Genomic DNA, 55,708 nt, shown 5'->3' on the forward strand with positions numbered 1-55,708 from the left:
GCGGCGCACCCGCGGCGGGGTCTCGCCCGGGTCCACCTCCACCTCGACCTGCAGGTGGCCGGTCGGGTGCTCGACGTCGATGCGCGAGGTGCCGGTGGTGGCCGTGATCTGTGTACTCAGGCCTCGGCGAGCTCTCGCGCGATGTCCTCGGCGGTGGCGGTGAGGTGGGCGACCCACTCGCGAAGGCGGTCGCGCCGGTACCGGGCGGTGGGCATGGCGATCGAGATCGCTGCCGGCATCGAGCCCGGGGGACCGGCGATCGGGCAGCCGACGGCCGTCAGCCCGACCTCGGTGAGCTGGTCGTTGAGCGCGAAGCCCTGGCGCCGCACCTTCTTCAGGTCCCGCACCAGCGTTTCGACGTCGACGTCCGTCCCGGCGTACCGGGCGCGCACGTCGTCGGAGTCGAGGGCCGCCAGCACCACCCGCCCACCCGACGCGAGGTGAGCGGGGAGCATGCGCCCCGCCCGGTCCCCGACGCGCAGCACCTGGTCGCATTCGGCCGTCGCCACGAACCGCGCCTGATCGCCGACCACGACGATCAGGTTGCTGCTCTCCCGGGTCCGCTCGGTCAGGTTCTGCAGGTGCGGCAACGCGATCTGGCGGAGGTGGTCGACGGGTTCGATCACCGTCGGGCGCCGCAGCACCGAGCCCGCGACGTAACGCCGATCCTCGTCCTGCTCGGCGAAATCGCGGTAGACGAGCATGGCCAGCAGCCGGTGCGCGGTCGAGCGGGCGACGCCGAGCCGTTCGGCCGCCTCGGTCAGCCGCAGGGGGCCCTCCTGCTGAAGGATCGTCGCGAGGTGCAGCGCGTGGTCGACGGAGTCGATCCCGTAGGTCGGCTTGTTCTTCACATCAGAACTATAAGCACCGCACAGCAGAACTTGTCTAGCGTTGCCCGCATGACAGCGAAGGCGGAACACCGACCGGTGTCGCCGGTGACCCTGCGCGCCGCCGCGATCGAGTCCGGCGCCGCCCGCCCCGACCTCCGCCGCTGGGTCGCCGCCACCGCCGCCGGACTCGCGGAGGCGGCCGACGCGATGCCCGCCACCGCGTGGGCCGCCGAGGTCGTCACGGCCCAGGGCCGGACCGTCGCCGCCGGCGAGACGTCGTGGATGCGGGCGCGCGAGACCTGCGTCCACGCAGTCGACCTCAGGGCCGGCACGACGTTCGACGACCTGCCCGAGGGGTTTCTCGCGGTGCTGGTCGACGACATCGCCGCCTGGCGCTCGGCCCGGCCGGGACCCGCGATCCGGCTCACCACCCCCTACACCGACCACGAGATCACCGGCGACGGCACGCCCGTGCCCGTCGGCCTCCCGCTCGCGACGGCCGCCGCCTGGCCGGCCGGGCGCCACCGCGAGGCCGGTTTGCCCACCCTGCCGAACTGGCTGTGAGGAGACGACGATGACCGATTCGATCGTGACCACCGTTCCCGACGTCGACGCCGTCGTCGTCGGGGGCGGCATCGGCGGGCTCGGCACCGCGCTGGCGCTGGCCCGCTCGGGGCGCGCGGTGCGCGTCCTGGAGCAGGCGGCGGAGTTCGGCGAGGTCGGGGCCGGCCTGCAGATGGCCCCGAACGCGACGCGCGTCCTGCGGGACTGGGATCTGCTCGACGAACTCGTCGAACACGGCGTCCGCCCGCGGCGGCTCGTCATGCGCGACGCGCTCGACGGCAGCGAGCTCACCCACCTCGACCTCGCCGACGCCGAACGCCGCTACGGCGCGCCCTACGTCGTGATCCACCGCAGCGACCTGCACGCCATCCTCGTGCGGGCCTGCCGCGACGCCGGCGTCGACCTGGTCACCGGCGCGACCGTCACCGGCGTGGAGAACGGCCCGGATTCCGCGACAGCGGTCGGCGACCACCGCCGCGACACGGGCCGCATCGTGATCGCGGCCGACGGCCTCCGATCCGGCCTGCGCCGCCGGCTAAGCTCCGACGAACCCGTCAGCTCCGCCTACGTCGCCTACCGCGGCGCCGTCCCGCTCGCCGACCTCCCGGACACCGGCGGCCTCGCCCTCGAGGACGTCACCGTCCACGTCGGACCGGGCTGTCACCTCGTCCAATACCCCTTGCGCCGCGGCGAAATGCTCAACACCGTCGCCGTGTTCCGCTCCCCCAAGGCCTTCGCCGGCGAGGAGGACTGGGGCACGCCCGACGAGCTCGACACGGCGTTCGCGGCCACCTGTGAGCCGGTCCGCGCCGGTCTGCCGCACCTGTGGCGGGACCGCTGGTGGCGCATGTACGACCGCCGGCCGATCGGCACCTGGGTCGACGGCCGCCTCGCCCTCACCGGCGACGCCGCCCACCCGATGCTCCAGTACCTCGCCCAGGGCGCCTGCCAGGCGCTCGAGGACGCCGCCGGTCTCGTCGAGCAAGCCGACAAGCACGACACCGGTTCCGGCACGGACTGGGACCCGGCCTTGCGGGACTACGCCGCGGCCCGGGCCGTGCGCACCGCGCGCGTCCAGCGCACTGCGCGCGACTGGGGCGAGCTTTGGCACTGCGACGGCCTGTTCCGCGCCACCCGCAATGCCCTGCTGCGCGACCGTGCCGCGGACGACTACCGCTACGTGGACTGGCTCTACGGACACGGTGCGTAGGTAATCCGGTCACTCGCGCGGCGGTTCTGTCCCGCCGGGAACCGGCTGTTCGAGCAGTACACCTACGCCCAGGGCACGGTCGACGCTCCCTTGCTGGAACTGATCAAGCTCCGGGCTTCGATGGTCAACGGCTGTGCGTTCTGCGTCGACATGCACAGCAAGGACGCGCTCAAGGCCGGCGAGTCCGCGCAGCGGCTGTTCGCGGTCTCAGTCTGGCCCGAGTCGCCGTTCTTCCCACGGGAAGAACGCGCCGCCCTGGCGCTGACCGACGCGGTCACGAAGATCGGCGAAGACGGTGTGCCCGACGAGGTCTGAGACGAGGCGCGGGAGATCTGGTCGGAGAAGGAGGTGGCCGACCTGGTGATGGCGATCATCATGATCAACGCCTTCAACCGCATCGCGATCAGCACCCGCCAGGCCCCGGTGCTGGACGCGTGAGCCCGGCGACCACGACACTCCGGGCAGCCCGCCGAACGCGGGCCGCCCGGAGCGCTGCTTGCCTACGCCGGCCCCGCCGAGACGGACACCGGCAGTGCCGACGCGGCTTTCGAAGAGCACCGGCCGGTGCTGCTCGGCGCCGCCTACCGGATCCTCGGCAGCGTCGACGACGCCGAGGACGTCGTCCAGGAGGCCTGGCTGCGGTGGTCCGAGGTCGACCACACGAGGGTCGAGGCACCGCGCCGTTTCCTGGTCAAGGTGGTGTCCCGGCCGGCGATCGACCGCCTGCGCCTGGCCCGGCGGTGGCGCGAGACCTACGTCGGCCCGTGGCTGCCGGAGCCGGTGAACACCCACGAGGGCGAGCCGCTGGGACCGGCCGACACGGCCGCGCAACGCGACACCCCCTCGCTGGCCACCCTCCGGCTCATGCACCGCCTCTCCGCGCCGGAACGCGCGGTTTTCGTGCTCCGGGAAGCCTTCGAGCTGCCGTACGAGGAGATCTGGCAGGTCCTCGGCCTGGGCGAGGCCCACGCCCGGCAGCTGCACCGGCGCGGCGCGGCGCACGTGGCGACCGGCCGCGACCGCTTCACCCTCGACCCGGACGTGCACCGCGAACTCGTGGACCGGTTCCTCACCCCCGCCCGCACCGGCGACCGGGCCGCCCTGCAAGGCCTCCTCGCCCAGGACGTCACCCTCTGGGGCGACGGCGGCGGCAAGGTCCGCGCGGCCCTGCGGCCGGTCTCCGGGGCCGCGAAGGTCTGCCGGTTCGGTATCGGCACGATCGGCAAGCACTCCGAGGTCGAGCTCCGCACCGCCGACGTCAACGGCGAGGCCGCGCTGGTCGTCCGGCTCGGCTCGACGTGGCATGTCTGCTCCTTCGAGACCGCCGACGGCCTCGCCACGGGAATCCAGTGGATGTCCAACCCGGACAAACTCGGCCGGTTCACGCCGGCCGGGTGACCGGCGCCCGGGTCTCGAGGGAACCATCGCTGCGGCCATCCACTGTGGACATACCGCGGCCAAAGCCCGCCAGTGAACTCATCACGGACTTCACCGGGCAGCGGTAAGAAAATATTGGGGCGCCGCAACGACAATCGCCTGCCGACCCGCGGCGATCGGCCAGACGATTCCCCTGGTCACGAGACGTGCGCAGCCTGGCAACGATACCTAGACTGAGCGGTACCGGTCGGTGACACAACCTGGAACGAGTGACGACGCCGCGCAAGCGTGAGGCAGTGGCCAGTCCGCTGCAAGCCAGACCAGGCCCGGACGAACGGAAACCGGTACGGGCCGTGGGCTTGCCGTCGAGCGTCGGTGATGGACCAGAGGGGGTCCCCACCATGGGCGATGCGCATCGGTTCGACGGGAAGGCGGCGAGCCCCGCCGGTGGCGCCGTTTTCGCGGCGTGGGAACGGTTCGTCCAGGGCGAGGACCAAGTCCCCGGCGTCCGGCCGGTGGTGGCGATCTCCTGGCACCGGTGCCGGGAGCAGTACCGAGTGGATCCGCACCTGACCGAGGCTCCGGTCGCCGTCGCCGAGCGCGGCCACAACCCCGAACACGATGTCGTCTTCGCCGAGCTGGGTTTCCGCGCCGCCTCCGTGGCCCATGAAATGGGGAGTCTGCCCGGCGTCGTCACCGTCACCGACGCGGCCGGCCGGATCCTGGGCGACTGGGGCGACCCGGTCACGCTCGCCCGGGCTGCCGACCTCAATCTGGCGCCCTGGTTCTGCTGGTCGGAATGCGCGGCGGGCACGAACGGCATGGGCACGGCGCTCGAGGCGCACGGCCCGGTGCTGATCAGCGGCGCGGAGCATTGGTGCCAGGCGTTCCACAACTGGGTCGGCGCGGGCATCGCGGTGCGCGACGTGGTGACCGGGGAGCCCATCGGGGGTCTGAACCTCTCGTGCTGGCGCAGCCAGCTTCCCCCGTCGGCGGGCGGGTGGCTGGCGAACGCGGTCGCCAAGACCCAGAGCGCGTTGAAGCGGCGTGCCCGCGACAGCGGAGCCGAGCTGGTCGCGGCCTTCACCCAGGCAAGTGCCCGCTCCCGTAGCCCGCTTGCCGCGGTCGACACCGCGGGCAAGGCGGTGATCGCGGACGACACTGCGAGTGTGCTCATGGGTGTCCCGGCATCGACTCCGGCGATCGACTCGACGCTGCGCTGGAACCCCGGGCTCCCGGAGCTGATCGCAGCCGCTCGGCACGCCAGCAAGCAGGCCGCCCACAACCCCGACTGGATCGGCTCCACGCAGATCTTCACCCACCTGGCCGACGAGCCGACGGCGATCAGCATCCGGCCCGTCTTCTCCTCCGCTCAGCTGATCGGGCACCTGGTTTCGTTCGGAATTTCCGTCGGTGTGCAGTTGCCCCAGGCGGAGGCGTCCGCGAGCCCTCGCGTGCGGCCGCGCCGGGTGGTCGGGATGCGGGACAGCCGGATGGTGCTGCTGCACCTGCCGGAAGTCTCCTTCGCGGAATCGGAGGGCAACGACGTGTGGCTGTCCACCGCGCAGGGACGCTTGCGGGCCGCTTCGCAGAGCCTGGACAAGCTCGACACCGAACTGGCGGAGGCCGGCTTCCTGCGGGTGCACCGCAGGTACGTGGTCAACCTCAGCCGCATCCGGGAGATCGAGCGCGGGCACAAGGGCGAGCTGCGGCTCGTCATGGACGACGGGGCGAACGAGATGGTGCCGGTCTCCCGCCGCAACGCTCCGGCGGTGCGCCGCGCGCTGGACCTCTGACCCCCGGCACCACCGCACCACCGCATATTTCACCACCGCACCACCCGGAAGGATTCACCGGTGTCTGACAACCCCGACGTCGTAGTCGGCGAGACGAACGACCGGAGCGCGGGCGGCCTCGGCCTCCCCGGCTCGGCCAACCGCGGCAGCCGCCCGGCCGCGGCCGTGAGCAACCGCGACTGGTGGCCGAACCGGCTCGGCCTCGGCATCCTCAGGAAACACCCCGCCGCGGCCGCCCCCTTCGGGCGGGACTTCGACTACGCTGCCGAGTTCCGGACCCTCGACCTCGGCGCTTTGGCGAACGACGTCGACGAGGTGCTGACGACCTCGCAGGAGTGGTGGCCCGCCGACTTCGGCCACTACGGCCCGCTCGTGATCCGGATGGTCTGGCACTGTGCCGGGACGTACCGCGTCGACGACGGCCGGGGCGGCGCGGCGACGGGCATGCAGCGCTTCGCCCCGCAGAACAGCTGGCCGGACAACCGCAACCTCGACAAGGCGCGCCGGCTGCTCTGGCCGGTGAAGAAGAAGTACGGGCGCAAGATCTCCTGGGCCGACCTGATGGTCTTCGCCGGCAACCGCGCCCTGGAGACGATGGGCTTCACCACCTTCGGCTTCGCCGGCGGCCGGGAGGACGTCTGGGAGTCCGACGACGACGTGTACTGGGGTCCTGAGCACGTCTGGCTGGGCGACGAGCGGCACGGCGGCGTCCGGGAGCTGGAGAACCCGCTCGCGGCCGCCCAGATGGGCTTGATCTACGTCAACCCGGAGGGGCCCCACACCGTCCCGGACCCGCTCACCGCGGCGCGCGACATCCGCGAGACGTTCCGCCGCATGGCGATGAACGACGAGGAGACCGTCGCGCTGATCGCGGGCGGGCACACATTCGGCAAGACCCACGGTGCCGCCGAGCCGGACACCTACCTCGGCCCCGAACCCGAAGCCGCCGGCGTGGAGGAGCAGGGCCTGGGCTGGCGGAGCGGTTACGGCACCGGCAACGGCGCCGACACCATCTCCAGCGGGCTCGAGGGCACGTGGACCCCTACCCCGACGAGGTGGGACAACAGCTTCTTCGAGACCTTGTTCGGCTACGAGTGGGACCTGGAGCTGAGCCCCGCCGGTCTGTGGCAGTGGATCCCGCGAGGCGGCGGCGGAACCGGCACCGTGCCCGACGCCCACGACCCGGCGAAAACGCACGCCCCGACGATCCTGACGACGGACCTGGCGCTGCGGACGGATCCGGCCTACGAGCCGATCGCCCGGCGTTTCCTGGAAAACCCGGACCTGCTCGCGGACGCGTTCGCCCGGGCGTGGTTCAAGCTGACGCACCTCGATCTGGGCCCGATCCAGCGCTACCTCGGGGCGCTGGTCCCGCGCGAGACCCTGCTCTGGCAAGACCCGATCCCCGCGGTGGACCACGAACTTGTCTCCGCGGCGGACGTCGCCGCGCTCAAGCGCGAGATCCTCACCTCCGGGCTGTCGGTCTCCGAGCTCGTCTCCACGGCTTGGGCGTCGGCCTCGACGTTCCGCATCAGCGACAAGCGAGGCGGAGCGAACGGGGCGCGCATCCGCCTCGAACCGCAGCGGAGCTGGCCGGTCAACGAGCCCGACCGGCTGGCGCGGGTGCTGCGCTCCCTGGAGGCGATCCGGCAGTCCTTCGCCGAATCCCGAAACGGAGCCAAGAAGATCTCGCTCGCCGACCTCATCGTGCTCGGCGGAGCCGCCGCCGTCGAGCGGGCCGCCGAGAACGCGGGCCACGACGTCGAAGTCCCGTTCACCCCGGGCCGCATGGACGCGACGCAGGAGTGGACCGACGTGGAGTCCTTCGCCGCGCTCGAACCGGCCGCGGACGGGTTCCGCAACCACCGGGGGAAGAGGGGCCGGCTCACGCCGGAGCACCAGCTCGTCGACCGGGCGAACCTGCTGAACCTGAGCGCGCCGGAGATGACGGTTCTCGTGGGCGGTCTGCGGGTCCTCGGGGCGAACCACCGGCAGTCGCCGCTGGGCGTTTTCACGTCCCGGCCCGGGTCGCTGACCAACGACTTCTTCGTGAACCTCCTCGACACGCAAGTGGAATGGCAGCCGAGGCCGGGATCCGGTTCGCTCGCGGAGACCTTCGAGGGCCGCGACCGCACCACCGGCGAGATCAAGTGGACCGGCAGCCGCGTCGACCTCGTCTTCGGTTCGAACTCCGAACTGCGGGCGCTCGCGGAGGTCTACGCGAGCGACGACGCGGAAGCTCACTTCGTGCGTGACTTCGTTGCGGCGTGGGACAAAGTCATGAACCTCGACCGGTACGACCTCCGGGCGTGAGCCGGCCGGCCGAGTTTTTCACCGCGCGCAGCCGGCCGTACCCGGGACGGGCGGGTTTGGGGTGACCTGGCCCCTGCCCAACGGAGCCGAACCGCGTGCGAACGGTAGTCGATTCGAGGTGAACGGCGCGCGCCGAGTGAGCCGCCCCGCGCGCTTGTCGGCGTGTTTTCTCCGGCGTAGCGTGCCTATTGAGTACCGATTTTGAGTCGGACGTCGGACAACTCGGGAAAATTGATCGGATCTCGAAGAATTTCCGTGCGGGAATGCGAATCGCCGCGCCCGAGCACCTCCGATGCGACCGATGCGGAGTCGGCACGACGACCGGGATGAGGAAGGTGAAGGCCGATGACGACAGCGCCGGAGCGGACCGACTTGCTCAAAGAGCTCGGGCTGGATGTGCAGAACCACGCAACGCTGGGTCGCGTTCTGGGCACCGGAAAGATCGGGCGGGCCAGCGAAGGCTCGGATGGCCGCATGCAGGCCACCATTCGCATCAACGAAGACGAGCTGATGTGGGATCCCTCCATTCTCGTGATGCCCCACGGAGGGGATATCGACCTCGAGCTCGTCAACGACGACAAGAACACCCACTGCGCGCTCCTGCCGAGCAACGGCGACCGGAAATTCATTTGGCTGGTGAATCATTCGCGTGGCCGGGCGACGCTCAACCTCGACGGCCCGGGCTACTACTGGTTCTGCTCGCCCACCGGAAACGACGAGGGCCGGGGCCTGACCGGAGCCATCGTCGTCTTGGGCGACGCGCCGCCGGAGGCTCGCCTGGACCGACCCGACCAGCCGCAACCGTAGGAAGGAGGAGGGCATGACGACTTCGGAAGACTACGTCGACGCCGGTGAGGCCGTCGACCAGGGAAACCTGAGCTACAAGATGCCGGGCGGGGAACTCGCTCCGCCGGTCACCGCCAGCGTGAACTACGAGCGCATCCTCAACGCCCGCAACGAACCGCACAACTGGCTGACCTACTACGGTGCCTACGACGGGCAGCGCTACAGCCCGCTGGACCAGATCAACACGGAGAACGTCAAGCGCCTCGCCCCCGCCTGGGTGTTCCAGGCCGGCACGACCGGCCTGATCGCGGGTGCGTCGACCTACTCGTTCGAGGCCGCTCCGATCGTCGTCGACGGGATCATGTTCCTGACCGGCTGGGACGGCTGGATCTGGGCCCTGGACGCGAAAACGGGCGTGGAGATCTGGCGGTACAAGCACGCCGTGCCGTTCGACGTGTCGCTGTGCTGCGGGAACGTCAACCGCGGGTGCGCAGTGGCGCAGGGCAAGGTCTTCTTCGTCGCGGCGAACGCCCGCCTCATCGCGCTCGACGCGACCAACGGGAAAATGGTCTGGGCCAAGACCTACGGCGACGTGCGGGCCGGTGAGAGCGCCACCGTCGCCCCGCTGATCGTGAAGAACATGGTCATCGTGGGCAGTTCCGGCGGCGAGTTCGGCGTGCGCGGTCACCTGGACGCGTTCGACCTCGAGTCCGGCGAGCACCAGTGGCGCTGCTACATGGTGCCCAAGCCCGGCGAACCCGGCTCCGAGACCTGGCCTTCCGACGGCGAGGCCTGGGCGCGCGGCGGCGCGAACTGCTGGGTCACCAGCACGTTCGACCCGGAGACGAACCTGCTCTACGTGGGCACCGGCAACCCGGCGCCCGACTTCGACGGCGAGGTCCGGGAAGGCGACAACCTCTACACCGACAGCATCGTCGCCGTCGACGCGGACAGCGGGCAGATCCGCTGGCACCACCAGTGCACACCGCACGACCTGTGGGACTACGACAGCATCGCCGAGTGCATCCTGTTCGAGAAGGACGGTCGCAAGCTCCTCGGGCACTTCGACAAGAACGGCTACTTCTACGTCGTCGATCGCACGGATGGTCAGCTGGTGTCGGCCACGCCGTTCGTGGACCGCATCACGTGGGGCGCGGTCACGCGGGACGGCCGGGTCACAGCCAAGCTGTACCCGGAGAAGGAGGGCGAACCGGTCCACTTCTACCCGGGTCCGGCCGGCGCCAAGGAGTGGACGCACGCGTCCTACAGCCCGAAGACCGAGCTGTTCTACGTCCCGGTCCAGGACACGGGGGCCACGGCCACCCGGCGCCGCCGGGAGTTCAAGGAGAGCATCCCCTATTGGGGCGCCGGGGTTCAGGTGGACGCCGAGGACATGACCGGATCGATCAGCGCGTTCGACGGCAACGGCGAGGAGAAGTGGCGCTGGCGCAACGAACTCCCGATGTGCGCCTCGACGCTGGCCACCGGCGGCGACCTGGTGTTCGCCGGCGAAGCCACCGGCGAGTTCAACGCGCTCGACGCGCGCTCCGGCGAGCTGCTCTGGCAGTTCCAGTGCGGAAGCGGCCACCACAGCAGCCCGACCACGTACACGGTCGACGGGCGGCAGTACATCGCCGTGCCGGTCGGCTGGGGCGGGTGGGCCGAGGGGTTCCTCCCCGGCATGCTGGGTGCGGGGCACGGAAGCGCCCTGTTCGTCTTCGCCCTCCCGGAATCCGCGTGACGCTCGAGGAGAACCAGCCGTGATCGGGGCAGAGGAGGTGAGTCCATGGAGTCTCTACTCGATGTGTGGGAGACGCCCGAGTTCGACGAGATCGGAGTCGCGCCCGAGGTGACCATGTACATCGCTCAGCTGGACGACTAGAGGACGCGGGTGGCGCCGGGCTTCGGCCCGGCGCCCTCCGCCCGCTCGGACGACCACGGACGGAGTGCCGGGATGTGGCTGCGGGTGCTGGGCTCGGCTGCGGGAGGCGGCTCCCCGCAGTGGAACTGCGGCTGCCCGGTCTGCACCGCCGTCCGGTCCGGGACCGGGTTCGCGCGCACCCAGTCCTCGGTCGCGGTGAGCGCCGAGGGCCGGTCCTGGTTCCTGATCAACGCCTCCCCCGACGTCCGCACCCAGATCGAGGCGTTCCCGGGGCTGCGGCCGCACGACGGTGACCGCACGTCGCCGCTGCAAGCGGTGCTGCTCACCGATGCCGAACTGGACCACACACTCGGCTTGCTGCTGCTGCGCGAGGCCCGCGGTCTGCGGCTGCACGCCACGCCGGCGGTGCACAAGACGTTGCGCCACGGCTCGGGGCTGCTCCGCACCCTCGAGCTCTACTGCCCGGTCGAATGGCGGGCGGTGGTCCCCGGCGCCGACGTGCCACTGGCCGACGGGCTGTCCTGCCGCGCGTTCGACGTGCCCACCACCAAGCGGGACCGGTTCGGACCGGGGGCGGACCACGGTCGTGTGGTGGGCTACCGGCTGACCGACGACCGCAGCGAAGGACGTCTGGTCTACCTGCCGGGGATGCAGGCGCTGACGCCGGAGCTGTGTGCGGAGATCGCGGGCTGCGAATGCCTGCTGATCGACGGGACCTGCTGGCGTGACGACGAACTGGTACGGCTCGGCCTGGCCGGCAAGACGTCGCGCGAGATGGGCCACCTGCCCGTCGACGGCCCGGACGGCACGCTCGCCCGGCTCCCGTCGCTGAACGTCGGGCGGGTGATCTTCGTGCACATGAACAACACCAACCCCATCCTGCTGGAAGACACGGCCGAGCGGCACCTCGTGGAGGCCGCCGGCATGGAGGTGGCCGTGGACGGACTCGAGGTCGAGGTGTAAGGCATGACAACGACAACCGGGACCACCGCCGCGACGACCGACGAGTTCGTCGAGACGTTGCGGGCCCACTCGCGCCGGTACCACGACCAGCACCCGTTCCACGTCCGCATGAACGCCGGCCGGCTGAGCCGCGGACAGATCCGGGGCTGGGTGGCCAACCGGTTCTACTATCAGGAGAACATCCCCCGCAAAGACGCGGCGATCCTCTCCGGCTGTCCCGACCTGGAAGTCCGCCGCCGCTGGATCCGCCGGATCATCGACCACGACGGCCGCCACGCCGGGGAGGGCGGCATCGAGGCGTGGCTGCGCCTCGGCGAGGCCGCCGGGCTCACCCGCGAGGAAGTCCTCGACCACCGGCACCTGGTCCCGGGGGTGCGGTTCGCGGTCGACGCCTACGTGAACTTCACCCGGACCCGCCCGTGGGTGGAGGCGGTCGCGTCGTCGCTCACCGAGCTGTTCGCGCCCGACCTGATGGCGGAGCGGCTGGCCGCGTTCGAGCGGTGGTACCCGTGGATCGAACCCGAGGGCCTCGCCTACTTCCGCGCCCGCCTCGAGCAGGCTCCGCGCGACTGCGAGCACGCCCTCGAGGTGGTCACCGCACACTGCCGGTCCGCCGAGTCCCAGGCCCGCGCCGTCGACGCGCTGTCGTTCAAGTGCGATGTCCTGTGGAGCCTGATGGACGCGATCGATCGAACCTACCCGGAGTGAGCGCCATGGACTCGACGACCCGCAGCGAAGTGTCCACATCGGACCGACCGCGACTGGCGCGCCACGTCCGGCTGGCGTTCAACACAGCCCGGCAGCAGCACGTCCTGCAGCTCCCCGAGACAGTGGTGGTGCTGAACCGCAGCGGCGCGGCCATCCTCGAGCTGTGCGACGGGCGGCGCACCGTGGCCGAGATCGTGGCCGAGCTGGGTGAGCGGTACGAGAGCGTCCCCGACGACGAGGTGCGGCGGTTCCTGACCCGGCTCGTCGCCCGGCGCTGTGTGGAGCCGGCCGATGGATAACCCCTTCGGACTGCTGGCCGAACTCACCTACCGCTGCCCGCTGGCCTGCTCGTACTGCTCCAACCCGCTGAATCTGGCCGACTACACCGACGAGCTGACCACCGACGAGTGGCGGCGGGTGCTGCTCGAAGCACGGGACCTCGGGGTTCTGCAGTGCCACCTGTCCGGCGGGGAACCGCTGCTGCGGCGCGACCTGGTGGAGATCGTGGCGGAAGCCCACGAGCTCGGCCTCTACACCAACCTCGTGACCAGCGCCCTCGGGCTCTCGCGGCCGAAAGCGGAGCAGCTGCGGGCAGCCGGCCTGGACCACGTGCAGATCAGCGTCCAGGCCGATGAACCCGCGGTGTCCGACCGCATCGCCGGGACCCCGTCCTTCGGGCGCAAGATCGAGGCCATGGGCGTGGTCAAGGAACTGGGGTGGCCGCTCACCGTGAACGTGGTGCTGCACCGGCAGAACATCGACCGCGTCGCCGACGTGCTCGGGCTGGCCGAGCAGGTGGGCGCCGATCGGGTGGAGCTGGCCAACACCCAGTACTACGGCTGGGCGTTGCGCAACCGGGCCGCACTGCTGCCGAGCCGGGACCAGCTCGACGCGGCCGAGGTCGTCGTGCGGGCCGCCCGCGAGCGGTTGCGGGATCGCATGGACGTCATCTATGTCCTGCCCGACTACTACAGCCGCTACCCGAAGCCGTGCATGGGCGGCTGGGCGTCCCGGCAGCTGACCGTGACGCCGAACGGCGACGTCCTGCCGTGCCCGGCCGCCCAGTCCCTGCCGTTGCCGCGGGCGAACGTGCGGGAGGACCCGTTGGAGCGGATCTGGGCCGACTCCCCGGTGATGACCGCGTTCCGGGGGACGGACTGGATGCCGGATCCCTGCCGCAGCTGCGATCGGCGGGAGCTCGACTTCGGCGGGTGCCGCTGTCAGGCGTTCCAGCTCACGGGCGACGCGGCACGCACCGACCCGGTCTGCCACCTCTCGCCCGACCACCACCTCGTGGCCCGGGTGGTCGAGACCGCGAACGCCGATTCGCGGACCGATCTTCCGTTGATCCCCCGTCCGCACCGCGCCGGACATTCCAGCGTGTGACACTCAATCCGTTTCGATCGGCGCTCCGCCGAACACGGCGAAGCTGACGGCCCAGTAGGCGATGTAGAGCGCGAGCAGCACGAACCCGTGCCAGCGCCTGAGCCGGCGGGTGTAGAGGAAGTACGCCGCGAGCGCGGTCATGCCGACGAGGATTGGGAGGTGCCAGGAGAGCACGTTCTCGTCGACGTCGATGCTGCCGCCGGCGAGCAGGACGATGCCGAGCTTCGCGGTCACGCCGAAGACCACGCTGCCGATGACGTTCCCGACACCGAGCTCGGGCGCGCCTTTGCGGGTGGGTTCGACGGTCAGGAAGATGTCCTCGAGGGTGAGCACGAGGGTGGCGATCGTCGCACCGAAGAGGGCACCCTGGATGTGGTAGTCCTCCAGGATGCCCTTGGTGCCGTAGCTGGTGATGGCGGCGCCGGCGACGAGGCCCACCAGCGCGAGCACGGCCAGCGCGATCGCGGCCCAGCCGGGGATCGGGCGCTCCTTGTTGAAGGGCATCGTCACGACGAACGGGGGCTTGTCGGTGGGCACGTCGGCGGGGTCCTGTCTCGAGGTGCCGCCTGGGCTTGCGGTTGCGCTTCCGGTTCCGCTGGGGCGTGCCCCGACCTCCAGCTTCTCGAGGATCTCCGCATTGCGGAAGACGGGCGTGCTCCGCTTGAGCTCCCGGGTCGCCACGTACCCGATGAAGAGCACGAACAGCAGCACGAGCACCACGCCGTAGATCGGGGTGAGAGGCGCGAAGACGATGAAGGGAATCAGCACCAGCGGCGCGGCGGCGAACAACGCGAGGTACGGGCGCGGAATGTTCACCTTCGTCGGCGAAACGATCGCGGCGAGGGCGAGCACTATTCCGATCATCGAGATCGCCGTGCCGAATACGGTCCCGAGAGCGACGTCACCGAGATCTTCGACGTTCAGCGCCACTCCGAGCGCGACGTCGTCGAATTCGATTCCGGTGAAGATGATCGCGAGCAAGAACACGGACACGCGCAGGCCGGCCGCCGCACCGACGACGTAGGTGATCAGCTTCTCCGCGCTGTAGATCAGCAACGCCGCACCAGCGACGAAAATGAGTATCGACATAGTACCGGCAGTCCTTTCCGAGAGGGCCGAAAAGGTCAGTGCTCGGGGTCGACCGACAGCCGGCCACTGCCCCAGGCATCCGATCGTCGCAGGTCGCCGTCGATTCGGCTACGCCGACTCACCCACGTGAAATTGTGGAAAACAATTTTCCCGTTCAGCGGTGGGATTCGCCGGTTTCCCCTGCCGTCGATATCCGAGCCACCGCTCCCGATCCGTTCTCCTGTCAGGTCGTGCGCCACCCGCGCGTCGTCCACCTTCCGCCGCACGACAGGGTCCTTCCTGGACGATGTCGTGCTCGTGCAGCGGGTGCCGGTGGGCCTGCGACGACCTGGTCATCGCGGGGATCCCGAACGGCTACTTCACCAGCGACTGGACCGTGTTCCAGAACCACGCGATCGTCCGGCGGATGGCGACGCACGGCTATCGCCATTTCGGAATCGGGGCCTCGCTGCTCGGGTTCGACCGGGTCGCCGCCCCGACGACCGAGCAGGCGCGGGCGCTCGTCGCCGATCTGACGCACCTCTACGGCGCGCCCGGCGCGCCCGGCGTGGCCGCGTGGGACGAGCTGGCCGGACTGCTGCCCGAGCGGTGCCTGCTGCTACTCGGCTACACGGAGAACTTCCCCGACATGGTCGGCCGGCTCGGCTGAACCGCCGCACGCGCCCGGGCCCGCGGGCGAACCGTGAAGCCGCTCGGCTTGAGCGTCAGGGACTCGGCGATCTTCAATTCGTACGCCGGATCAGCCTCGAAGTCGTAGCGCTGCAACACCATTCCCAACGCGAGCACGGCCTCGTGCAGCGCGAACTGCCGGCCGATGCATGCGCGTTCCCCCGTGCCGAAGGGTTTGTAGGCCTGCGCCGGGCGTTTCTTCACCGCGGCCGGCTCGAAGCGGTCCGGGTCGAACTTCTCCGGGTCCGGTCCCCACACCGCCGGGTCGCGGTGGACCAGCGGTAGGGGCACGATCACCCAGTCGCCCTTGCGCATCCGGTACTTCCCACCGAGCAGCACGTCTTCGCGGGCCTCGCGCGAGTAGCCGGGAGCGGTCGGCCACAGCCGCATGGCCTCGTCGAGCACGCGGCGCACGTAACGCAGCTTCGCGACGTCGCTGAACCCCGGCTCTCGATCGCCCCACACCGCGTCGACCTCGGCGCGCGCCTTCGCCAGCACGTCGGGGTTGCGCGTGAGGTAGTACAGCGCGAACGACAGCGCGCCGGAGGTCGTCTCGTGGCCCGCGACGACGAACGTGATGGCCTGGTTGCGGATGTTCACCGGGTCGAGGCGCTCGCCCGTCATCGGATGGCCTTCGGTGAGCATGAGGCCGAGCAGATCACGGCTCTCGCCACCTTCGCGGCGGCGGGCCTCGATGACCTCGTCGACGAGGTCGTTCATGGTCGCGATGTCGGCCTGGTTCTGCGCGGGCGACCCGGCGAACGCGCGCCGCACGAACGGGAGCTTCACGTTCTGCAGCTGCGCGAACCGCAGCGCGCGGATCATCGCCGTGACGAACGGGTGCGGCTCGGCCCGCTCGAAAGAGCCGAACCGGTAACCGAAGCCGGCGCGCCCGATCGTCTCCAAGGTCAGCCGGGTCATGTCGGCGGCGACGTCGACCGGGCCGCTCGCGCGGTCCCAGGCGTCCGTCAGCTCGTGCGCGACCTCCAGCATCACCGGGTGGTAGCGGCGCATCGCCTCGGCGGAGAACGCCGGCTGCAGGATGTCGTGGGCCAGCCGCCAGTTCGGCTCGTGTGTGTGGGCGGTGAACAGCCCGTCGCCCGCCAGCGCGCGCAGGTTCTCGATGCCGAGGCCGACGTGCTTGCCGAACTTCGTCTCGTCGTTGAGCTGCGTGACCACGTCGACGCCGCCGGCGAAGACGATCTCGAAGCCGAAGATCTTGCGCGTGAAAATGGGCCCCACCTGCTGCCCGACGCGCAGGGTGTCCTGCAGCGGCGTGCGCGGGTTCGACCCGAGCAGGTCGCCGATCACCGGCAGCCGTCCCGGCCGGTGCGGAATCCCGGTGGTGTCCACGTTCGCTCCCCTATTGAACCCAGATCCAATAACGTCACGATCCCCCGCTACTGAACCCGTGTCAAGTAAGCTCGCGTGATGCGGACACGGCTGAGCACGCAGCAGCGGCGCGAGCAGCTCCTGGGCATCGGCGCCGGGCTGTTCGCGAACCGGCCGTACGACGACGTGTGGATCGAGGAGGTCGCCGAGATCGCGCAGGTCTCGCGCGGCCTGCTCTACCACTACTTCCCCACGAAGAAGGACTTCTTCGCCGAGATCGTCCGCCGGCAGCGCGACCAGCTCCTGGCGATGAGCGAGCCCGACCCGGCGCTGCCGGTCAGCGAGCAGCTGAGCGCCGGGCTGGACGTCTACCTCGAGTTCGCCCGCACGCACCCCGACGGCTACCGCATCGTGCACCGCTCCGCCGGCGACGCCGACCGCGAGATTCGGGAGATCCGCGAAGCCGGGATGGCGGCCAACACCGAACGCATCCTGGCCGCGCTCGCCCTGCTGAGGCCGGTCACCGACACCACGCGGCTGGCCGTGCGCGGCTGGCTGGCCTTCGTCTCCACGCTGATCCTCGACTGGCTCGACCAGCCGAAGGTCACCCACGAGGAGCTGCGCGACATCTGCGTCCGGACACTCTTCGCGGCGGTCGACGTCACCGCGTGACGCTCGCGGTCAGTCCACAGTGGTCATGATCTCGTTCACCGGGTAGACCGGCCGTTCGCCCCGCACCACGCGCGCGACGTCGGCCGGCGCCGGTCATCATCGCTCCAGCAGGCCTGGTCCGCCCCGGGGAGGGCCGTCGGATTCGGCGAGGTGGGTGGAACTATCCGCGGGTAGTGGCGTCACCGACCACCATTTCGAAGAGGCACAAGTACGCCGCTTCCTCCTTGTCGAAGCAGTGCTCGTTTATGCGCCTTCCCCGTTCGGCATAAGACACACACCACCTCGACCCGCGCCGTTCCACTACGTACTGCTCGTTTGGGTGACCATCGTTGATCGAGTAAGAACTCTTCGCCACGCCTTCTTCGTCCAGGGCCCGCATGAGCTCGTCACGGTTCACTGGTCACCCTCGGGGCGCGTGTCGGCAACGCGTGAGGGCCGTGGTCTTCCCACACCCGCAGCGCTCCCGGGCCCAGCTCGCCGGCGAGGATCTGCTCCTTGATCCGCCGATGACACTCGTCGACGAGCGAGGGCAGGGTGATGCGGTCGACACTCCGGGGACTCCACGGGACATCGTAACGGGTTTCGTCGACAGTCGGCAGAAGCCCGCTGAACGGGTCAGACCTCCTTCTGCTGACCGGTCAAGGTGATGTGGCCTTCAGCGCGGATCCGCTCGATCATGTGCGGGTAGTGCAGCTCGCAGGCCGGGCGCTCGGAGCGGATCCGGGGCAGCTCGGTGAAGTTGTGCCGCGGCGGCGGGCAGGACGTGGCCCATTCGAGGGAGTTGCCGTAGCCCCATGGGTCGTCGACGGTGACGATCTCGCCGTAGCGGTAGCTCTTGAACACGTTCCACAGGAACGGCAGCATCGAGGCGCCGAGGAGGTACGCGCTGATCGTCGACACGGTGTTGAGCGCGGTGAAGCCGTCCGTGGACAGGTAGTCGGCGTAACGGCGGGGCATGCCCTCGGCGCCGAGCCAGTGCTGGACCAGGAACGTGCCGTGGAAGCCGATGAACGTGGTCCAGAAGTGCCACTTGCCCAGCTTCTCGTCCATCATCCGGCCCGTGATCTTCGGGAACCAGAAGTAGATCCCGGCGAAGGTCGCGAACACGATCGTGCCGTAGAGCACGTAGTGGAAGTGCGCCACCACGAAGTAGCTGTCCGATACGTGGAAGTCGATCGGCGGCGCGGCCAGCATCACGCCGGTCAGGCCACCGAAGAGGAACGTGACGATGAAGCCCATCGAGAAGATCATCGGTGTCTCAAAAGACAGTTGCCCCTTCCACATCGTGCCGATCCAGTTGAAGAACTTCACCCCCGTGGGCACGGCGATGAGGAACGTCATGAACGAGAAGAACGGCAGCAGCACCGCACCGGTCGCGTACATGTGGTGCGCCCACACCGCGGCCGAGAGCGCCGAGATGGCGATGGTCGCGAAGATCAGGCCGCGGTAGCCGAAGATCGGTTTCCGGCTGAAGACCGGGAAAATCTCCGACACGATCCCGAAGAACGGCAGCGCGACGATGTACACCTCGGGATGGCCGAAGAACCAGAACAGGTGCTGCCACAGGATCACCCCGCCGTTGGCCGGGTCGAACACGTGCGCGCCCAGGTGCCGGTCCGCCAGCAGACCGAGCAACGCGGAGGTGAGGATCGGGAACGCGACCAGGATCAGGATGCTCGTGATGAGGATGTTCCAGGTGAAGATCGGCATCCGGAACATCGTCATGCCCGGCGCGCGCAGACAGACCACGGTGGTGACCATGTTGACCGCGCCGAGGATGGTGCCCAGGCCACCCACCACCAGTCCGGAGATCCACAGGTCGGCGCCGACACCTGGCGAGTGGATCGCGTCCGACAGCGGCGTGTAGGCGAACCAGCCGAAGTCGGCCGCACCACCGGGAGTCAGGAATCCGGAAAGGACGATCAGGCTCCCGAAGAGGAAAAGCCAGTAGGAGAAGGCGTTCAGCCGCGGGAACGCGACGTCGGGAGAACCGATCTGCAGCGGCAGCACGAAGTTGGCGAACCCGAAAACGACCGGCGTGGCGTAGAGCAGCAGCATCACCGTGCCGTGCATGGTGAAGAGCTGGTTGTACTGCTCCTGCGACAGGAACTGCAGCCCCGGGCGGGCCAGCTCCGTGCGCATCAGCATCGCCATCGCGCCGCCGATGAGGAAGAACCCCATCGAGGTGACGAGGTACATGACGCCGAGCTGCTTGTGGTCCGTCGTGCGCAGCAACCGGACGACCAGCGAACCGCGGGGCGCGTCGCGGCGCGGGTGCGCACGGACCGCCACGGGAACCGGGGCGACGCGCGCGGGCGAATCAGTGCTCATGACAGGCTCCTGACCAGATCGTGGACCGACACGCGCTGTCCCGTGAAGAACGGCGTGTCGAGGCGGACGTGCATGCGGGCCTCGGTCGCGCGGAACTCGCGCATCAGATCGACGATCCGGTCCAGGCGATCCGCTTCCAGCGCGAGGATCCATTCGTAGTCGCCGAGGCCGAAGGCGGCGAGGGTGTTCGACAGGACGTCGGGGTAGTCGTGGGCCGCGGCCCCGTGGTCGGCGAGCATCCGGCGCCGTTCCGCCGCGGGCAGCAGGTACCACTCGTACGAGCGCACGAACGGGTACACGCAAGCGAACCGCGCCGGCGCCTTCGCCTCCAGGTAGGCCGGCAGGTGGCCCGGGTTGAATTCCGCTTCGCGGTGGGTTCCGGCCGAGCTCCAGACCGGCCGGGACGCGGCGCCCCACGTGGTCCTGCGCAGCGCGAGGTAGGCCTCCTGCAGCGCCTCGGGGGAAGCCGCGTGCCACCAGATCATCCAGTCGGCGTCCGCGCGCATCCCGGACAGCAGGTAGACGCCGCGGACCGTGGCACCGCCGGCCAGCGCCTGCTCCACCTCCCGCGAGACGGCCGCCTGGTCACAGCCAGGCACCCGACCGGCCGCGAAGACCGACCACATCGCATAGGCCTGCTGGGGTTCGCAGGCGTTCATCGCGGCAGGACGGTGAACGCGACCGTCAGCACGAAGACCAGCGCGCACACCACCACCAGCGCCAACGCCAACGGCCGCGGTCCGACGCCGGGCGGCCCGGCCACCTCGCGGCTCGGCTCCGGCATGAACTCGTCCATCACCACTCCTTTACGCACGCCTGACCGCCCGGATGGATAGTACGCTGATAATTAGCACACTAATCAACGGGGCGAGACGTAACTCACGACCCTCTTTCGCCACCGAGCGTGAGCGGACGACCCCGGTGCGCCTTCATGCGTGGCAGGTGATGTGCCCGCGCCGGGCGGCTGGTGCTGTTCGCGGCAACGGCAGCGAGCGAAGGAGTCAGCCATGTCCGACGTCGAGGTCAAGCGCGAGGAGAAGCTGTCGCGCGAGGACGCCGCCGAGCGGCTCGCCGCGCTCGCCGCCGCGCTGGCGGAAGGGGGCAAGGTGGAGCTCGCACTCGGGGCCAGCACCGTGAAGGTCCACGTGCCCGACGAGGTGGAGATCGAGGTCGAGATCGAAATCGACGGCAGCGAGGTGGAGCTGGAAGTGGAGCTGAAGTGGGCAACCGGGAAACCCGCCCGCGCGGTGGCCACGAGGCGGACCGGCCGGCGATCCGCCGCCGCCGCGAAATGACTCCTGCGGCCGGCCGACACCGGTGACGGTGGCGGGCAGCCGGACCGGGTCGATACCGGCCAGCCGGTACGGACGCTACCGGCTGGCCGGTATCGACGTATTCCCGGCAGCACCGGGCCCGCAACGGCCGCTGGCGGCAATGTGCGCGGGCGGCCCCGCTGCGACGCTGGGTTTCATGAAATCGAACGAGCGGTCCGGGCACTCCGAGCCCGAAGACCTCACCACGGTGACCGGACATACCGGCACCTCGTACCTGTGCCCGGATCTGTCCGCGGTCGACCAGCACATCACCTTGCTGTACCAGGAAATCGAGCGCACTCCCCCGTCGAGCCGCCCCGACGTCGAGCGGACCGTCTGGGCCGACATCGACCTTCTGCTCGACCGCCGGAAGTGGCTCGAGGTGACCACCCTTACCGCGGCGGGGTGACCTGACGGTCACCGTTGCCCTTCACCTGACCGGCGGACCCACCTCCGTCGTCCCGCCGGATCAGCCCGCCAGGCGCGGGAACAGCACCTCCGCGTTGCCGCGGTCGATCGCGGCGGCCTGGCCTTCGGCGAAGCGTGGGTACTGCTCCAGGTACCGGTTGTAGTAAGCGCCGGCCTGTTCAGGAGCGAGGCCAGTCGCTGCCGTAGAGGACGTGCCCCGGTTCGGCGGACTCCAGCAGCGCCGGCAGCGCGCTGGGGCTGGCCGAGAGGGCCGTGTCGAAGTAGAAGCGCCTGAGTTCACGGATCACGTCGTCAGCGTCGCGTGTGGTGTCCACGACGGTCGACGTCCGCCCGGAGAACCAGTAGGTGGCGTACGGCAGGAACCCGCGGCCGTGCGAGAGGATCACGCGGACATTCGGGAATCGGCCGAGCATGCCCGTGAGCACCAGGTTGAGCGCGGCTCGCGTGGTGTCGAAGACGTAGTCCGCCAACGGCGCCGGCGTGCCGGCCGGCAGCGGCATCGGCGGCTGCGCCGGGTGGACGAACACGACGGCTCGCCGCCGGTCCAGTTCTGCCCACAGCGGCGCGAAAATCGGGGTCCGCCGAGGTAGCGACCATCCACATTGGACATCAGGACGACCCCGTCGGCACGCAGGGTGTCCACGGCGTGCCCGACTTCGGCGACGGCCCCGTCGACGTCGGGCAACGGAAAAGCGCCTCGAACTGCCGGGCCCGCAGCTCGGTGCGCAGGGCCACGAGGCGGTGCGAACCGTCGGCGATGAGGCGGATCAGGACCTTCCGCTCGTCGTCCGGGGCGCGGTGCCGGGTGATCAGGTCGCGGTATTCGGCCCAGGAGCGGCGCGAACTGACCGCGCACTGCACGGGCTGGCCGATCCGTCGCGTTGAGCCGGTTGGGTGACGACCGCGAGGTGGGTTGGATGGGGCGCATGCCAGCCGACGTCACCAACGACTACGACAGTTTCGCCGAGGCTTACACGGCCGAGACCGAGACCAGCCTCATCAACGCCTACTACGCGCGGCCCGCGATCCTGGACCTGGCCGGGGACGTGACCGGCCGGCGAATCCTCGACGCCGGCTGTGGGGCCGGTCCCGTGTTCGCCGCACTGCGCGACCGCGGCGCCGAGGTGACCGGCTTCGACGCCAGCGTCAAGATGATCGAGCTCGCCCGGCACCGGCTCGGCGCCGACGCGGACCTGCGGATCGGCGACCTGAGCAAGCCGCTGCCGTATCCAGACGCGGAGTTCGACGACGTCATCGTGTCGCTGGTGCTGCACTACCTCGAGGACTGGTCCGCTCCCCTGGCCGAACTGCGGCGCGTGCTGAAGCCCGGCGGCCGCCTCATCCTGGCCGTCAACCACCCGATCGTCTTCAAGCTGCTCAACCTCGAGTCGAACTACTTCGCGACCGCCCGGTGGTCGGAGGAGTACGACTTCGCCGACCAGAAGGCCACGCTCACGTACTGGCACCGGCCCCTGCACGCGATGACCGACGCCTTCACCGCGGCCGGCTTCCGGACAGCCGTGATCAGCGAGCCGTACCCGGCGCCGGGCGCGCGCGAGCGGTTCCCCGAGGAGTTCGGGGACAAGCACGCGTTCCTGTGCTTCCTGTTCTTCGTCCTCGAGGCCGCCTGACTCACCGACCGGGTGTCTTGTACTCGGCGAGGACTTCGTCCAGCGAGCCGTGCGCGCGGACGCGGCCCTCGTCCAGCCAGAGGGCCGTGGTGCACAGCTCGCGCAGCAGGTCGTCGGCGTGGGAGGCGAACACCAGCGCGCCGGAGCGGCGGGCGAGGTCCACCAATCGGCCGCGGGCTTTGGCCAGGAACGCCGCGTCGATCGCGCCGAGGCCCTCGTCGAGGATGAGGATCTCGGGGTCGATGGTGGTCACCACGCCGAGCGCGAGCCGGACGCGCATGCCGGCGGAGTAGGTGCGTAGCGGCAGGTGGAGGTAGTCGCCGAGCTCGGTGAACTCCGCGATGTCGTCGAGCCGGCGCTCCATCTGCCTGCGGCTCATGCCGAGGAACAGCCCGCGGATCAGGATGTTCTCGCGGCCGGAGACCTCGGGGTCCAGGCCCACGCCGAGGTCGAACACCGGCGCGATCCGGCCGACGACGCGTGTGCTGCCGCGGGTCGGCTCGTAGATGCCCGACAGCAACCGCAGCAGCGTGGACTTGCCGGCGCCGTTGTGCCCGACCAGCCCGACGCGGTCGCCGTCGCGCAGGGACAAAGTGATGTCGCGCAGCGCCTCGATGACCGGGACCTTCGCGCCGGTGCCGATCTTGCCGCCGACCTTGCCGAGCACCTGCTTCTTCAGCGAGCGCGTCTTGGCGTCGAAGATCGGGAAGTCGACGGAGGCACCCGTCACCTCGATGCTCACCATGCCGCTGCTCCTCCTCATCCCGAATGATAATGGAAGTTATCATTCGCATATGGGCGCCGACCGTGCGCCCCGAAGTGCGAGGTAACGTGCGGCCGGTGAGTCAGCGATCCGTCGAGCAGGGCTTCCGCCCGCCCCAACAAGCCCGCAGCCGGGAGTCCCTGCAGAAGGTGCTGGCCGCGGCCGAGCACGTGCTCGCCGACGGGGGCATCGAGGAGTTCACCGTCGGCGCGGTCGCCGACCGGGCGGGGCTGTCGGTGGGAGCGATCTACCGCCGGTTCTCGGGCAAGGACCAGCTGCTCTACGCGGTGAAGGACGAGCTGCTCGGCCGGCTGGAAACCACCGTCGGCGACGCGCTTCGCTCGCCGGCGCCCGGGCTTCGCGAGACCGTCACCGCGTTCACCGAGGCCCTGGCGCATACGTTCACCCGCCACGGCCGCGTCTTCCCCGACCTGCTCGATGCCCAGCGCGCCGAGGGCCGCGACCGGGGCCTGCAGGCGATGGCCGCGATCCAGCGGACCTTCGTCGACGCGGCCGAGCCCTGCCTCGCCGAGATCCGCCGCCCGGACGGCGCCCTCGCCCTTAGGATGGCCGCGCGGACGATCATCGGCTCGTGCGTCCACCGCGCCGCCTCCGGCCGCTTCTGGCCGGACGACTTGACTTGGCGCACGTGGGCGACCGAGACGGCGGAGATGGCGCTGGCTTACCTGACGTCGCCGGGAAATCCGGAGCCCGGCCGCCGTGAGTGAGTCCATTCCGGACCTCACCGTCTTGGGCCGGAGACTGCAGCCGAGCCCGGTTTTCGACACGTATTGGCGGTTTGCCGCCGCCCGCCAAGACGCCTACTTCGCGCGGTTGCGGAACTGCGAGCCCGTGGCGAGCGATCCGATCCTCACCGCCCACCGGTTCACGAACTGCTACCGCGCGGCGGACCGGGTGAGCCAGTTCGCCATCCACGACGTGGGCTACCGCGGCCCGCAAGAGGCGCGTGACGTGGTCTTCCGGATGGTGCTGTTCAAGTCCTTCAACAAGATCGACACGTGGCGCCTGCTGGAGGCCGAGCTCGGACCCGTCACGTGGGCGTCGTGGCGGCCGGCAGCGGCACGCGCGGTCCTCGACGCGGCCTGGCGCGCCGGGCGCGCGCTGTACTCCCCCGCCTACGTCATCCCGCCGCCCCGGCTGGGCGGCGCCCGCAAGCACCACGACCACCTGCTGCTCGCCGAGACCATGATCCGCGACGGCCTGGCCGAGAAGCTCCAGGACGCCCACGGCCTGGCGCAAGTGTTCGCGCTGCTGCGCTCCTATCCGGGCCTGGGGGATTTCCTGGCCTTCCAGTTCGCCATCGACCTCAACTACACGTCCGTGCTGGACTTCTCCGAGAACGACTTCGTCGTCGCCGGCCCGGGCGCGCGCGACGGCATCAGGAAATGCTTCGGACCCGGCGCCCGCGGTATCGAGGACGCGGTGATCGCGTATATGACCGACACGCAGGAAGCCCACTTCACGCGGCTCGGACTGCGCTTCGCCTCGCTGGGCGGACGTCGCTTGCACCTGGTCGACTGTCAGAACTTGTTCTGCGAAGTCGACAAATATGCCCGCGTCGCGCACCCGGACATCGCCGGCACCTCCGGGCGGACCCGGATCAAGCAGCAGTACCGCCGAAGCGGTGAACCGATGCCGGCGCCGTGGTTTCCCCCTGAGTGGGGCATCACCGAGGCCGTACGGGCGCAAGCTTCCGCCATGGTCGTGCCGCGATAAGTTACCGCCATGACCGCCTGGCCGCCCGCCCCGATCAGGACCGAGCGGCTGGTGCTGCGCCAGTCCGAGGCCCGGGACCGCGCGACGATCATCGAGTTGTTCGCCTCGCCCGAGGTCTCGACCTTCCTCGGTGGCCCGCGATCGCGGGCCGAGCTGGAGCGCACCTCGCCCGAGGTGCCCGGGCGGCGCTTCGGTTTCTTCGTCGTCGAGCTCGACGCGGCGATGATCGGCATGGTCACGCTCGACCGGCGTGAGGCGGCCCGTCCGGGTCAGCTCCGGCCGGGCGCCGAGGCAATGGAGATCGGCTACCTGTTCCTGCCGCGGGCCTGGGGGTTCGGGTACGCCGCCGAGTCGTGTGCGGCGGTGCTCGCCTGGATCGCCGGGGCGCTGCCCGGCGAACCGGTGGCGCTCTGCACCCAGACCGCCAACGAGCGCTCGATGCGGCTCGCGGCGAAGCTGGGATTCACCGCGGTGGAGAAGTTCGAGGAGTTCGGCGCCGAACAGTGGTTCGGTGTGTGGCATTCGGCCGCCGAGTCCGATTGAGCCCGCTGGTCGCGCCGATCAAGTGACAGTTCTTACCCCTAAGGCCGCCGACTCAGGTCGCGGCGGCGGCGTAACGTGATCATGGCCGGCCGCCGCGTGCGGCCACTGTGGACAGACGGCATCGACTGCTGACAAGGGGAGCTCTCAGCCATGAACCGCACAGACCCGCACCATCGCGAGAATCCGGACACCACGGGATCCCCGGCGCGGCTGACCCGCCGGTCCTTCGCGGGCATCGCCGCATTGAGCGCCACCGGGCTCGCGCTCGCCGTACCGGGTTCGGCGAGCGCCGCCACGCGGCCCGCGCCGCGGCGGTCCGTCGTGCTCGTCCACGGCGCCTACGCCGACGGGTCGTGCTGGGCCGACGTGATCCCGCGCCTGCAAGCCGCCGGCATCACGGTCACGTCGGTGCAGAACCCGTTGACCTCGCTGGCCGACGACGTTGCCGCGACGCGGCGCGAGCTCGACCTGCAGAGTGGGCGGACCGTGCTGGTGGGCCACTCCTACGGCGGTTCGGTGATCAGCGAGGCCGGCGTCCACCCGGCCGTCGACTCGCTCGTCTACCTGTCCGCGCGGGCACCGATGGCCGGCGAGGACTACCCCGCGCTCACCGCGCGGTTCCCGGCCGCGCCGGCCGGCGCGGGTCTCGTGTACCAGAACGGTTTCGGCCACCTCACCGAAGACGCGTTCCTCAACGACTTCGCCAACGGCGTCCCGACCACCAGGGCGCGGGTCCTCTACGCCGCCCAGGGCCGCGTCGCGCAGGATCTCTTCGCGACCAAAACCACCGCCGCCGCGTGGGAAACCAAGCCGAGCAGCTACGTGATCACCACGGCCGACCGCACGACCACGCCCGAGCTCCAGCGTTTCGTCGCCGCCCGGATGAAGGCGCGCACGACGGTGATCAACTCGGGGCACCTGTCTTTCATCACGCATCCCGACACCGTCACCCGCGTCATTCTCGAGGCCGTGCACCGGGCCTGAACCTACGAGCGCTCGGCCGCGGCGCTCAGCGAGTCGGCGGCGGTCAGGAGGGACGCGCCGAGGAGCACCCCGTCCTTCAGGAGGGCCTCGCCGAGCACGGACAGCTGGGCGCGGAAGAAATGGGGCGCCCCGCCGTCAGCCCGTACCGCATCACCGGTGCCGCGGTGTCGGCCGGGGCACGCGGCTCGGTCGATCTCACCGCACGGCCTGGACGGCGCTCGCGATGAGCCGCAGCACGTCGTCGGGGTGGGAGACCATCGCGACGTGGTTGGTCGCGACCTCGACGGTCGTAGCCTTCATCCGCGCGGCGAACAGGCGCTGGGCCTCGGGCGGGATCGCCTGGTCACCCTCGGCCACCAGGAACCACGCCGGGTGCGACTTCCACGCCGGTACGCCCATCACCTCGTCGAGAGCCGAGAAGGCCAGCGGCTGCTGCACCGCGTGCATGACGCGCGCCTTGACCGGGTCGACGTCGGCGGCGAAGTGGTTCACGAAGTCGTCCTCGGGCAGCCACGCGAAGCCCTGCTTGTCGACGTCGAGGTGCGCCAGCGCCGGGGTCACGGGGCCTTGCGCCAGCAGCTTGCCGATCGTCTCGCCCTCGTCCAGGCCGAACGCCGCGACGTAGACCAGGCCGACGACGTTCGGCGCGTCCGTCCCCAGGGCGGTGACGATCTGCCCGCCGTACGAGTGGCCGGCGACGATCGTCGGGCCGTCCTGGCGGGCCAGCACCTGACGCAGCCGTGCGACGTCGGCGGCCAGCGACGATTCCGGGAACTGCGGTGCGGTGACCCGGTAGCCGTCGGCCTGCATGCGCTCGATCACCGCGCTCCAGCACGAGCCGTCGGCCCACGCGCCGTGGACGAGGACGATGTTCGGTCGCTGAGCCATGCTGGTTCCTCCCCGGACAGCCGTTTCAGAGCCCTTGGAGACTGGCGTGGCAGGCGCCGTCGCCTCATCACCCTTGGCGAGTGAACCCTCGCGCGGGCCGAGCCACGCGGCCAGCACGTGGGCTACGACCACCGCGACGATCACCAGCGGCATCACCGCCAGCCCGTCGGACGCGAGCAGGAGTGTGGCGAGCAGGACGGACGTCAGCGGCAACCGCAGCATGACGACGCACATCGCGCCGATCCCCATCGCCACCCCGGCGACGAGCGGCAGGCCCGGCAGGTGCGACAGCGCGACGCCGCCGGCGGCTCCGAGGAACATCGACGGGAAGACGGGCCCGCCGCGGAACGCCGACAGCGTCACGCCGTACGCGAGTCCCTTGCAGGCCACCAGGAGCAGCAACGTCGGGACCGCGTACGTCGCGCTGTTCTCCAGGAGCGCCGGCAGCGCCGTCTCGCCGGAGAACAGGACGTCCGACAGGCTTCCGCCTGCGGCGGTGTAGGCGATCGCGAGCCCGGCGACCACGAGGCCCGCCACGGGAGTCAGCAGCAGGACGTGGTTTTCGACGCGCGAGTGCAGCAGCAGGGACAGCCTGCGAATACCCGTGCCCAGCACCGCCGCGGCCGCGCCGATGCCGAGCGCCCAGCCGAACTGCCCGATGTCGGGGTGGGTGAACGGCGGTAGTTCGGGCAACGCCAGTGACGCCGGGCCCAGGCCGGTCAGCGAGTCGAGGCCGATGAAGAGCAACGTGCCGATCCCGGCGGCCAGCAGCCCCGGCAGCAGCACCAGCCCCATGGTCGCGCCGGCCAGCCCCGACGCCTCCATCAGCAGGAACGCGCCGAGGATCGGCGACCCGAGCAGCGCGCTGATGGCGGCGAAGCTCCCCGTCGCCGCCACCACGGCACCGACCTGCTTCGGCTCGTGCGGACGCGCGAGCCGGATCGCGCACACCCCGAGCCCGGCACCGAGCGCGATCAGCGGCGCCTCGGGCCCGAGGACCGCCCCCAGCCCGAGCGTCGCCACCGCGGCGAGCAGCACGCCCGGCAGCTGGCGCGGCGTGGGCTGGTGGCCCGGCGTGAACCCGTAGACGGGCGGATGGCCGCCCCCACCGGGCAGATACCGCACCGCGACCGCGACCAGCAGCCCGCAGAGGAGGAGCGGCGGCACCGGCCACCACAACGGCGGCCCGGCGAACCCGAGCGCGCGCGGCAGATCGGTGTAAACCCAGACTTGCAGCGCGCCGACCAGCTGGAGGAAGAAGTACGCCGCCGCGGAGATGGGCACCCCGATGATCGCGGCGAGCACGAGAAGGCGCAGGTAGGCACGTGAGCGGAGCCGTGCTGAGGGGTCCGGCTCCTTCTGCTCGCCCGGCTGGTCTGGCTTCGTCTGCTGGCGCAGCTGGCTCGGCCCGGCCGGCCCATCCGAGGTGCCGCCGGCCGACGCAGGCGTAGCCGTCTCCGCCATGCTCCGCCCTCCTCACCGTCGGCCCTGCCGCGCCGGCGCGCCGCTCGAACCGGCTTGGGAGGACGACGCCACGGTCCTCGCCGCCGGCCCGCGAAGCATCGCCCGTGCGAGGTGAGCCGGATCGGGCCGCGCCCCGCCGCGTCGGACCCGGCGGAGAAGGGCGGCCGCGAGCTTCATGCCGATGGTGGCCTCGCAGACCGGCCGGACGGCCGCCGAAAACTACCCAGCGTTGGCCCGTTGCGCCGTGCTGAACCGGCGCTGGTAAGCCGCCGGGCTGATCGACAGCTTCCGCGCGAACACCCGCCGCAAAGCCTCGTAGCTGGGGAAACCGGCGAGGGTCGCTGCCTGGGTCGCGGTGTGGCCTTGGTCCAGCAGGGCCCGGGCCAGGTCGAAGCGGATGTTCTCGACGTAGCGGGCCGGGGTGGTGTTCAGTTCGTCGTGGAAGAGGCGCGTGAGCTGGCGGGTGCTGACGTTCAGGTGTTTCGCGAGGTCGCCGAGCGAGTACCTGGCGCCGGGGTTGGCCGTGACCAGGTCGGTGATCGTGCGCAGGGCCGGGGAGCGCGGCGGCGGGCCCTGCAGCGGGGCGGAGAACTGCGACTGCCCGCCCGAGCGCTGCAGGTACACGACCAGGGAACGGGCGACGTCGCGCGTCAGGTCGGGGCCGTGGTCCTCCTCGACGAGGGCCAGGGCCAGGTCGATGCCGGCGGTGACGCCGGCGGAGGTGTAGGTGGTGCCGTCGCGAACGTAGATGGCGTCGGGCTCGACGCGGCACGTCGGGCAGCGCGCGGCGAGCTCTTGGGTGACCTTCCAGTGCGTGGTGGCGCGCTTGCCGTCGAGCAGGCCGGCGGCGGCGAGGATGAACGCGCCCGTGCAGATCGAGGCGACGCGGCGGGCGCCGGCGGCCGGCACGCGGGCGGCTTCCGCCAGGTCGCACGGCACGGGCGTGCGCGGGTAGAGGTCGGACCCGGCCACCAGGTAGGTGTCCGGCGCGGGCTCGGAGCGCACGGAACCCTCGACCGCGACCTTGAACCCGAGGTTCGAAACCACGTCCTCGCCCGTCGGCGAGACGAGCACGATCCGGTAGTCGGCACCGAGCCGCGTGGCCTCCTTGAACACCTCCGCCGGGCCCGCGACGTCCAGCAGGGTCACCCCGTCGAAGACCAGGATCGCCACGACGCGCGCGGGGGAACCCGGCCTGGCGGTCGTGGAGGCGGAAGACGGGCGCACAGGGCATTGGTAGCACACCGTCACCACAAAATTGCGCCCACCAAGTTTAGTTACACCTATTGACCGTAACTAAACTACTCGCTACGTTCCCTTCGTCACAGGCCCGACCGAGAAGCAGGTCCGGCACGGGCTGCAAGCCCTCTGGCAACGAAGCCACAGGAAGGTGAGTCGAACCATGGTGGAGACGTACGTGCTGGTTCCGGGCGCGTGGCACGGCGCGTGGTCGTGGCGGCCGGTCGCCCAGCGGCTGCGCGCCGCGGGGCACGACGTGGTCGCGCTGACGCTGCCGGGCCTCGCGGACGGCGACGACCCCCGCCGTTTCACGCTCGAGGACACAGTGGACTTCCTCGTCGATTTCCTCGACGGCCACGACCTGAAAGACGTCACGCTGGTCGCCCACAGCTGGGGCGGGTACCCCGTTTTCGGGGCGGCGCACCGGGTTCCGCACCGGGTTCGCCGCGTGGTGTTCCACAGCGCGTTCGTGCCGGAAAACGGCGTGGCGCTCGTGGACGACGTCCCGCCGGGGCACGCCGCGCTCTTCCGGCAGCTCGCGCAGGAATCGGGTGACCATTCCGTCGTCCTGCCTTACCCGGTGTGGCAGAGCGCCTTCGCCCAGGACACCCCGGAACCGACGCAAAAGCTGATCTACGAACTGCTCGTGCCGCAGCCGATGTGCTTTTTCGAACAGCCCCTGCACGCGCCCGCGTTTTCGACCCTCGGCCTGCCGGTCAGTTACCTGGCCGGCGAATGCGACCTGGCGATGCCCCCGGGCGACTACGCGTGGTGTCCGCGATTCCCGGCCCGGCTCGGGGTCGAGCCGATCACCGTTCCGGGTGACCACGAGGCGTTTCTGACCCGCCCCGACGCCTTCGTCGAGGCACTGCTGCACGCACACACCGTCGACGGCTGAACCGCGCGTCCCGATCTGAGTGGTTCCTGGCCGGACAAAGGCGGCACGACGGGCGCCGCGATCGGCACCATGGAGACGGACACAATCCGTCGAGAAAAGAACGGAAGCGCAGCAGTCATGTCAGAGATCATCGCGGGTGTGGAGGTCCCCGAGACGGCGGCGGTCGCCGAGGCGTCGCGTCTCATCCAGGAAACGACCAACCCCCTCATCTACCACCACTCCCGCCGGGTTTACTTCTTCAGCCAGTTCCACGCGCAGCGGCTTGGGGTGAAACCGGATCCGGAACTGCTCTACCTGGCCGCGATGTTCCACGACACCGGGCTCATCACGCCGTTTTCCGACGTGGAGCAGCGGTTCGAGGTCGACGGCGCCGACCACGGGCGCAAGTTCCTGCTGGACCGGGGTTTCTCGGCCGCGGCCGCGGACACCGTGTGGACGGCCATCGCCCTGCACACCACGCCGGGAATCCCCGGGCGCATGGGCCCGGAAATCGCCACGACCCACCTCGGCGTGCTGACCGACGTGCTCGGTTTCGGTTTCGACGGCCTGGACCTCGCCCAGGTCGAGGAAATCCTCGCCTTCCACCCGCGCGGCGACTTCAAGAACGATTTCCTGCGCACCTTCGTCGACGCGTTGAAGCACCGCCCGGAAACCACCAACGGAACGGTGAACTCCGACATCCTGGAGCACTTCATCCCCGATTTCTCCCGCACGACCACCGTCGAGCGCATCACCGGCTCGCCCTGGTCGAGCTGACCCGGCCACCGAAATGGACGACCGACACAACCTGAGCCGGGGCGCCTCCTTCGCCCTGCTCGTCTTCGCCAACGTGCTCCTGATGGCGTCGACGAGCGCCCCCTCGCCGATCTACCCGGTGTACCTGCAGCGGTGGGGCTTTTCGGTGATGATCCTGACGGTCGTTTTCGCCGTGTACGTCGCCGGGCTGGTCGTCGCGCTGCTGACGGTCGGTTCGCTGAGCGACCACGTCGGGCGCCGGCCGGTGCTGGTCGCGGCGCTCCTGGTGGCCGCGGCCGGCACGGCGATCTTCTGGGCGGCCGGCGGGGTCGGCGCGCTCGTGACCGCCCGGATCGTGCAGGGCCTCGCCACCGGGATGGCGACGGGCGCGCTGGCCGCCGGGCTGGTCGAGTTCTCCCCCGCGGATCGCCCGCACCGCGGGCCGACGATGACCGCCGTGGGGACGAGTTTCGGGCTCGCCGCCGGTGGCGGTGTGACAGGCCTGCTCGTGCAGGCCGGCCCACAACCCGACGCGGTGGTCTTCCCGGTGCTCACCGTGGCGTTCATGGCCGTCGCCGCGCTGGTCTTCGCCATCCCCGAGACGGCCGGCCCACGGCCTGGCGTGCTGACGTCGCTGCGCCCGCGCGTCCGCGTGCCGCGCGAGACGCACCGGGCGTTCTTCGGCGCGGTGCCCGCCATCGTCGCGGGGTGGTCACTGACCGGGTTGTTCCTCGCGCTCGCCCCGTCGCTCGTGACCGAGGTCCTGCACGTGCGGTTCGGCGCCGCGGGCGGCCTCGCCATCGCGGTGCTGTTCCTCGCCAACAGCGCGGGCGGCCTGTGGGCGGCGCGGCACACCGCCCGGATCGCGACCCTGATGGGCGCGGTCCTGCTGGTCGTGGGCGCGGCGGTGCTGGCAGGCGCCCTGGGTTTCGGCTCCGCGGACGGCTTCCTCGGCGGGTCAGTGATCGCCGGGCTGGGCGTCGGCCTGACATTCACCGGGACGCTGCGCGGCATCAGCGCGGCCACCACCACGAAGACGCGGTCGGAAGTGTTCTCCGCGGCCTACGTCGTCAGCTACGCGGCGCTGAGCCTCCCGTCGCTGGCGGCCGGGCTGGTGGAGCCGTCCTGGGGGCTGGAGACGACGGGCTACGTGTACCTCGCGTTCGTCGCGGTGCTGTCCGTGAGCGCGGCCGTGCAGTCCTCTTCGACCCGGCGCGTCGCTGAACTCGTTGCACCCCGACACCACTGACTGTCCTGAAAGGACATGACATGCAAGCCATCACCGCACAGGACCAAAGCGCGGGCGTCGGCGGCCTCAAGCTCGCCGACGTGCCCCACCCGCACGCCGCCGAGAACGACGTCATCGTGCGCGTGCACGCCGCCGGCTTCACCCCGGGCGAGCTCGAGTGGCCCGGCACCTGGACCGACCGCGCCGGCCGCGACCGCACGCCCAGCGTGCCCGGGCACGAGCTGTCCGGCGTCGTCGCCGAGCTGGGTTACGGCACCACCGGCCTGAGTGTCGGGCAGCGCGTGTTCGGCCTCACCGACTGGCTGCGCGACGGTTCCCTGGCCGAGTACACCGCCGTCGAGGCCCGCAACCTCGCGCCGCTTCCCGCGGACATCGACCACACCGTGGCCGCCGCGCTGCCGATCTCGGGGCTGACGGCGTGGCAGGCCCTGTTCGACCACGCTTCGCTGTCCGCCGGCCAGACCTTGCTGATCCACGGTGCCGCCGGCGGTGTCGGGTCCATCGCGGTGCAGCTCGCCCACGAGGCGGGCGCCCAAGTGATCGGCACCGGCCGCCCTGCCGACCGCGACTTCGTGCTCGGCCTCGGCGCGCACTACTTTGTGGACACCGCCTCCTTCGAGTCCGCCGGCCCGGCCGACGTGATCCTCGACGTGATCGGCGGCGAGGTCCTCGAGCGCTCGACGAAGCTGGTGCGCCCCGGCGGCACCGTCGTGACCATCGCCGCGCCCCCCGAGGTGCAGCCGGCCGACGGGCGCGCCGTTTTCTTCGTGGTGGAACCGGATCGCGTGCGCCTGGCGGACCTGGCCCAGCGCGTCCGCGACGGACGGCTCAAGCCGATCGTCAGCAACGTGCGCCCGCTCGCCGAGACGGCCGAAGCGTTCGCGCGGCGGCAGCGGACTCCGGGTAAGACGATCATCCAGGTGGCCGAGTGATCAACCCACGTGTCGCCGGCGGCCTGCTGCTCACCGCGGTGGCGGTCGCCGGCTGCTCGTCCGCAGCCGAGTCCCAGGCCGCGGCTCCGGCTTCGGCTCCGGCCTCTGTTTCCGGTCATCCTGCCGAGACGCTGACCCCGCTTCTCGCCCAGGCCCTGCCGAACATCCCGGGCAAGACGTTCACCTCGTCGATCGTCTCGTTCCCGCCGTCCGCCGGCGCGGCCCCCCACCGCCACGGCGACGCTTTCGTCTACGCCTACGTGCTCGAAGGCACGATCCGCAGCCAGCTCGAAGGCCAGCCCGCCCACGCCTACCACCAGGGCGAAAACTGGACCGAACAGCCGGGCGCGCACCACGTCGCCACGGACAACGTCAGCGCGACCGAACCGGCGAAACTGCTGGTCGTGTTCGTGGCGACGACGGGAGAACAGCTGAAAGTGGACGACCCGCACGGCTGAGCCGCGGGGAACCCGGTCTGACTCGACAACCTCACCGCTTCGCGATCAGCGATCAAGAAGCGACGAGGTTGTCGAGCATCAAGGACAGGGTGAAGTCGAACCGGTCGTGACCGGACCCGGACGTCAACTCGGCCGCGTGGCGCCGGGTGTGGGGAAACCGCTCGGCCGGCAGAGCACCGAGCCGCTCGACGAGGTCCTCCCGGCTGAGCACCCAGTCGTCGTCCTCGTTCTTCCGGCGCTGGTGGACCAGCGAGCGTTCCCAGGTATACACGGTGACGTACAGCGTGAGTGAATCCAGCGCCCACGCCGCGGTCTGCGCGGGGACACCGCCGGCCAGCAAGAGACCCAGGATGCCCTCGCTGACGCGCAGGGTTTCCAGGTGCGTGGGGACCAAAGCGAGCGCCGCGCGGGACACGCCGGGGTACTTGAGGTACTGGTCGCGCATCTGGGCGTAGACGTCGTGGACCTGCTGCCGCCACGCGGCGGGGTCCGGCTCGGGCAAGGAGATTTCCGAGCACAGCCGGCCGATGAGCAGGTCGTCGAGGTCGGTCTTCGTGGTGATGTGGGCGTAGAGCGACGACGGGCCGGTGCCCAGCACGGCGGTGACGCGGCGGATGGTCAGCGCGTCGTAGCCCTCGGTGGCGACGACTTGCAGCGCGGCGTCCGTGATGCGCTCGGCGGTGATAGGCGGCTTGCGGGAAGCGGGGGACTCGGAGCGCTGAGCACGTTGGGAGGCGGCGGGCATGTGCGCCACCCTACCTTGACACGAACTTAGTTCGTCGCTTAGAACTTAGTTCGTGACTACTGAACTTAGTTCGTCAACCGCGCCACCAACGACATCGCTTCCCCTCCGACAGGCCTGGCTGGTGCTGGTCGTCGTGGTCGTCGCCGAGCTCATGGACCTCGTCGACACGAGCGTCGCCAACCTGGCCGGACCCTCGATCCGCGCGGACCTCGGCGGGGGGCCGATGACGCTGCAGTGGGTGCTCTCGGCCTACACCGCGGCGTTCGCGCTCGGCCTCATCACCTCGGGCCGCCTCGGTGACCTGCTCGGCCGCCGGCGGCTGTTCCTGCTGGGCATGGCCGGCTTCACCGTCGCGTCGCTGGCCTGCGGCTTGGCGCCCAGCGCCGGGTTCCTCATCACCGCCCGCGTGTTCCAGGGCCTGTTCGGCTCCGTGATGATCCCGCAGGGTCTCGCGCTGGTGAAGATCGTCTTTCCGCCGGAGCCCCTGCGCAAGGCGCTCATGCCCTTCGGCCCGATCATGGGCCTGGCCACGGTCGCCGGCCCGGTCCTGGCCGGCTGGCTGCTGCACCTGGACCTCTTCGGCGGCGAATGGCGCTCGATCTTCCTCATCAACGTCCCGTTCGGCGTCCTCGCCGACTCACTCGCCTGGTGGGTTCTCCCCCGCCACAGCGGCGAAGACCGCACCGCGCGCCTCGACCTGCGTGGCGTCGGCCTGCTCACCGCCGGTTCGGCGCTGCTGATCGTGCCGCTCATCCAGGGCCGCGACCTCGGCTGGCCCGCGTGGACGTACGTGATGATCGCCGCCGGCCTGGTGGCCTTCGGGCTGTTCGTCGCGTCCGAACGCCGCAGCGCGCATCCGGTCATCGCGCCGTCGTTGTTCCGCAAGCGCAGCTTCGTGGTGGGCCTGCTGATCGTCGGCGGGTTCTACGCCGCGCTCAGCGCGTTCGTCCTGGTGCTCAACCTGCTGCTGCAGTCCGGCCTGAACTGGTCACCGCTGCAGACCGGCTTCGCCCTGATCCCGTGGGCGGTCGGCACCGCGGTCGCCACGCTCGTGTCCGGTGCCGTCCTGGCCGGGAAGCTCGGCCGCTTCAACCTCGACTTGGGACTGGCCGTCGCGGTCGTCGGCCTGCTCGGTCTCTGGTGGTCGATCGCCCACTGGGGCGCCGCCATCACCGTGTGGCAACTGGCCCCGGCCCTGCTCGTGACCGGGCTCGGTTCCGGGCTGCTGTTCGTGCCGCTGTTCGACTTCATCCTCGGGGATGCCACCACCGAAGAGGTCGGCACCGGCGCCGGCGTGCTCAACGCCGCCCAGCAGTTCGCCAACGCCATTGGCGTCGCCGCGCTCGGCACTGTGTTCTTCGCCCGCGTCGGGCAACCTTCGCCGGCAAACTACGTTTGCGCTGCCGAGCTGGTGTTCGGCCTCTGCGCCGGCATCTACGTGCTGGTGCTGCTGCTGGTCCGGTTCCTGCCGAAGCACGCCCAGCGGTGAAGCTCAGTCGCCCAGGCCGTAGCGGCGGATACGCTTGTACAGGGTGCCGCGCGACATGCCGAGCCGGTGCGCCGCCGCGGTCTTGTTGCCGCGGCAGGCGATCAGGACCTCGCGGATGATCTCGGCTTCCGCGTTCTGGAGCGGGTTTTCGTGCTCCGACAACGAAACCGCGCTGAAGATCAGGACACAGCCGTCCTCGAACCGGCCGGGTGTGACGGGGCGGACGATGGCGACGCGGCCGTCGGCGAGGGGCAGGTGCGTGGCCGAGGGGCCGGCTTCCCGCAGCATCGACCACAGCGTCGCGCGGTCGGGCAGGGTCGCGGTGGGGCCGCCGTCGCTGATCATGATCTCGCCGTCGAGTGTGATCACCGTGGTGCCGGGCAGGGAGCGGAACGTCATGTGCGCGTCGACGAGCCGGCGCTGCCGGGGCGTGGCCGCGTCTCGCAACGCCGAACGCAGGCGCTCGGCGAAGGCGACGACGGCGGCCATCACGAAACGGTTGGTGTGCTCGGCGCGGCAGCACACGTTGACCGAGCCGAGCAGCAGCCGCGTGGTCGGGTCGACGATCGGCGCGGTCGCGCAGGTGTAGGGGTGCCAGGCCTGTTTGTAGTGCTCGGCCCCGACCACCATCGACGCGGACCGCACCGCCATCGAGAGCCCGACCCCGCAGGTGCCGACACCGTCCTCGACGTAGCGGTGCCCGGGCTCGACCTCCACCTGCTGCAGGTCACGGCGCAACGCGGGGTCGGACTCCCAGCGCCAGGTCAGGGTGCCGCACGGGTCGACCAAGGCGACCGACGCGGCGTCGCCCACGAGCAAGTCGGCCGTGCCGGGGATGACACGGCTGCCGACGGCGACCAGCAGGGTTTCGGGGTCGAACCGGGCGGGCGCGAGGTCGAGCCGCTCGGGATCGACGCCGGACTGCCGCGACCGAACCCACGACTCCTCGATCTCCGGCCGCGCCGCCCCGCGGCGATCGGCCTCGAGGAACTGCTGCCAGACGTCCGAGGTGGGCACGGGCGGCTCCTCTCCTGGCGTCGTCGCCGGGAAACCCCGAGTGTGCAGGATCGGCGAAGCGCGCGGCCAGCCCCCGATCGGGCGGGGTGTTCATCTTTTGAACGCTTCCGCCTCGAGCCCGGTGTGGCGCGCCACACCGGCGTTACCGTCGATCACCCGGCCGGCGAAGTCAAGGAGGACTCATGCGTTTCGGCGTCTTCATGGCCCCGTTCCACGCCTCACCGATCAAGAGCCCGGTCGCGGCCCTGGCTCGCGACGTCGAGACGATCAAGCTGCTCGACCGGCTGGGCTACGACGAAGCGTGGATCGGCGAGCACCACTCCTGCGGCGTCGAGCTCATCGCGAGCCCGGAGATCTTCATCGCCCACGTCGCGGCTCAGACGAAGACGATCAAGCTCGGCACCGGCGTGCTCTCGCTGCCGTACCACAACCCGTTGTGGGTGGCCGACCGCGCGATCCTGCTCGACCACCTCACGCGCGGCCGGTTCATGCTCGGCCTTGGCCCGGGCTCGCTGCCGACCGACGCGTCCATGATCGGTCTCGACCCCCTCAGCCAGCGTGGCGCACTGGAAGAGGACACCGACGTGCTGATGCAGCTGCTCAACGGCGCCGAACCCGTGACGGCCAAAACCGACCGCTACCAGCTGCGCGACGCGCTCTGCCAGCTGCGGCCCTTCACCCAGGGCGGGCTGGAGGTCGGCGTCGCCGCGATCGCGTCGCCGTCGGGGCCGCGCATCGCCGGCAAGCACGGGCTCAGCCTCCTGTCGATCGGCGCGACCCTGACCGGCGACCTCGACCTGCTGGCCCAGCACTGGGACGTCGCCGAGGAACGCGCCACGCAGTTCGGCACCACGATGAACCGCGACGGCTGGCGCCTCGTCGGGCCGATGCACCTGGCCGAGACGAAGGAACAGGCCTACGCCGAAGTCGAGCACGGCCTGGACGACTGGTGCGACTACCTGCAGCACGTCGCCGCCGTCCCCCACTTCGAACCCGGCGGCGCGACCTTCACCGAGCGCGTCGACTGGATCAACGCCAGCGGCATCGGCGTGATCGGCACCCCGCAGGACGCGATCCGCCAGATCGGCAACCTCGAGGCGCAGTCGAAGGGCGGCTTCGGCTCGTACCTGATGATGGCGCACGAGTGGGCGACCCCGGCCGCCACGGCGCGGCACTACGAGCTGTTCGCCGAAGCCGTCGCCCCGCACTTCCAGCAGCGGCTCGACCGCCTCGCCGCGACCGAGGCTCAGGCGAAGAAGCTGCGGGCCGAGCTGCACAGCCGGCAGGGCCAGGCCCTGGAGGAGGCGAAAGCCCGGCACGAGGCGGAGAAGTCCGCTTGATCCTCGCGGGCACGGCGGCACCGGTTACGGCTTTGGTGCCGCCGTGGGCGTTTCCGGTGATCAGGTGGGCATCGCGCGTGCGTGAGCGGCGCGGAGCTCGGCGAGCTTCCCGGCCGGCGGCTGGGTTCCGACCATCGAGATGTCGCGGACGTCGGGGCCCGGCTCGCGGCCGAGCGCCGGGATTTCGGCACCTGCGCAGTCGAGCAGAACCATCGCCGTGGCGAGGAAGCCTTCCACCATCGACCGCAGGATCAGGTGGTTCGAGCGCTGATAGCGGTCGACGAGGGCATCGACGAAGGCGGTGAAGACCGGCAGGTCGACCGCCCACTCGTCGGCGGCCGCAGGGCCGATCCCCGTGGGCAGCTCGACGATCGGGGCCACGGCCTCGGCGGAGCGGAACAGCAAACCGACGCCGTTGGACGGATTCCACAACGTCTTGTCGCCGACCTCGAAGTATTGACTCATCGGCTCACTCCCCCATCTGGTGCTTTTTCAGCCGCGTGAGCGTACTGAGCGCATACGGCCGTCAGCGATCGGTTTTGGCGGAAAACGACGCGACAGCCCGGCCGTGGGTGAATACCTTCGGGCGCGTGGACACCACGTCGCTCACCTGGCGCCCTCTCACCCGCGACGACGCGCAGGCGGCGGCCGACCTGCTCAACGCGATGGAGACCGTCGACCGGATCGGCGAGACGTACACGGCGCAGGACACGTTCCAGGAGCTCATTGACCCCTACGCGGACCTGGAGCGCGCGAGCCTCGCGGCGTTCGACGGGGACATGATGGTCGGGTACATGAAGATCCGCTACAAGCGGTTCGCGGAAGAAACCCACCGCGTGTACCTCGACGGTGGCGTGCACCCGGACTTCCGGCGCCGCGGTATCGGCACCGAGCTCGTCGAAGCCGGGGTGGCGGCGGCGAAAACGCTGCACGCGCTGCGCCACCCGGCGCTGAAGCTGGCGATCGACGTCCACAAGGCCGCGCACATCCCCGGTGTGGCCGAACTCGTGGGCCCGCGAGGCTTCGTGCCCGTTCGGTACTTCCAGCACCTGGAGCACCCGCTCGGCGCCGCGCTTCCCGAACCCGCGATCCCGCCAGGGCTGCGGATCGAGCCGTGGTCGGCGGACAACGACGAGGAGTTCCGGTTGACCCGTAACAAGGCGTACGCGGACTCCTGGGTGCCGGCGCCGGTTCCCGCCGACAGCTGGCGGAACAAGATCGCCAACCACACCCTGCGACCCGAGGCGAGTTTCCTGCTGCGCGCCGAAGAAGCTGTCGCGGGGGTGCTCGTGGCCAACCAATGGGAGGGCGACGTCGCGGCGACCGGCATCCGCGACGCGCACTTCATGGTCCTCGGGACGATCCCGGCCTACCGCAACCGCGGTGTCGCCGGAGCGCTGCTCGGGCACGCGCTGCGGGCTGCGGCCGAGCACGGTTTCGACCAGGCCAGCGTGAAAGTCGACGCGCCGAGTCCGGCGGGGGCGTCCGGGATCTTCGCGAAGGCCGGCTTCACCCCGACGATCCTCTTCGTCCGGCGAGCGCTCGTAGTCTGACGCAAGCTCACCTCCCGCAGATGAGGCCGTTCCCGACCCGCCCCCAGATGCTCGCCATGAGGGACGCGACGCAGAACGGAGGCAGGATAATGACGATCGGACCCATCCAGCTCGTCGTACTGGGATTTCCGGACCCGGACTTCCACGGCGCGATCATCACCGAACTCGAGCGCCTGAGGGAAAGTGGCACCGTCAACGTGGTCGACGCGCTGGCCGTGCACAAGGATTCCGACGGCGGGATCGAGGTCGCCCACCTGAGCAACCTCAGCGACGAAGAGGCCGTCGAGCTCGGCAGCAAGGTCGGGGCGCTGATCGGGCTCGGAATCGAAGGTGAGGAAGGCATGGAGGCCGGCGCGGTCGCGGGTGCCGAGGCGGCCGCGGACGGCGTCGAGGTGTTCTCCGACGAAGACGCCTGGGACGTCCTGGAGGAAATCCCGGACGGTTCGGCGGCCGCCCTCGTGCTGCTGGAACACCGCTGGGCCATCCCCCTGCGCGACGCCATCGCGGAAGCGGGCGGGTTCCGCATCTCCGACGGCTTCATCAGCCCGCTCGACCTCGTCGCCATCGGCCTGGTCACGGCGGAGGAAGCGCAGCAACTGCACGCCTTCGAGACCGCCACCCCCAGCCGTACCTGAATCAGGAGGGACCACCATGTTCGGATCCCGCAGGGTCGCTCGCCGCACGTCGCGGCGGACCGCGCGCCGCGTCAGCCGGCGGCGCCGCTGAACCACGGCCGGGCCGCGTGGACGATCCCGCCGACCGGCGAGTCCCACGCGGCACCGGCGATCTCCGGCGAGTGGTGTCCGATGTGGACCCTCGGGGCACCGGCGGAGCAGTTGAACCCACCAGGCGGGCGCGATTGCGCTTTACACTGACCCCGTGCCGGACGACAGCCGCCCCGCGTGTGTCGAAGACGTCCACGAGCTCGCTCTCGGGATGCCGCACGTCACCGTCTGGCCCGGAACCGAGCACAAGCCGGTGTACCAGGTCGGGGGCAAGTCGTTCGTCTTCTTCCGCAACCCCCGCCCGGACGCGGTCGACCCGGAGACGGGCGAGCGCTACCCGGACGTGATCGTGTTCTGGGTGCCGTCCGAAGGCGACAAGGCAGCACTCGTCCAGGACGAGAACTCACCGTTTTTCACGACGCCGCACTTCCGCGGCCACCTGTCGGTGCTCGTGCGGGCCTGCCGGCTCGGCGAGATCAGCCGGGCCGAGCTGGCGGAAGTGGTCCAGGAGGCATGGCTGTCGCGCGCTTCGGCCCGCCGGGGTGCGGCGTGGCTCGCCGATCAGGAGGCCAGGTCGTAACCGAGCCGAGTCTTGACCGGGTGACTGTTATCGCTAACACTATGCGCCGGAAAGAGTGACGCGGACCACCCGGACGAGGAAGGCGGTGACGTAGTGTCAGCAGGAGCGGCGGGAGATCGGCAGGCGAGCCTGACGGACGTGGCCGGGCTCGCGGGCGTGTCCCACATGACTGTCTCGCGGGTCATCAACGGCACCGGCCCGGTCCGCCCCGAGACCCGCGCGCGGGTGATGGCCGCGGTGGAGGAGCTGGGTTACCGGCCCAACTCCGCGGCCCGCGCGCTCGTCACGGGCCGTTCCGGCACGCTCGGGGTCGTCGCACTGGAGTCCAATCTGTACGGACCCGCGAGCACCCTGCACGGCATCGAGAACGCCGCCCGGGAAGCCGGCTACGCCATCACGATCTCGAGCGTGAGCCGCCCGGGCCGCTCGTCCATCGCGGACGCGGTGGAGAGCCTGCGGCGCCAAGCCGTGGAGGGGATCGTCGTGATCGCCCCGCACGTCACGGCCGGGCAAGCACTGGCGGGAGTGCCCTCGGCGGTCCCGGTGGTCGCCGTCGGCGGCGGAGAGGGCGCGCCGGTTCCGGTGATCTCCGTGGACCAGTACGACGGAGCCCGCCGCGCGACCGAGCACCTGCTCGCGCTCGGGCACCGCACGGTGTGGCACGTCGCCGGGCCGGAGGACTGGCTGGAGGCGCTCGAGCGCGAGCGCGGCTGGCGCGAGACGCTGGAGCGCCACGGCGCCGAAGTGCCGCCCGTCATCCGCGGCGACTGGAGCCCGGCGTCGGGCTACGCCGCCGGCCGGGCGCTGGCCAGGAAAGTGTCCGCCGCCGACGGCGGGCTGGACGCGGTGTTCGCGGCCAACGACCAGATGGCGCTGGGGCTGCTGCGCGCGTTCACCGAAGCCGGCATCGGCGTGCCGGCGGACGTGCACGTGGCCGGCTTCGACGACGTCCCCGAGGCGGCGTACTTCACGCCGCCGCTGACCACGGTGCGCCAGGACTTCATCGAGGTCGGCCGGCGCACCTTCGGGCTGCTGACCGAACGGATGGGCGGCGGCGACCAGCACGTGCGCCATCTGGTCGAGCCCGAGCTGATCGTCCGGGAGAGCACCGGACCACGCTGAGCGCGGTCCCCACCGAAGGAGAACCACGTGTCCCCGCACTCTCCGAATGTTAACGCTAACATTCACGAGCCCCTCGTGGTCGGCGTCGACTTCGGCACGCTCTCGGGCCGCGCCGTCGTGGTGCGGGTCTCCGACGGCGCCGAGCTGGGCACCGCCGTGTACGAGTACCCGCACGGCGTCGTCGACCGGACGCTGCCCGTGACCGGCGAGCCGTTGCCGCCGGACTGGGCGCTGCAGGTCCCCTCGGACTACGTCGGGGTGCTGCGCACCGCCGTCCCCGCCGCGCTCCGCGAAGCCGGCGCCGATCCCGCCGATGTCGTGGGCCTCGGCACCGACTTCACCGCGTGCACGGTGGTTCCGACCACTGTGGACGGAACGCCGCTGTGCGAGCTGCCGGAGTTCGAGCGCGAGCTGCACGCCTACGTGAAGCTGTGGCGCCACCACGCCGCCCAGCCGCAGGCCGACCGGATCACCGAGCTCGCCCGCGCCCGCGACGAGAAGTGGCTGCCCCGCTACGGCGGGCGGATCTCGTCGGAATGGGAGTTCGCCAAGGCGCTGCAGGTCCTGGAAGAGGCGCCCGCCGTCTACGCGGCGACGGCGCACTGGGTCGAGCTGGCCGACTGGATCGTCTGGCGGCTGACCGGCCACTATGTCCGCAACGCCTGCACTGCCGGATACAAGGGCATCCTGCAGGACGGCGAGTACCCGGGCGCCGATTTCCTGCGCGAGCTGAACCCCGGGTTCGCGGACTTCGTGGCGGACAAGCTCGACCGGCCGCTCGGGCGCCTCGGCGACCGGGCCGGTTCGCTCACCGCCGAAGCGGCGGCGTGGACCGGTCTGCCGGAAGGCATCGCCGTCGCGGTCGGCAACGTCGACGCGCACGTGACCGCGCCCGCCGCGCAGGCCGTCGAACCCGGCCGGATGGTCGCGATCATGGGCACCTCGACGTGTCACGTGCTCAACGCCGAAGAGCTGCGTGAGGTCCCCGGCATGTGCGGCGTCGTCGACGGCGGGATCGTGCCCGGGCTGTGGGGCTACGAGGCCGGGCAGAGCGGCGTCGGCGACATCTTCGGCTGGTTCGTCGAGCACGGCGTGCCGGCCGCCTACCACGAGGACGCGCGGCGAGCGGGCGTCTCGCTCCACGAGCACCTCACGGCGTTGGCGTCGGCGCAGGAAATCGGCGCGCACGGGCTGGTCGCGCTCGACTGGCACAGCGGCAACCGCTCGGTGCTGGTGGACCACGACCTGTCCGGCGTCGTCGTCGGCCAGACGCTGGCCACCCGCGCCGAGGACACCTACCGGGCGCTGCTGGAGGCCACGGCGTTCGGCACCCGCACGATCATCGAAGCCTTCCGGGACTCGGGCGTACCGGTCACCGAGCTGGTCGTGGCCGGCGGGCTCGTCCGCAACGCCTTCCTGATGCAGCTTTACGCGGACGTGGTGAACGTGCCCCTGTCGGTGATCGGGTCCGCGCAGGGGCCGGCGCTCGGCTCGGCCCTCCACGCCGCTGTGGCGGCCGGCGCTCACCCGGACATCACCGCGGCTTCTCGCGCAATGGGCTCGCTCCACCGCGACGGGTATCGGCCGATCCCGGAAAACGCCCGTGCCTACGACGAGCTCTACGCCGACTACCGCGAGCTGCACGACCACTTCGGCCGCGGCGGCAGCGACGTGCTGCACCGCCTCGCGGCCCGCCGCCACGCCACCGCCACCGCCGGCGAAAGGACAGTCCTGACATGTCGCTGACCGACGAGCTGCTCGGCACCGTCGCCGAACTGCGCCGCACCGTCGCGGACCTGCACGGCGAGCTCACGCGCAACGAGCTGGTCGCCTGGACCGCGGGTAACGTCTCGGCGCGGGTGCCCGGGCGCGAGCTGATGGTGATCAAGCCGTCCGGGGTCTCCTATGACGACCTGTCCGCCGACACCATGGTCGTCACCGACCTGCGCGGGCGGCTGCGCCACGGCGACCTCGCGCCCTCGTCGGACACAGCCGCCCACGCCTACGTCTACCGGCACCTGCCCGACGTCGGCGGCGTCGTGCACACGCACTCCACCTACGCCACCGCGTGGGCCGCGCGCGGCGAGCCCATCCCGTGCGTGCTCACGATGATCGCCGACGAGTTCGGCGGGGAGATCCCGGTCGGGCCGTTCGCGCTGATCGGCGACGATTCCATCGGCCGCGGCATCGTCGAGACGCTGCGGGCCAGCCGCTCGCCCGCCGTTCTCATGCGCAACCACGGCCCGTTCACCGTCGGGCGCACCGCCCGCGACGCGGTGAAGGCGGCGGTGCTGGTGGAGGACGTGGCCCGGACCGTCCACAAGGCATTCGAGCTCGGCGCGCCCAAACCGTTGCCGGCCGAGGACGTCGACCGGCTCTACACGCGCTACCAGAACGTCTACGGCCAGCGCTGAGCCCGGCCGGCGCACACGACGAGGAGACAAATGGCTTCGCAGAACAAACCCCAGGTCTGGTTCCTCACCGGGAGCCAGGCGCTCTACGGCGAGGACACGCTGGCGCAGGTCGCGGGCCAGTCGCTGCAGATCCAGCGGCTGCTCGCCTCGACGGGACGGCTTTCGGCCGAGCTCGTCGGGAAACCGGTGCTGACGGAGGCCTCCGCGATCCGCCGGCTGCTGCTCGAGGCCAACGCCGACACCTCCTGCGTCGGGGTGATCGCGTGGATGCACACCTTCTCGCCGGCGAAGATGTGGATCGGCGGGCTCGACGCGCTGCGCAAACCGTTGCTGCACCTGCACACCCAGCTCAACGAAGCCCTGCCGTGGCACAGCATCGACATGGACTTCATGAACCTCAACCAGGCCGCGCACGGCGACCGGGAGTTCGGCCACGTGCTGACGCGCCTTTCCGTGCCGCGCAAGACCGTCGCCGGGCACGCGGGCGACCCGGTGGTCGTCGACCGGATCGACGCGTGGGCCCGGGCCGCGATCGGCGCGGACCACCTGCGCGAGCTGCGGCTGGCTCGCTTCGGCGACAACATGCGCGACGTCGCCGTGACCGAAGGCGACAAGGTCGAGGCCGAGCTGCGCTTCGGTGTCTCCGTCAACACCTACGGTGTGAACGACCTCGTCGAGCTCGTCGACAACGTGTCCGAAAAGGACACCGGCGAGCTGGTCGCCGAATACGCGTCGGCCTACGACCTGGCGCCGGAGCTCGCCGAAGACGGCGCCCGTCACGAGGCCCTGCGCTACGCGGCGAAAGTCGAGCTGGGGCTGCGGCTGTTCCTCACCGAGGGCGGTTTCGGCGCGTTCACCACGAACTTCGAGGACCTCGGCGGCCTGCGGCAGCTGCCGGGGCTGGCCGTGCAGCGGCTGATGGCCGAGGGCTACGGCTTCGGCGGCGAAGGCGACTGGAAGACCTCGGCCCTGCTCGCCGCGGTGAAGGCGATGGGGGCCGGCACCGGCCGCGGCACGTCGTTCATGGAGGACTACACCTACCACTTCGGGCCGGGCGAGCCGAAGATCCTCGGCGCGCACATGCTCGAAGTCTGCCCGAGCATCGCCGCCGCGCGCCCGTCGTGCGAGATCCACCCGCTCGGCATCGGCGGCCGCGAGGACCCGGTGCGGCTCGTGTTCGACGCCGCCCCCGGTCCCGGCGTGGTGCTCGGCCTGGCCGACCTCGGCGACCGGTTCCGCTTGGTGGCCAACGAGATCGAGGTCGTCCCACCCGACGAGCCGCTGCCCAGCCTGCCCGTCGCGCGCGCGGTCTGGCGGCCCGCGCCGTCGCTCGCCACGTCGGCCGAGTCGTGGATCACCGCCGGCGCGCCGCACCACACCGTGCTGACGCAAGCCGTGCCGGTCGAGACCCTCCGCGATTTCGCCGACCTGCTCGGCGTCGAGCTCCTGACCATCGACGCCGGCACCACCACCTCCGGGTTCGCCGACCGGATCCGCTGGAACCAGGCCTACCACCGGCTCGCCCAGGGCTTCTGAAAGGAGCACGAACAATGAAGTTCAGCCGAGGAATCCGAGGGGTCACCGTCGCCGCGCTGGCCCTGACGCTGGCCGCCTGCGGTTCGAGCGTCAAGACGGCCGACCAGGCGCCCGCCGCGGGCTCGTCCGCCGGCGCGCTCGTCGGGGTCACGATGCCGACGAAGTCGTCGGAACGCTGGATCCACGACGGCGACAACATCAAGTCGGCGCTGGAGAAGCTGGGGTACAAGGTCGATCTGCAGTACGCCGAGAACGACATCCCCACGCAGGTCAACCAGATCGAGAACCAGATCACCAAGGGCGCGAAGCTGCTCGTGATCGCCTCCATCGACGGCACCGCGATCACCACGCAGCTGCAGGAAGCGGCCGACCACAAGATCCCGGTGATCGCCTACGACCGGCTGCTGCTCAACAGCCCGAACGTCGACTACTACGCGACATTCGACAACTACAAGGTCGGGGTCCAGCAGGCGAACTCGCTGCTGAAGGGCCTCGGCACGGGCCCGGGGCCGTTCAACATCGAGCTGTTCGGCGGCTCGCCCGACGACAACAACTCGACGTACTTCTTCAACGGCGCCATGTCCGTGCTCAAGCCGCTCATGGACAGCGGCAAGCTCGTGGTGAAGAGCGGCCAGACGACGTTCGCGCCGACCGCGATCCTGCGCTGGGACCCGGCCACCGCCCAGCGGCGCATGGAGGACCTGCTCACCAAGACCTACGGCGGCGGCGCGAAGGTCGACGGCGTCCTCTCGCCGTACGACGGCCTGTCCATCGGCATCCTCTCGGCGCTCAAGAGCAACGGCTACGGCACCGCCGGCCAGCCCTACCCGGTGGTCACCGGCCAGGACGCCGAGGTCGCGTCGGTCAAGTCCATCATCGCCGGCGAGCAGTACTCGACGGTGTTCAAGGACACCCGCAAGCTCGCCGACGTCACCGTGAAGATGGCCGACTCCGTCCTCAAGGGCGGCAAGGCGGAGGTCAACAACACCACGGATTACAACAACGGCAAGAAGGTCGTGCCCTCCTACCTGCTGCAGCCCGTGGTCGTGGACAAGACCAACTACCAGAAGGAACTCCTCGACTCCGGCTACTACACGGCGGGGCAGCTGAAATGACGGAACTGCTCGGCATGCGCGGGATCACGAAGACCTTCCCCGGGGTCACCGCGCTCGCCGACGTCACCCTTTCCGTGCGCCGCGGGGAGATCCACGCGATCTGCGGCGAGAACGGCGCCGGGAAGTCGACCCTGATGAAGGTGCTCTCCGGGGTGCACCCGCACGGCAGCTACGCCGGGGAGATCCGGTTCGACGGCGAGGCGTGCGAGTTCGGTTCGGTGCGCGACAGCGAACGCCGGGGAATCGTGATCATCCACCAGGAGCTGGCGTTGTGCGGGCAGCTCTCGATCGCGGAGAACATCTTCCTCGGCAACGAGCGGGCGCGGCGCGGGTTCATCGACTGGAACCGCACCAACCACGAGGCCGGCGAGTTGCTGCGGCGCGTCGGCCTCGCGGAGAACCCGGTCACGCCGGTGCGCGACCTCGGCGTCGGCAAGCAGCAGCTCGTGGAGATCGCCAAGGCGCTGTCGAAGCAGGTGAAGCTGCTCATCCTCGACGAGCCGACCGCCGCGCTCAATGACGACGACTCGGCGCACCTGCTCGACCTGCTGCGCGGGCTGCGCGACGAGGGCGTGACGTCGGTGATCATCTCCCACAAGCTCGGCGAGGTGATCGCGATCGCCGACACCGTCACGATCCTGCGCGACGGCCGGACGATCGAGACCCTCGACGCGGCCGGGCTCACCGAGGAGCGGCTGATCACCGGCATGGTCGGGCGCGACCTGGAGCACCGTTTCCCGCCACGGGAGCCCGACATCGGCGAGGAGGTGCTGCGGATCGAGGACTGGACCGTGCACAGCCCCACCCAGCCGGGCCGGGTCGTGGTCGAGGGCGCCAACCTCACGCTGCGACGCGGGGAGGTGGTCGGCCTGGCCGGGCTGATGGGCGCGGGTCGCACCGAGCTGGCGATGAGCGTGTTCGGGCGTTCCTACGGCACCGGCATCTCCGGGCGGCTGATCAAGGACGGCGTGCCGATCGACGTCCGGTCGGTCCGCGACGCCGTGCGCCACGGCATCGCTTACGCCACCGAGGACCGCAAGCGCTACGGGCTCAACCTCATCGAAGACGTGCAGCGCAACGTCTCGGCCGCGGGGCTCGGGAAGCTGGCACGCCGCGGCTGGGTCAACGAGCACGCCGAACACGACACCGCCGCGCGGTTCCGGCAGGACCTGCGGATCAAGGCCCCGACCGTGCGCAGCGTGACCGGGAAGCTCTCGGGCGGCAACCAGCAGAAAGTCGTGCTGGCCAAGTGGATCTTCACCGACCCGGACGTGCTGATCCTCGACGAACCGACCCGCGGCATCGACGTCGGCGCGAAGTTCGAGATCTACTCGATCATCAACTCCCTTGCCGCACAAGGGAAGGCGGTGCTGGTCATCAGCTCCGAGCTGCCGGAGCTGCTCGGTCTGTGCGACCGGATCTACGCGCTGTCCGCGGGCCGGGTGACCGGTGAGGTCGCCCGCGAGGACGCCACCCAGGAGCTGCTCATGCAGTACATGACGAAGGAACGCCCATGACCACAACGGACACGGCCCGGCCCGCCGCGCCCCCGGCCGCCACCCCGGGCAGGCGGATCTCGATCAACCCGCGCCAGAGCGGGATCTACGTCGCCTTCGCCCTCATCGTGGTGCTGTTCGAGGTGCTCACCGGCGGCGCGCTGCTCGAGCCCCAGAACATCTCGAACATCATCGTGCAGAACTCCTACGTGCTGATCCTCGCGATCGGCATGATCCTGGTGATCATCTCCGGCCACATCGACCTCTCGGCCGGCTCGGTGGTCGCGATGACCGGCGCCGTCTCCGCGGTGCTCATGGTGAACCTGCATGTGCCCTGGCCGCTCGCGGTGCTCATCACCCTGGTGACGGGCGCGGTGATCGGCGCGTGGCAGGGGTACTGGGTCGCCTACTTCGGCATCCCGGCCTTCATCGTGACGCTGGCGGGGATGCTGGCGTTCCGCGCGCTGACGCTGACCGTGCTGGGCAATCAGGGCATCGGCCCGTTCCCCGACGCGATCCGCACGCTGTCCAACGGCTTCACCGACGGCTACCTCGGCAACATCGGCCTCGGCCCGCTCGGCGGCGCCGACCTGGTCAGCCTGATCGTCGGCGTGCTCACCGTCGCCGCCATCGCGATCACCCAGCAGCGCAAGCGCTCCGCGCGGCTCGGGTACGGGCAGGACGTGGACCCGTACCCGGTGTTCGTCGCGAAGGTCGCCGGCGCCGCGATCCTGGTGCTCGCCGTGGTCGTGCAGCTCGCGCGGTTCAAGAACCTGCCGTGGGTGCTGATCCTGCTGGCCGTGCTTGTGGTCGGCTACTCGCTCGTCGCCGGGCGCTCGGTGTTCGGCCGCCACATCTACGCGGTCGGCGGCAATCTCCAGGCCGCGACGCTGTCGGGCGTCAAGGTCAAGTCGGTGGCGTTCTGGATCTTCGTGAACATGGGCGTGCTGGCCGCGCTCGCCGGGATCATCTTCGCCGGCCGGCTCAACCAGGCCGGCCCGACCGCCGGCGTGAACTTCGAGCTCGACGCGATCGCCGCGGCGTTCATCGGCGGCGCCGCCGTGCAGGGCGGCGTGGGGAAGGTCGTCGGCGCGATCACCGGCGGGCTGATCATGGCGGTGATCAACAACGGCATGTCCCTGATCGGTGCTCCGAGCGAGCGCGTGATGCTGGTCAAGGGCGTGGTCCTGCTCGCGGCGGTCGCGTACGACATCTGGACGAAACGACGCGGCACGGCTTAGTGGCTTTCGTCCGTCTACTGTAGACCTCCATGCTTCGGACGGGCGAGTCCGTGGCAGCCAGGCGGGGCGAGCGCCTGGCTGCCACATCACGATTCGAACCTTGACACCCCCACGGCCGCGCTGTTGGATCCCGTGTCGTTCCCCGAAGAAAGCTCGTCATGGCGACGGCGGCCGCGCTCCTGCTCGGTGGTGCGGCGGTCGCCGTGACGGCCGGCCTGGCGACCGGCGGAGAGCCGGCCCCGGTGACCCCGGCAGCGCCCCCGGTGGGCTCGGCTCCGGCCGCACCGAAACCCGTTTCCCCTGCACCGCAGCCACTTTCGCCGGCAGCGACCGTGTCCGGTGAGCCGGCGCGCGCCGACGCCGTGGCCGTCCACAAGGCACACGAGCCCGGGGCAATTCAGTCACCGCAGTACGCCAGCGGCAAATCCGGCAGCTCCCGGAGCGACGCCGATGTCTACAAACAGCCCATCAACGCTCGCCCTTCGGGTCAGGTGCCCGGCCTCGGGCCCGTGCTCGGGACGAAAACGGGCGACACCGGTCCCTCGGACGAACCGGTCACCACGCCCTCGCCGATTCCCAACCCGGCCGCGGCGCCGACCACGTTCACGCCGTCGGTGCAGCCCGGGCCGTGACCTAGGTGTACTGACCGGTGAGGTTGGGGACGCGGATGGCGGGTGGGTGCCCGTTGAGTGCGGTGTGTCCGCGATGGTGGTTGTAGGTGTGCAGCCAGTGTGGCAGGGCTTGGCGTCGTTCGGTCTCCGTGCGGTAGGGCTGGGCGTAGGCCCATTCCTCCAGCAGAGTGCGGTTGAAGCGTTCGATGCTCCTATGTTCGTCAAGCAGTGCTCGGGAGGGCTGGCTCTGGGGCGATCGGTGCCGATCGCGGAAGGTTGGCGTAGATCTCGCGGGCGATCGCAACCTCCCCGGACAGAACACCTAGGGCCGGCTGAAGATCGTGATCGAGTGCCCGACCTCGTCGATCGGGGTGCTGGTGGCCAGCAAGGCCTTCAGGTGGGCGTCCGCCTTGGCGATGGAGGAGTCGGAGACCGCGAGCAGGCCGTGGACCTGGTCCGGGGGCACGCGGAGGGGGTCGGCGGCGGCGATGCCGTAGAAGGCCGGCACGCCGCTGCCCTTGTAGACGAGCCACGGGCGTTCGCCCGGGTAGCGCGTTTTCAACCGGTCGGCCAGGCGGCCGAGGTCCTGGCCCCAGTCGACGTTCGAGTCGTGCAGGCGCAGGTGGGTCTCGGACGGGCCGCCGAAGGCCTCGTTGGAGTAGGGCAGGTAGTACGGGAACGTCAGCAGCGAGCTGACGGCCGTGAACACGACCAGGGCCGCCGCCGCGAGGTGGGCTCGGCGGCGGTGCAGGAGGACGAGGCAGGCGGCCGCGACGGCGAGGAACATCGGGAGGAAAACCGTGTACCGGACGCCGAAGTCGCGGCTGCCGGTCATGGCGCCCGCCAGCAGCACCGCGGACGGGACGAGAAGGTACGGCGCCGCGGGGCGCAGCCGGGGAATCGCGAGCAGCACGGCGATGCCGGCCAGCCACAGCGCCAGCGTGCCGAGCGGGGTCTTCACGAGGATCGCGGCCGGGAGGTAGTACCAGAGGGCGCCGAAGTAGAGGCGGCCGAACAGGAAGCCGCTCCACACCTGGTCTTCGAAGCCGAACTGGAGGTGCATGCCGTCGCGGTACGGCGCGGGCACCGGCAGCCAGTCGGCGAGCGCGCGCAGGCCGTGGAGGGTCGGCAGGCCAGGCGGTGCCTGCCAGCGCAAGCGCGGATCGACGGCGAGGTAGGCGGCCCAGAGGACGGCAACGGCGATCAGACCGACGCCGAGGACCGTCGTGACTAGTTCGACCGCCGTCCGTTTCGGACCCAGGCCACCCTCACGGCGGAAGTGCCACACGGACAACGCCGCCAGGAACAGCACCACCGGAACCGCGGGCAGAGCACTCATCTTCGTCGCGATCGCCGCACCCAGGGCGAGTCCGGCGAGGGGGAGATACCGCACGGGCCGGCGCCGGGCCCGCCACACCAGCCAGGCCGACGTCAGCAGGAACCCGGCCATCGGCACGTCGAGCGTGGCCAGTGAGCCGTACGCGATGACGTCGGGCGAGAAGGCGTAGAGCGCGAGCGCCATAAGCCCGCCGACCGGACCGGCGAGATCACGCGCGAACGCGAAGACGACCAGCCCGAACAGCAGCGTCAGCACGATCATCGGCAGCCGCGCCAAGAACATCAGGTGTCCCGGATCGCTGCCCGACTCGTACAGCACGCGCCGGCCGAGCTGCGTTTCGTCACCGGCGAAGGCGGGGTCGAGGTGCACGTCGGCGAAGGCCAGGCCGGACGCGATGATCAGCTTGCCCAGCGGCGGGTGCTCCGGGTTGTACCGCAGGCTGTGCTGGTCGAGGTAGACGACGGCCGTGCCGACGTACACCGGCTCGTCGATCGTCGGGGTCTGCTCGACGGCCGTGGTGACCATCGCGAACGCCATCTGCGCGAGCAACGCGAACCCGACGAGTGCGAACGCCCATCGCCGGTGCCGGCGCAGCCACTCGAACCGGCCCGGCGGGGACTGGGCCGGCGCCGGGTCCGCCGGGGTCGCCTCGCCCGCGCTCGACAGCTGGCTCGTAGGCGGCGACAACCCGAAGTTCCTTCCACGCGAGAGAACACGTCCGCGCCCATGCTACGTCCCGCCCGACGCGCGATCGGCTCGTGACCACGGCCGGCCGTCCAGTTGAGCGTGTCCGGGTCGTCCTGCGCGGCGGCCTGCACGGGCCGGCCGAAGCGATCGGCGCGACCCGAGGCTCGGTGAACCGCGGACGCCGGCCGCAGAGCACCTCGTCCGTTTCGAACCCGGCGCCCTGGTGGCCCTCGCCGGAGTTGCTCGCGCATCGCACGAGGCGGGGTAAGGCTGACCGCGCAGGCCGGGTGGTAATTCGGTTGACCCGGTCCCGCGGCGCCGCTGCACTGTGGCGCGACAGCCACGACACCCCGGGGAGACCGCCGCAGTGGAAATCCGCGCCACGACCGAGCAAGACTTCGACGTCTTCGTCGACACCGTCCACGCCGCGTTCGCGCGGTTCCCCGAGACGCCGGCCGAGGGCGGCGGCGGGTTGTGGTGGTCGGCGCTCGAGATGGACCGCGGGGTGCTGGCCGTGGCGGACGGGCGGCCCATCGGGACCGCGGCGGCCTACTCGTTCGAGCTCACGCTGCCCGGAGCGGTCGTGGTGCCGGCGGCCGGCATCACGTCCGTCGGGGTGCTGCCTCCGCATCGGCGCCAGGGGGTGCTGAGCGCGATGATGCGGCACCAGCTGGCCGAACTGCGGTCGCGCGGGGAGTTCCTGTCCGTGCTGCTGGCTTCGGAGGCCACGATCTACGGCCGCTTCGGCTACGGGCCGGCGACCTACACCGGGCAGCTGACGGTTCCGCGGCGCCAGGGCGCGCTCGCCGCGCCGCGGGCTCACGCGCCGGCCGACACCGGCTCGGTCGAGGTGCTGAAGCGAGACGAGTGCGTCGAGCTGATGGAAGACGTCTACGACCGCTACCGCCGCGCGCAGCCCGGCGCGTTGTCGCGGCCGTACCGGTGGTGGGCGTTACGCGCGGGCCAGCCGCCGATCACCGCGGCGCCGCGGTACATCGCCGTGCACCGCGACGCCGACGGGACCCCGGACGGGTACGCCAGTTACTCGCTCGGTGAGCCCGGCACGCTGACCGTCGACGAAACCATCGCCACCGACGACGCCGTTTTCACCGCCCTGGCCCGGTTCGTGCTCGGCCACGACCTGGTGACGCGCGTGGTGTTCAAGCACGTCCCGCCGTGGCACCCGCTGCGCTGGCAGCTCGAGGACTTCCGCGCCGGCGAGGCGAGCGACGACGACTGGCTGTGGGTGCGGCTGCTGGACGTCCCGCGCGCGTTGACCGCCCGCGGCTGGTTCACCGACGGCGAGCTGGTCCTCGACGTCACCGACCCCTTTCTCGACGAGCGCGGCCGCCACCTCCTCACCGTCCGCGACGGCAAGGCCGAGTGCGTCCCCACGGACCGCGCGCCCGACCTGTCCCTCGACGTGCGCGACCTCGGCTCCCTCTACCTCGGCGGCACCACCCCGAGCACGCTCGTGCGCGCCGGCCACGTCCACGCGCACCACGCCGAAGCCGCCGGTGTCGCCGA

At 70.5% G+C, this 55,708-nt stretch carries 57 protein-coding genes and 1 pseudogene (1 of these 58 cut by a window edge); 41 read left to right on the forward strand and 17 right to left on the reverse strand.

All coding sequences use genetic code 11. The features are described 5' to 3' along the window. Window positions 1–116 precede the first annotated feature (116 nt). Window positions 117–851, reverse strand: a complete 735-nt coding sequence (locus AB0M56_RS39130; RefSeq protein ID WP_364185775.1) for an IclR family transcriptional regulator — start codon at window positions 849–851, stop codon at window positions 117–119. Window positions 852–899: 48 nt separating this feature from the next. On the opposite strand from AB0M56_RS39130, the gene AB0M56_RS39135 reads away from it, so the two are divergent. The 13 genes from AB0M56_RS39135 (at window position 900) to pqqE (ending at window position 13,815) form a co-directional block, all read left to right on the forward strand. Further along, window positions 900–1,394 (forward strand): maleylpyruvate isomerase N-terminal domain-containing protein, encoded by a 495-nt coding sequence (locus AB0M56_RS39135; RefSeq protein WP_364185777.1) that lies wholly within the window; start codon window positions 900–902, stop codon window positions 1,392–1,394. A 10-nt stretch (window positions 1,395–1,404) separates the two neighbouring features. Further along, window positions 1,405–2,604: an FAD-dependent monooxygenase gene (locus AB0M56_RS39140; RefSeq protein ID WP_364185779.1), complete on the forward strand. Its 1,200-nt coding sequence runs from the start codon at window positions 1,405–1,407 to the stop codon at window positions 2,602–2,604. Window positions 2,605–2,649: 45 nt separating this feature from the next. Next, window positions 2,650–2,919, forward strand: coding sequence for a carboxymuconolactone decarboxylase family protein (locus AB0M56_RS39145; RefSeq protein WP_364185988.1), 270 nt, complete (start codon window positions 2,650–2,652; stop codon window positions 2,917–2,919). Between the two features lie 177 nt (window positions 2,920–3,096). Continuing rightward, a complete protein-coding gene (gene sigJ / locus AB0M56_RS39150) occupies window positions 3,097–4,002 on the forward strand; it encodes an RNA polymerase sigma factor SigJ (RefSeq protein WP_364185990.1) in 906 nt (301 codons plus the stop codon). Between the two features lie 380 nt (window positions 4,003–4,382). Further along, entirely contained in the window at window positions 4,383–5,777 is a 1,395-nt protein-coding gene (locus tag AB0M56_RS39155) for a LytTR family transcriptional regulator DNA-binding domain-containing protein (protein WP_364185781.1), read from the forward strand. A 60-nt stretch (window positions 5,778–5,837) separates the two neighbouring features. Continuing rightward, window positions 5,838–8,090, forward strand: a complete 2,253-nt coding sequence (katG, locus tag AB0M56_RS39160) for a catalase/peroxidase HPI (protein ID WP_364185783.1) — start codon at window positions 5,838–5,840, stop codon at window positions 8,088–8,090. A 345-nt stretch (window positions 8,091–8,435) separates the two neighbouring features. Continuing rightward, window positions 8,436–8,897 carry an MSMEG_3727 family PQQ-associated protein gene (locus tag AB0M56_RS39165; RefSeq protein ID WP_364185784.1) on the forward strand — a complete coding sequence of 154 codons (462 nt, stop codon included), beginning with the start codon at window positions 8,436–8,438 and terminating at the stop codon, window positions 8,895–8,897. Window positions 8,898–8,910: 13 nt separating this feature from the next. Next, entirely contained in the window at window positions 8,911–10,617 is a 1,707-nt protein-coding gene (locus tag AB0M56_RS39170) for a PQQ-dependent dehydrogenase, methanol/ethanol family (RefSeq protein ID WP_364185786.1), read from the forward strand. Between the two features lie 45 nt (window positions 10,618–10,662). Next, window positions 10,663–10,758 (forward strand): pyrroloquinoline quinone precursor peptide PqqA, encoded by a 96-nt coding sequence (gene pqqA, locus AB0M56_RS39175; RefSeq protein ID WP_364185788.1) that lies wholly within the window; start codon window positions 10,663–10,665, stop codon window positions 10,756–10,758. Between the two features lie 72 nt (window positions 10,759–10,830). Beyond that, the gene (pqqB, locus tag AB0M56_RS39180) at window positions 10,831–11,721 is read left to right on the forward strand and encodes a pyrroloquinoline quinone biosynthesis protein PqqB (RefSeq protein ID WP_364185790.1); all 891 of its coding nucleotides are present in this window, start codon (window positions 10,831–10,833) and stop codon (window positions 11,719–11,721) included. 3 nt (window positions 11,722–11,724) lie between these two features. Beyond that, the gene (gene pqqC, locus AB0M56_RS39185) at window positions 11,725–12,429 is read left to right on the forward strand and encodes a pyrroloquinoline-quinone synthase PqqC (protein ID WP_364185792.1); all 705 of its coding nucleotides are present in this window, start codon (window positions 11,725–11,727) and stop codon (window positions 12,427–12,429) included. 5 nt (window positions 12,430–12,434) lie between these two features. Continuing rightward, window positions 12,435–12,728: a pyrroloquinoline quinone biosynthesis peptide chaperone PqqD gene (gene pqqD, locus AB0M56_RS39190; protein WP_364185794.1), complete on the forward strand. Its 294-nt coding sequence runs from the start codon at window positions 12,435–12,437 to the stop codon at window positions 12,726–12,728. Next, the gene (pqqE, locus tag AB0M56_RS39195; protein WP_364185796.1) at window positions 12,721–13,815 is read left to right on the forward strand and encodes a pyrroloquinoline quinone biosynthesis protein PqqE; all 1,095 of its coding nucleotides are present in this window, start codon (window positions 12,721–12,723) and stop codon (window positions 13,813–13,815) included. The genes pqqD and pqqE overlap by 8 nt, the downstream gene beginning before the upstream one ends. Window positions 13,816–13,818: 3 nt before the next feature. Here the strand turns inward: pqqE and AB0M56_RS39200 are convergent, their stop codons facing one another. Both AB0M56_RS39200 and AB0M56_RS39205 read right to left on the reverse strand, forming a co-directional pair. Further along, window positions 13,819–14,904 (reverse strand): sodium:proton exchanger, encoded by a 1,086-nt coding sequence (locus AB0M56_RS39200; RefSeq protein ID WP_364185798.1) that lies wholly within the window; start codon window positions 14,902–14,904, stop codon window positions 13,819–13,821. A 35-nt stretch (window positions 14,905–14,939) separates the two neighbouring features. Next, window positions 14,940–15,170 (reverse strand): hypothetical protein, encoded by a 231-nt coding sequence (locus tag AB0M56_RS39205; protein ID WP_364185800.1) that lies wholly within the window; start codon window positions 15,168–15,170, stop codon window positions 14,940–14,942. 20 nt (window positions 15,171–15,190) lie between these two features. On the opposite strand from AB0M56_RS39205, the gene AB0M56_RS39210 reads away from it, so the two are divergent. Next, window positions 15,191–15,553: a hypothetical protein gene (locus AB0M56_RS39210; RefSeq protein ID WP_364185802.1), complete on the forward strand. Its 363-nt coding sequence runs from the start codon at window positions 15,191–15,193 to the stop codon at window positions 15,551–15,553. Here the strand turns inward: AB0M56_RS39210 and AB0M56_RS39215 are convergent. Continuing rightward, a complete protein-coding gene (locus AB0M56_RS39215; RefSeq protein ID WP_364185804.1) occupies window positions 15,511–16,926 on the reverse strand; it encodes a cytochrome P450 in 1,416 nt (471 codons plus the stop codon). The genes AB0M56_RS39210 and AB0M56_RS39215 overlap by 43 nt on opposite strands. A gap of 78 nt (window positions 16,927–17,004) precedes the next feature. On the opposite strand from AB0M56_RS39215, the gene AB0M56_RS39220 reads away from it, so the two are divergent. Next, window positions 17,005–17,577, forward strand: coding sequence for a TetR/AcrR family transcriptional regulator (locus AB0M56_RS39220; protein ID WP_364185806.1), 573 nt, complete (start codon window positions 17,005–17,007; stop codon window positions 17,575–17,577). A gap of 615 nt (window positions 17,578–18,192) precedes the next feature. Here the strand turns inward: AB0M56_RS39220 and ctaD are convergent. Genes ctaD through AB0M56_RS39235 form a run of 3 tightly spaced genes read right to left on the reverse strand, consistent with a single transcriptional unit; the run spans window position 18,193 to window position 20,704 of the window. Beyond that, on the reverse strand, window positions 18,193–19,908 hold the full coding sequence (gene ctaD, locus AB0M56_RS39225; protein ID WP_364185808.1) for a cytochrome c oxidase subunit I: 1,716 nt from the start codon (window positions 19,906–19,908) through the stop codon (window positions 18,193–18,195). Continuing rightward, complete coding sequence (gene hemQ / locus AB0M56_RS39230) at window positions 19,905–20,567, reverse strand: hydrogen peroxide-dependent heme synthase (RefSeq protein ID WP_364185810.1); 663 nt, start codon at window positions 20,565–20,567, stop codon at window positions 19,905–19,907. The genes ctaD and hemQ overlap by 4 nt, the downstream gene beginning before the upstream one ends. Next, window positions 20,564–20,704 carry a hypothetical protein gene (locus AB0M56_RS39235; RefSeq protein ID WP_364185812.1) on the reverse strand — a complete coding sequence of 47 codons (141 nt, stop codon included), beginning with the start codon at window positions 20,702–20,704 and terminating at the stop codon, window positions 20,564–20,566. Before AB0M56_RS39235 ends, hemQ begins: the two co-directional genes overlap by 4 nt. Window positions 20,705–20,915: 211 nt before the next feature. On the opposite strand from AB0M56_RS39235, the gene AB0M56_RS39240 reads away from it, so the two are divergent. Beyond that, window positions 20,916–21,203 carry an amphi-Trp domain-containing protein gene (locus AB0M56_RS39240; RefSeq protein ID WP_364185814.1) on the forward strand — a complete coding sequence of 96 codons (288 nt, stop codon included), beginning with the start codon at window positions 20,916–20,918 and terminating at the stop codon, window positions 21,201–21,203. A gap of 175 nt (window positions 21,204–21,378) precedes the next feature. Beyond that, the gene (locus tag AB0M56_RS39245; protein ID WP_364185816.1) at window positions 21,379–21,630 is read left to right on the forward strand and encodes a hypothetical protein; all 252 of its coding nucleotides are present in this window, start codon (window positions 21,379–21,381) and stop codon (window positions 21,628–21,630) included. A 178-nt stretch (window positions 21,631–21,808) separates the two neighbouring features. Here the strand turns inward: AB0M56_RS39245 and AB0M56_RS39250 are convergent, their stop codons facing one another. Both AB0M56_RS39250 and AB0M56_RS39255 read right to left on the reverse strand, forming a co-directional pair. After that, window positions 21,809–22,222, reverse strand: coding sequence for an amidohydrolase family protein (locus AB0M56_RS39250; protein ID WP_364185991.1), 414 nt, complete (start codon window positions 22,220–22,222; stop codon window positions 21,809–21,811). Between the two features lie 37 nt (window positions 22,223–22,259). Further along, the gene (locus AB0M56_RS39255) at window positions 22,260–22,511 is read right to left on the reverse strand and encodes a MarR family winged helix-turn-helix transcriptional regulator (RefSeq protein ID WP_364185818.1); all 252 of its coding nucleotides are present in this window, start codon (window positions 22,509–22,511) and stop codon (window positions 22,260–22,262) included. 56 nt (window positions 22,512–22,567) lie between these two features. On the opposite strand from AB0M56_RS39255, the gene AB0M56_RS39260 reads away from it, so the two are divergent. Then, on the forward strand, window positions 22,568–23,281 hold the full coding sequence (locus AB0M56_RS39260; protein ID WP_364185820.1) for a class I SAM-dependent methyltransferase: 714 nt from the start codon (window positions 22,568–22,570) through the stop codon (window positions 23,279–23,281). A 1-nt stretch (window position 23,282) separates the two neighbouring features. Here the strand turns inward: AB0M56_RS39260 and AB0M56_RS39265 are convergent, their stop codons facing one another. Then, window positions 23,283–24,026 (reverse strand): ABC transporter ATP-binding protein, encoded by a 744-nt coding sequence (locus AB0M56_RS39265; protein ID WP_364185822.1) that lies wholly within the window; start codon window positions 24,024–24,026, stop codon window positions 23,283–23,285. A 95-nt stretch (window positions 24,027–24,121) separates the two neighbouring features. On the opposite strand from AB0M56_RS39265, the gene AB0M56_RS39270 reads away from it, so the two are divergent. The 4 genes from AB0M56_RS39270 (at window position 24,122) to AB0M56_RS39285 (ending at window position 27,308) form a co-directional block, all read left to right on the forward strand. Next, complete coding sequence (locus tag AB0M56_RS39270; RefSeq protein ID WP_364185824.1) at window positions 24,122–24,772, forward strand: TetR/AcrR family transcriptional regulator; 651 nt, start codon at window positions 24,122–24,124, stop codon at window positions 24,770–24,772. Continuing rightward, window positions 24,765–25,781, forward strand: a complete 1,017-nt coding sequence (locus AB0M56_RS39275) for a nucleotide kinase domain-containing protein (protein ID WP_364185826.1) — start codon at window positions 24,765–24,767, stop codon at window positions 25,779–25,781. The genes AB0M56_RS39270 and AB0M56_RS39275 overlap by 8 nt, the downstream gene beginning before the upstream one ends. Before the next feature lie 9 nt (window positions 25,782–25,790). Continuing rightward, entirely contained in the window at window positions 25,791–26,324 is a 534-nt protein-coding gene (locus AB0M56_RS39280) for a GNAT family N-acetyltransferase (protein WP_364185828.1), read from the forward strand. Window positions 26,325–26,474: 150 nt separating this feature from the next. Then, window positions 26,475–27,308 (forward strand): alpha/beta hydrolase, encoded by an 834-nt coding sequence (locus tag AB0M56_RS39285; protein WP_364185830.1) that lies wholly within the window; start codon window positions 26,475–26,477, stop codon window positions 27,306–27,308. A gap of 195 nt (window positions 27,309–27,503) precedes the next feature. Here the strand turns inward: AB0M56_RS39285 and AB0M56_RS39290 are convergent, their stop codons facing one another. Then, window positions 27,504–29,660, reverse strand: a complete 2,157-nt coding sequence (locus tag AB0M56_RS39290; protein WP_364185832.1) for an alpha/beta fold hydrolase — start codon at window positions 29,658–29,660, stop codon at window positions 27,504–27,506. Between the two features lie 219 nt (window positions 29,661–29,879). After that, window positions 29,880–30,887, reverse strand: a complete 1,008-nt coding sequence (locus tag AB0M56_RS39295; protein ID WP_364185834.1) for a GlxA family transcriptional regulator — start codon at window positions 30,885–30,887, stop codon at window positions 29,880–29,882. A 175-nt stretch (window positions 30,888–31,062) separates the two neighbouring features. Here AB0M56_RS39295 and AB0M56_RS39300 point away from each other — a divergent pair, with 175 nt between their 5' ends. From AB0M56_RS39300 to AB0M56_RS39320, 5 genes are all read left to right on the forward strand, one after another. Beyond that, a complete protein-coding gene (locus AB0M56_RS39300) occupies window positions 31,063–31,797 on the forward strand; it encodes an alpha/beta hydrolase (protein ID WP_364185836.1) in 735 nt (244 codons plus the stop codon). A 117-nt stretch (window positions 31,798–31,914) separates the two neighbouring features. Then, complete coding sequence (locus tag AB0M56_RS39305; RefSeq protein WP_364185838.1) at window positions 31,915–32,553, forward strand: HD domain-containing protein; 639 nt, start codon at window positions 31,915–31,917, stop codon at window positions 32,551–32,553. Window positions 32,554–32,566: 13 nt separating this feature from the next. Further along, complete coding sequence (locus AB0M56_RS39310; protein WP_364185840.1) at window positions 32,567–33,781, forward strand: MFS transporter; 1,215 nt, start codon at window positions 32,567–32,569, stop codon at window positions 33,779–33,781. 20 nt (window positions 33,782–33,801) lie between these two features. Further along, window positions 33,802–34,713: an NADP-dependent oxidoreductase gene (locus AB0M56_RS39315; RefSeq protein ID WP_364185842.1), complete on the forward strand. Its 912-nt coding sequence runs from the start codon at window positions 33,802–33,804 to the stop codon at window positions 34,711–34,713. Next, on the forward strand, window positions 34,710–35,171 hold the full coding sequence (locus AB0M56_RS39320) for a cupin domain-containing protein (RefSeq protein WP_364185844.1): 462 nt from the start codon (window positions 34,710–34,712) through the stop codon (window positions 35,169–35,171). The genes AB0M56_RS39315 and AB0M56_RS39320 overlap by 4 nt, the downstream gene beginning before the upstream one ends. 52 nt (window positions 35,172–35,223) lie before the next feature. On the opposite strand, the gene AB0M56_RS39325 is transcribed toward AB0M56_RS39320, so the two are convergent. Then, entirely contained in the window at window positions 35,224–35,916 is a 693-nt protein-coding gene (locus AB0M56_RS39325) for a TetR/AcrR family transcriptional regulator (protein WP_364185846.1), read from the reverse strand. A gap of 121 nt (window positions 35,917–36,037) precedes the next feature. Between AB0M56_RS39325 and AB0M56_RS39330 the strand changes: the two genes are divergently transcribed. Next, window positions 36,038–37,405: an MFS transporter gene (locus tag AB0M56_RS39330; RefSeq protein WP_364185848.1), complete on the forward strand. Its 1,368-nt coding sequence runs from the start codon at window positions 36,038–36,040 to the stop codon at window positions 37,403–37,405. Window positions 37,406–37,408: 3 nt separating this feature from the next. Here the strand turns inward: AB0M56_RS39330 and AB0M56_RS39335 are convergent, their stop codons facing one another. Next, entirely contained in the window at window positions 37,409–38,422 is a 1,014-nt protein-coding gene (locus tag AB0M56_RS39335; protein ID WP_364185850.1) for a helix-turn-helix domain-containing protein, read from the reverse strand. A gap of 182 nt (window positions 38,423–38,604) precedes the next feature. Between AB0M56_RS39335 and AB0M56_RS39340 the strand changes: the two genes are divergently transcribed. Next, window positions 38,605–39,762, forward strand: a complete 1,158-nt coding sequence (locus AB0M56_RS39340; RefSeq protein ID WP_354866702.1) for an LLM class flavin-dependent oxidoreductase — start codon at window positions 38,605–38,607, stop codon at window positions 39,760–39,762. A 60-nt stretch (window positions 39,763–39,822) separates the two neighbouring features. On the opposite strand, the gene AB0M56_RS39345 is transcribed toward AB0M56_RS39340, so the two are convergent. Next, entirely contained in the window at window positions 39,823–40,227 is a 405-nt protein-coding gene (locus AB0M56_RS39345; RefSeq protein ID WP_364185852.1) for a DUF6086 family protein, read from the reverse strand. A 125-nt stretch (window positions 40,228–40,352) separates the two neighbouring features. Between AB0M56_RS39345 and AB0M56_RS39350 the strand changes: the two genes are divergently transcribed. The 11 genes from AB0M56_RS39350 to AB0M56_RS39400 all read left to right on the forward strand — a co-directional run bounded on the left by AB0M56_RS39350 (window position 40,353) and on the right by AB0M56_RS39400 (window position 52,176). Further along, window positions 40,353–41,315 carry a GNAT family N-acetyltransferase gene (locus AB0M56_RS39350; RefSeq protein ID WP_364185854.1) on the forward strand — a complete coding sequence of 321 codons (963 nt, stop codon included), beginning with the start codon at window positions 40,353–40,355 and terminating at the stop codon, window positions 41,313–41,315. 89 nt (window positions 41,316–41,404) lie between these two features. Continuing rightward, window positions 41,405–41,950 carry a hypothetical protein gene (locus tag AB0M56_RS39355; protein WP_364185856.1) on the forward strand — a complete coding sequence of 182 codons (546 nt, stop codon included), beginning with the start codon at window positions 41,405–41,407 and terminating at the stop codon, window positions 41,948–41,950. A gap of 244 nt (window positions 41,951–42,194) precedes the next feature. Further along, window positions 42,195–42,620, forward strand: a complete 426-nt coding sequence (locus AB0M56_RS39360; protein WP_364185858.1) for an MmcQ/YjbR family DNA-binding protein — start codon at window positions 42,195–42,197, stop codon at window positions 42,618–42,620. A gap of 93 nt (window positions 42,621–42,713) precedes the next feature. After that, window positions 42,714–43,742 carry a LacI family DNA-binding transcriptional regulator gene (locus AB0M56_RS39365; protein WP_364185860.1) on the forward strand — a complete coding sequence of 343 codons (1,029 nt, stop codon included), beginning with the start codon at window positions 42,714–42,716 and terminating at the stop codon, window positions 43,740–43,742. A 60-nt stretch (window positions 43,743–43,802) separates the two neighbouring features. After that, window positions 43,803–45,488, forward strand: a complete 1,686-nt coding sequence (gene araB, locus AB0M56_RS39370) for a ribulokinase (protein WP_364185992.1) — start codon at window positions 43,803–43,805, stop codon at window positions 45,486–45,488. Then, window positions 45,479–46,156 carry an L-ribulose-5-phosphate 4-epimerase gene (locus AB0M56_RS39375; RefSeq protein WP_364185862.1) on the forward strand — a complete coding sequence of 226 codons (678 nt, stop codon included), beginning with the start codon at window positions 45,479–45,481 and terminating at the stop codon, window positions 46,154–46,156. Before araB ends, AB0M56_RS39375 begins: the two co-directional genes overlap by 10 nt. 30 nt (window positions 46,157–46,186) lie before the next feature. Further along, the gene (gene araA, locus AB0M56_RS39380) at window positions 46,187–47,692 is read left to right on the forward strand and encodes an L-arabinose isomerase (RefSeq protein WP_364185864.1); all 1,506 of its coding nucleotides are present in this window, start codon (window positions 46,187–46,189) and stop codon (window positions 47,690–47,692) included. 14 nt (window positions 47,693–47,706) lie between these two features. Continuing rightward, window positions 47,707–48,807, forward strand: a complete 1,101-nt coding sequence (gene chvE, locus AB0M56_RS39385; RefSeq protein ID WP_364185866.1) for a multiple monosaccharide ABC transporter substrate-binding protein — start codon at window positions 47,707–47,709, stop codon at window positions 48,805–48,807. Then, a complete protein-coding gene (gene mmsA / locus AB0M56_RS39390) occupies window positions 48,804–50,324 on the forward strand; it encodes a multiple monosaccharide ABC transporter ATP-binding protein (protein WP_364185868.1) in 1,521 nt (506 codons plus the stop codon). The genes chvE and mmsA overlap by 4 nt, the downstream gene beginning before the upstream one ends. Next, a complete protein-coding gene (mmsB, locus tag AB0M56_RS39395; protein ID WP_220239590.1) occupies window positions 50,321–51,544 on the forward strand; it encodes a multiple monosaccharide ABC transporter permease in 1,224 nt (407 codons plus the stop codon). Before mmsA ends, mmsB begins: the two co-directional genes overlap by 4 nt. Before the next feature lie 158 nt (window positions 51,545–51,702). Continuing rightward, a complete protein-coding gene (locus AB0M56_RS39400; protein WP_364185870.1) occupies window positions 51,703–52,176 on the forward strand; it encodes a hypothetical protein in 474 nt (157 codons plus the stop codon). A gap of 1 nt (window position 52,177) precedes the next feature. Here AB0M56_RS39400 and AB0M56_RS39405 read toward each other — a convergent pair. Further along, window positions 52,178–52,363 (reverse strand): annotated as a pseudogene (locus tag AB0M56_RS39405) (integrase core domain-containing protein); the annotation flags it as partial. Between the two features lie 114 nt (window positions 52,364–52,477). Then, on the reverse strand, window positions 52,478–54,181 hold the full coding sequence (locus tag AB0M56_RS39410) for a phospholipid carrier-dependent glycosyltransferase (RefSeq protein ID WP_364185871.1): 1,704 nt from the start codon (window positions 54,179–54,181) through the stop codon (window positions 52,478–52,480). Between the two features lie 367 nt (window positions 54,182–54,548). Between AB0M56_RS39410 and AB0M56_RS39415 the strand changes: the two genes are divergently transcribed. Then, window positions 54,549–55,708: the 5' portion of a GNAT family N-acetyltransferase gene (locus AB0M56_RS39415; RefSeq protein ID WP_364185873.1), read on the forward strand. 49 nt of this gene lie beyond the right edge of the window; only the first 1,160 of its 1,209 coding nucleotides appear in the window; the start codon lies at window positions 54,549–54,551; its stop codon lies off the right edge, out of view.

This window comes from Amycolatopsis sp. NPDC051372 (genome assembly GCF_040682095.1).
Taxonomy (GTDB): Bacteria; Actinomycetota; Actinomycetes; order Mycobacteriales; family Pseudonocardiaceae; genus Amycolatopsis.

Bases quoted from the DNA above. Each gene is read 5' to 3' on its own strand.
- AB0M56_RS39135 (WP_364185777.1), top strand. From the start codon at position 900: ATGACAGCGAAGGCGGAACACCGACCGGTGTCGCCGGTGACCCTGCGC.
- AB0M56_RS39140 (WP_364185779.1), top strand. From the start codon at position 1,405: ATGACCGATTCGATCGTGACCACCGTTCCCGACGTCGACGCCGTCGTC.
- AB0M56_RS39155 (WP_364185781.1), top strand. From the start codon at position 4,383: ATGGGCGATGCGCATCGGTTCGACGGGAAGGCGGCGAGCCCCGCCGGT.
- AB0M56_RS39165 (WP_364185784.1), top strand. From the start codon at position 8,436: ATGACGACAGCGCCGGAGCGGACCGACTTGCTCAAAGAGCTCGGGCTG.
- AB0M56_RS39170 (WP_364185786.1), top strand. From the start codon at position 8,911: ATGACGACTTCGGAAGACTACGTCGACGCCGGTGAGGCCGTCGACCAG.
- pqqA (WP_364185788.1), top strand. From the start codon at position 10,663: ATGGAGTCTCTACTCGATGTGTGGGAGACGCCCGAGTTCGACGAGATC.
- pqqB (WP_364185790.1), top strand. From the start codon at position 10,831: ATGTGGCTGCGGGTGCTGGGCTCGGCTGCGGGAGGCGGCTCCCCGCAG.
- pqqC (WP_364185792.1), top strand. From the start codon at position 11,725: ATGACAACGACAACCGGGACCACCGCCGCGACGACCGACGAGTTCGTC.
- pqqD (WP_364185794.1), top strand. From the start codon at position 12,435: ATGGACTCGACGACCCGCAGCGAAGTGTCCACATCGGACCGACCGCGA.
- pqqE (WP_364185796.1), top strand. From the start codon at position 12,721: ATGGATAACCCCTTCGGACTGCTGGCCGAACTCACCTACCGCTGCCCG.
- AB0M56_RS39200 (WP_364185798.1), bottom strand. From the start codon at position 14,904: ATGTCGATACTCATTTTCGTCGCTGGTGCGGCGTTGCTGATCTACAGC.
- AB0M56_RS39210 (WP_364185802.1), top strand. From the start codon at position 15,191: ATGTCGTGCTCGTGCAGCGGGTGCCGGTGGGCCTGCGACGACCTGGTC.
- AB0M56_RS39220 (WP_364185806.1), top strand. From the start codon at position 17,005: ATGCGGACACGGCTGAGCACGCAGCAGCGGCGCGAGCAGCTCCTGGGC.
- ctaD (WP_364185808.1), bottom strand. From the start codon at position 19,908: ATGAGCACTGATTCGCCCGCGCGCGTCGCCCCGGTTCCCGTGGCGGTC.
- hemQ (WP_364185810.1), bottom strand. From the start codon at position 20,567: ATGAACGCCTGCGAACCCCAGCAGGCCTATGCGATGTGGTCGGTCTTC.
- AB0M56_RS39235 (WP_364185812.1), bottom strand. From the start codon at position 20,704: ATGGACGAGTTCATGCCGGAGCCGAGCCGCGAGGTGGCCGGGCCGCCC.
- AB0M56_RS39240 (WP_364185814.1), top strand. From the start codon at position 20,916: ATGTCCGACGTCGAGGTCAAGCGCGAGGAGAAGCTGTCGCGCGAGGAC.
- AB0M56_RS39245 (WP_364185816.1), top strand. From the start codon at position 21,379: ATGAAATCGAACGAGCGGTCCGGGCACTCCGAGCCCGAAGACCTCACC.
- AB0M56_RS39260 (WP_364185820.1), top strand. From the start codon at position 22,568: ATGGGGCGCATGCCAGCCGACGTCACCAACGACTACGACAGTTTCGCC.
- AB0M56_RS39265 (WP_364185822.1), bottom strand. From the start codon at position 24,026: ATGGTGAGCATCGAGGTGACGGGTGCCTCCGTCGACTTCCCGATCTTC.
- AB0M56_RS39280 (WP_364185828.1), top strand. From the start codon at position 25,791: ATGACCGCCTGGCCGCCCGCCCCGATCAGGACCGAGCGGCTGGTGCTG.
- AB0M56_RS39285 (WP_364185830.1), top strand. From the start codon at position 26,475: ATGAACCGCACAGACCCGCACCATCGCGAGAATCCGGACACCACGGGA.
- AB0M56_RS39290 (WP_364185832.1), bottom strand. From the start codon at position 29,660: ATGGCGGAGACGGCTACGCCTGCGTCGGCCGGCGGCACCTCGGATGGG.
- AB0M56_RS39300 (WP_364185836.1), top strand. From the start codon at position 31,063: ATGGTGGAGACGTACGTGCTGGTTCCGGGCGCGTGGCACGGCGCGTGG.
- AB0M56_RS39305 (WP_364185838.1), top strand. From the start codon at position 31,915: ATGTCAGAGATCATCGCGGGTGTGGAGGTCCCCGAGACGGCGGCGGTC.
- AB0M56_RS39310 (WP_364185840.1), top strand. From the start codon at position 32,567: ATGGACGACCGACACAACCTGAGCCGGGGCGCCTCCTTCGCCCTGCTC.
- AB0M56_RS39315 (WP_364185842.1), top strand. From the start codon at position 33,802: ATGCAAGCCATCACCGCACAGGACCAAAGCGCGGGCGTCGGCGGCCTC.
- AB0M56_RS39325 (WP_364185846.1), bottom strand. From the start codon at position 35,916: ATGCCCGCCGCCTCCCAACGTGCTCAGCGCTCCGAGTCCCCCGCTTCC.
- AB0M56_RS39340 (WP_354866702.1), top strand. From the start codon at position 38,605: ATGCGTTTCGGCGTCTTCATGGCCCCGTTCCACGCCTCACCGATCAAG.
- AB0M56_RS39345 (WP_364185852.1), bottom strand. From the start codon at position 40,227: ATGAGTCAATACTTCGAGGTCGGCGACAAGACGTTGTGGAATCCGTCC.
- AB0M56_RS39355 (WP_364185856.1), top strand. From the start codon at position 41,405: ATGACGATCGGACCCATCCAGCTCGTCGTACTGGGATTTCCGGACCCG.
- AB0M56_RS39375 (WP_364185862.1), top strand. From the start codon at position 45,479: ATGTCGCTGACCGACGAGCTGCTCGGCACCGTCGCCGAACTGCGCCGC.
- araA (WP_364185864.1), top strand. From the start codon at position 46,187: ATGGCTTCGCAGAACAAACCCCAGGTCTGGTTCCTCACCGGGAGCCAG.
- chvE (WP_364185866.1), top strand. From the start codon at position 47,707: ATGAAGTTCAGCCGAGGAATCCGAGGGGTCACCGTCGCCGCGCTGGCC.
- mmsA (WP_364185868.1), top strand. From the start codon at position 48,804: ATGACGGAACTGCTCGGCATGCGCGGGATCACGAAGACCTTCCCCGGG.
- mmsB (WP_220239590.1), top strand. From the start codon at position 50,321: ATGACCACAACGGACACGGCCCGGCCCGCCGCGCCCCCGGCCGCCACC.
- AB0M56_RS39400 (WP_364185870.1), top strand. From the start codon at position 51,703: ATGGCGACGGCGGCCGCGCTCCTGCTCGGTGGTGCGGCGGTCGCCGTG.